The organism is Paraburkholderia sp. SIMBA_027 (assembly GCF_046535315.1).
GTDB lineage: Bacteria > Pseudomonadota > Gammaproteobacteria > Burkholderiales > Burkholderiaceae > Paraburkholderia > Paraburkholderia tropica.
The window spans coordinates 1-41,712 of record NZ_JAWRWY010000032.1 but is presented as its reverse complement, the minus strand read 5'-3'; the positions used below and the strand labels follow the sequence as shown (position 1 = coordinate 41,712).

The window sequence follows — 41,712 nt, the reverse complement described above, 5'->3', positions numbered from 1 at the left end:
GAAGGTGGCGAGCGTCGCGAATTCCGTCCGCGTGAGGAAGGTGGCGAACGTCGTCCGTTCCAACGCCGCGATGAAGGTGGCGAACGTCGTCCGTTCCAGCGCCGCGATGAAGGCGGTGAACGCCGTCCCTTCCAGCGCCGTGACGAAGGCGGCGAGCGTCGCGAGTTCCGTCCGCGCGAAGAAGGTGGCGAACGCCGTCCCTTCCAGCGCCGCGACGAAGGCAGTGACCGCCGCGAATTCCGCCCGCGCGAGGACCGCGGTTCCGCGCGCCCGGTAAAGGCGTCGTGGGGTGAGCGCGACGGTGTGCCCACGCGCAAGCCCGCAGCCAAATCCTTCGACAAGGCACCGCGCCGCGACGCCGAGAACACCGCACCGCAACGCGCCGCGCGCGTGGAGATCGATGGCGACAACGTCATGCGTCTGTCCAAGCGCATGTCGGAACTGGGCCTGTGCTCGCGCCGCGAAGCCGACGAATGGATCGAAAAAGGCTGGGTCTTCGTCGACGGTGAAGTTGTCGACACGCTCGGCGCCAAGGTCACGCCCGAACAGCGCATCGAAGTCGATCCCGCCGCCCTCGCCGCCCAGGCGCGCCAGGTGACGATCCTGCTGCACAAGCCTGTCGGCTTTGTCTCCGGTCAGGCCGAAGACGGCTACGAACCCGCCGTGACGCTCGTTACCGGCGACAACCACTGGGACGGCGACCGCTCGGGCATCCGTTTCTCGGCGCAGCATCTGCGCACACTCGCGCCGGCGGGCCGTCTCGATATCGACTCGACCGGCCTGCTCGTCCTGACGCAGGACGGCCGCGTCGCGAAGCAGCTGATCGGCGAAAGCTCGGACATCGACAAGGAATACCTCGTGCGCGTCACCTACGGCGACGTCGAGACCGAAGTCGACCAGCACTTCCCGGCCGAACTGCTCGCGAAGCTGTGTCACGGCCTGTCGCTCGACGACGTGCCGCTCAAGCCCGCCGAAGTCAGCTGGCAGAACGGCGAGCAGTTGCGTTTCGTGCTGCGTGAAGGCAAGAAACGCCAGATCCGCCGCATGTGCGAACTGGTCGGTCTCCACGTCGTGGGCCTCAAGCGCGTGCGTATGGGCCGCGTGATGCTGGGCGCGCTGCCGCAAGGCCAGTGGCGTTATCTGTCCGCCGACGAAGGGTTTTAATGCGCGACGCGGTTCTGCCTGAACCGCAAGCCATGAAGAACGGGAGCCAGTGGCTCCCGTTTTTATTGGTACGTCGAGGCGCGAATGGCACCAATGGCGCAGAGCGCGTGGATTGCGCGCCTCGCGCGTCAGTCGTCGCTATTCGGATCGAGATGCGGGAACAGAATGTCCGTGAAACCGAACTTCGAGAAGTCGGTGATGCGCATCGGGTACAGCTTGCCGATCAGGTGATCGCATTCGTGCTGCACCACGCGCGCATGAAAGCCCTCCGCGACGCGCTCGATCGGCGTGCCGTACTGGTCGAAGCCGTTGTAGCGGATCATCGAATAACGGCTCACCGCGCCGCGCAGACCGGGCACCGAAAGGCAGCCCTCCCAACCCTCTTCCATGTCGTGCGACAAGGGATGGATAACGGGGTTGATCAGCACGGTTTGCGGCACCGCCGGCGCTTCCGGATAACGCTCGTTCTGCTCGAAACCGAAGATCACCACCTGCAAGTCGACGCCGATCTGCGGCGCGGCGAGACCCGCGCCGTTCGCGGCGTGCATGGTGTCGAACATGTCGGCGATCAGTTCGTGCAGTTCGGGCGTATCGAAATGATCGACCGGTCTGGCGATACCGAGCAGGCGCGGATCGCCCATCCTGAGAATTTCGCGAATCATGTTGTGTGCCCCTCCAGGAGCTTGTGCAACCCATCCTCGTCGAGCACCGGCACGCCGAGTTCCTCGGCTTTCGCGAGCTTGCTGCCCGCTTCGGCACCCGCCACCACGTAGTCGGTCTTCTTCGACACCGAGCCGGCCACCTTCGCGCCAGCCGCTTCCAGCATCTCTTTCGCCTCGTCGCGCGTGAGCGTGGGCAACGTGCCCGTGAGCACCACCGTCTTGCCCGCGAGCACGCCAACCGGCGCTTTTGGCGCAGGCGGACCTTCAGCCCATGTGACCTTGCCCGGCGCGCGCAGTTGCTCGATCACGGTGCGGTTATGTTCTTCCGCAAAGAACTGGTGGATCGACTCCGCCACGATCGGCCCCACGTCCTTCACTTCGAGCAGTTGCTCGATGCTCGCGTCCATGATCGGATCGAGCGAGCCGAAGTATTTGGCCAGATCCTTCGCGGTGGACTCGCCCACCTGACGGATGCCCAGTGCATAAATGAAGCGCGCCAGCGTGGTCGACTTGGCTTTTTCGAGCGAATCTAGCAGGTTTTGCGCCGATTTCTCGGCCATGCGATCCAGTTCCGCGAGTGTCGCGAAACCGAGATTGAACAGGTCCGCGGGCGTGCGCACGAGATTCTGCTCGACGAGCTGGTCGATAATCTTCTCGCCCAGACCGTCGATGTCGAGCGCGCGCCGCTGTGCGAAATGCCAGAGCGCCTGCTTGCGCTGCGCCGGACAGAACAATCCGCCCGAGCAGCGCGCGATGGCCTCGTCGGGCAGACGTTCGATGCGCGAACCGCACACCGGACATTCGGTCGGCATGACGAACTCGGCCGCGTCGGCCGGACGACGATCGAGCAGCGCGCTCACCACCTCCGGAATCACGTCGCCGGCGCGCCGCACGATCACCGTGTCGCCGATGCGAATGTCCTTGCGGCGCACTTCGTCTTCATTGTGCAACGTGGCGTTCGTAACGGTCGCGCCGCCCACGAACACCGGCTCCAGCCGAGCGACCGGCGTGATGGCGCCGGTACGGCCCACCTGCACGTCGATGGCCAGCAGCTTCGTGAGCGCTTCCTGCGCCGGAAACTTGTGCGCGAGCGCAAAGCGCGGCGCGCGCGAGACGAAACCAAGCGCGTCCTGCTCGTCGCGGCGGTTGACCTTGTAGACCACGCCGTCGATGTCGTACGGCAGGCTCTCGCGCTTCTCGCCGACCGCACGGAAGAAGTCGAGCAAGCCTTGCGCGCCCTTCACGACCGCACGCTCGCCGTTCACCGGCAGGCCCATTTCCGCGTACCAGTCGAGCAGTTCGCTATGCGTGGCCGGCATCGGCTCGCCTTCGAGCACGCCGATCCCATAAGCGAAAAACGACAGCGGACGCTGCGCCGTGATCTTCGAATCGAGCTGACGCAGGCTGCCCGCCGCCGCGTTGCGCGGGTTCGCAAATTCCTTGTGCCCGGCCTCGCGCTGACGATCGTTCATGCGCGCGAAGTCGCGGCGGAACATCAGCACTTCGCCGCGCACGTCGAGCACCTTCGGTACGCGCTTACCCTTCAGCCGCAGCGGCAGCGAGCGGATCGTGCGCACGTTCTCGGTGACGTTCTCGCCCGTCGCGCCGTCGCCGCGCGTGGACGCTTGCACGAACACGCCGTCGACATAACGCAGCGAAATGGCCAACCCGTCGAACTTGAGCTCGCAGGCGTATTCGACCAGTTCGCCTTCGGGCTTGCCGAGCGTGTCGTGCACGCGCTTGTCGAACGCAGCGATGTCTTCGTCGGCGAAACCGTTGTTGAGCGACAGCATCGGGACGTCGTGGACGACCGGCTCGAAACCCTCTGACGCCTCGCCGCCGACGCGCTGCGTGGGGGAATCGGGCGTGATGAGGTCGGGATGCTCGGCCTCGATCGCCTGCAACTCGCGGAACAGCGTGTCGTATTCCGCGTCGGGCAGCTCCGGCTGGTCGAGCACGTAGTAAGCGTGATTGGCGCGCTCGAGTTCGGCGCGCAGCCACGCCGCGCGCTCGGTCGCGGTGGATGCTTCAGAGGGACGGGCGGGATGACGGACCATGCTGGGAACGGTTTCTGACGAGTGTTTTCGGAGTCAGATTATCTCAGGAAGCCGCCCGTGTCGCATCGGCCGAATGGCTAACGTCGGGAGAACTTCGGGGTGGCTGCGTGCGCTCCCGTACGCGACGCTCGATTCTCCTGGCCGAACGGCTAACGCTGGCCCGAATCCATTGACGAAGCCCCCGCGCCGATGCGAACTTAAAAGCATCGTAACCGGCCCGGAAGCCGCACTTGCCAACCGCTCATGAACATGCCGAATCCACGCTCCGTGCCTGCCGCGTGTGCCGTTCCGCCTCTTCGCACCCGCGCGCACTCTGCTCTGGCGCCCCGTTGCTTCCCGGGCGCAAACCCGGACGCAAACCCAGACGCAAAAAAGGCGCGGCGCCACGACAGCACCGCGCCTTTCGCGCTCGACTTATTTCAGCTCTTACTGGCTGAACAGGCGGCGCGTGGCCGGCGAGCCCGCCGGAATGCCGGCTTGCTCAAGCTTCGCGTAGAGCGTCATGAGCTGCTTGTCGATGTTCTGCAACACCGACTCCGGCAGCGGACGGCGCTGGTCGTCCACCACCCGACCGCCGATGCGCTCGGCGAGCGAACGCGCGTAGTCGCACATCAGGCGGAACGGCAGGATGTCCTCGTCGGCCACCGGCACGTCGAGGATCAGCGTGATCATCTGGCCGCCCTTGTACGTGAGGTCGTCGCGCAGGAAATTCGTGTCGCCGAACTGAAGCATGAACACCGGGCTCTGCTTCGCGTCGAGCTTCACGAAACGCGTGCCGTCGCGCGACAGCAGCAGACCGTCCTGCGCCGCCACCGCCTGCACATAGTTCGCCGACCACGGTGCGCCGTCCGACAGCACGTTGATCGACAGCTGCGCGTCGCACTGCGCGGCAAATCCGTCGAGCTCGCGCGCCATCGCGACCGTTTCCATCATGTCGGGGAATTCGGGCAAGCCGTCCACACCGTCGGCGAACTGCTGCACGCCCGTCACGAACTCCGAGAACTCCAGCTCGTTGAGCGGGCCATTGCGGTTCGCAAGCTGCGCCGCCGCGCGCAGTTCCTCGTAGCGCACGCCGTTCTGCAGCAGCTCCCAGCCGTCGCCGCCCTCGGGCTTGCCTTCAATGTGCACAGGCTTGCTGCCGGCGCGGCGCAAACGCTGCGCGAGCGGAATCACCCGTTCGCCAGGCAGCACCGCGCCCAGACGAATCGGCACGATACAGTCGATGCGGCGATCCACGACCGCTGGAGGCGCCGACGAAATGGTCGTAGCAGCGGGCAGCACGGGTTCGACGCGCTCGCCTTCAGCGCCTTTCGCCTCTTTGGCGTCTTTGGCCGGCTTGGCTTCCGCTTTTACCTCGGCTGTAGCGTCCTTGCCTGCAACCGCTTCGCCTGGCTGCGCGTCGGCTGCATCAGACGTGGCGGCAACCGTGGCCGGCTCGCCGTCCTCATTCGCGACCTGCGCCGGTTCAGCTTCGGCGAAACCGTTCGGCGAGGTGTTCTCCGCCTGAATGTCCACGGGCGTATCGGCGGGCGCTACGGAGCCGAAGCCCGGCTCCACGCGTTCTTCAGCCAGTTCGCCGCCCGCGAGCGAGGGCTCGCGGCGCGACGGTGCACGAGCCGGCTCGATGAACGGGCTCTGTTCCTCGAGTTCGCCGCCGAGCGGCGTCTCGACCGCCTCTTCGGGCATCGGACGCGGCATGCGCCGGCGCACCTTGGCGCCTTGCCATGCGTTGTACACCACCACGCCCCCGACGACCACGGCACCCGCGCCGATCAACCCGAGAGTCAACTGATCCATGCATGCTCCATCAGCAATTCTTTTTCCGGCGGCGCGCCCGGCGCGCCGTCCTCGTCTATCGATATAGACAGCAATTCAAACCGCGAAGTAACACGCGAGTCAGATCGCGCGTTCCATCGCCAATCAGATCGTATTCTGTGCGAAACCCGCAGCCGTTTCCATGTCGACGGCCACGATCCGGGACACGCCCTGCTCCTGCATCGTCACGCCGATCAGCTGCTGCGCCATCTCCATCGCAATCTTGTTGTGGGAGATGAACAGGAACTGCGTCTTGTTCGACATCGCACGCACGAGGTTGGCGAAACGCTCCGTGTTGGCGTCGTCGAGCGGCGCGTCCACTTCGTCGAGCAGACAGAACGGCGCAGGATTGAGCTGGAACATCGCGAACACGAGCGCCGTCGCGGTCAGCGCTTTCTCGCCGCCCGACAGCAGGTGAATCGTCGAGTTCTTCTTGCCCGGCGGCTGCGCCATGACCTGCACGCCCGCATCGAGAATCTCGTCGCCGGTCATGATGAGCTTCGCCTGACCGCCACCGAAAAGACGCGGGAACAGATCGCCGAAATGCTTGTTCACTTCGTCGAACGTGCCTTGCAGCAACGTGCGAGTTTCCTGGTCGATCTTGCGGATCGCGTCTTCGAGCGTTTCAATCGCGCTCGTCAGGTCGGCCGACTGCGCGTCGAGGAAGGTCTTGCGCTCCTTCGCCGCGGCCAGTTCATCGAGCGCGGCCATGTTGACCGGTCCGAGCGCCGTGATCGCGTTGTTGATGCGCGTGACTTCGCCTTGCAGATACGAGGGCTTGAGGTCCGGCGTGAGCTTTTCCTGCAGCGCCGCCTCGTCCACACCGGCCGCCTGCAACTGCTCGACGAACTGCTCGCCATTCAGGCGCGCGGCCTGCTCCTTGAGCTGCAATTCGGTGATGCGGTCGCGCAGCGGTTGCAGCGCGCGTTCGGCAGCAAGGCGCGTTTCGTCGGCGGCGCGCAGTTTCGCGCTCAGATCGTCGAGTTCGGCGCGCGCGTTGCGCAGCAGTTCTTCCTTCTCCGCGCGAATTTCCAGCGCGTCTTGCAGGCCGGTGTGCGCGGTCTGCTCGTTGATCGTTTCGAGTTCGGCGCGCGCGTCTTCGAGCGAGCCCGCCACGCGTTCGCTCTGATCGTGCGAGATCTGGATGTTGCGGCGCAGTTCTTCGATGCGCGCGGCCAGATTACGGGCCGCGAAGCGCGCGTCGCCCGCGGCGCGTTCGAGATCGCGCGCGGCGTTGCGCGCCGCACCCAGTTCTTCGTCGAGCGCCTCGAACGCGAGCTGGTTGTCTTCGAAGCGCGCCTGGAGTTCGGCGAGCTCGCCGTCGTGGCGCTCGAAATTCGCTTCCGATTCGGCACGCAGCGCGCGCTGCTCTTCGATCTGCGCGCGAATTTCGTCCAGTTCTTCACGGATCTGCGTGCTGCGCGCCGTGTAGCGCTCGTGCGCCTGCGTGAGCTTGAGCACGTCCATCTGCAGCGCATGCACGCGCTGCGTGGCGCGGTCGGCTTGCTGGCGCGCCTCGCCGACCACCTGCGCGGCCTGCGTATGCGCGGCTTCCGCACGCACCACGGCCGAGCGGGCTTCGTCGGCGAGCAGCGCCTGGGCACGCACCTGGCGCGCGAGATTTTCGATTTCCTGCTGGCGCGCCAACATGCCCGCCTGCTCGGAATCGGCGGCGTAAAGCTGCACGCCCACGCGCGACACCGAGTGACCGGCCTTCACCACGAACGCGCCGCCTTCGGGCAATTGCGCGCGTTGCGCGAGCGCTTGCGCCAGATCGTCCGCGACGAAGGTCGTCCCGAGCCATTCGTTGAGCACTGCGCGCAGGCCTGCATCGTCGATACGCACGAGCGAGAGCAGCGGCGTGAGACCTGCCGGTACACTAGCCGTCTGGCCAGCCAGCGGCGGCGCGTAGAACGCGAGCTTGGCGGGCGGTGCGTCGGTGGCGAACGCCTTGACCCAATCGAGATTCGACACTTCGAGCGCCGCGAGACGCTCGCGCAGCACAGCTTCGAGCGCGGTTTCCCAACCGGCCTCGACATGCAGCTTCTTCCACAGACGCGGCAACGCGCCCAGTTCGTGACGCTCGAGCCACGGCTGGATCTTGCCTTCGGTCTGGACGTTGTCCTGCAGTTGCTTGAGCGCCGCCAGACGCGCTTCGAACTGGTGAATCTGGGCGTTTTCGGCCTGTACGCGATCGTGCGCGGCACGGCGCTCGGCGTCCAGACGCGGCACGGTTTCCTGCGCATCAGAGAGGCGGTCCTGGGCGTCGCGAAGAATTTCTTCCTGTTCGGCCAGTTGCACGCGCAGCTCTTCGAGCTGCACTTCGTCCGGCGCGTCGAGGCCGCCTTCCTCCGACTTCAGGCGCTCGTGGCGCTGCTGAAGCTGCTGGAGCATTTGATCGGCGTTGCGCTGATGCGCGGCTTCGAGCTTGAGCGCCTGCTCCGTTCGCGCGATGCCCGCACGCTCGTCGTTCAGTTGAGACTGGGCGTCGCGCCAGCGGTTTTCGAGCGCGGGCAGCGCTTCCTGCTTCGCGGCCGCCTCTTCCTCGGCGATGGCGGCTTTTTCCTCGCCCATCGCCAGTTGCTCCTCCGCGTCTTCGATATCGTCCTGCGCTTTTTGCGCCTGGACCTGCCATTGCTCGCGCTGCGCCGTGAGCGCCGCGATCTGCGCCTGCACACGATTGCGCGATTCGACGATGAACTTGATCTCGGCTTCGAGCCGGCTCACCTCGGCGTTCGCTTCATAGAGCGAGCCTTGCGCGCCCTGCATCGCGTCGCTGGCCGAATAGTGCGCCACGCGCAGCGTTTCGAGCTGCGCTTCGACTTCGCGCAGTTGCGCGGTATGCCGTTCGAGATCGATCTGCGCCTGTTCGATGGCACGCTGCTGGCGCTGCTGCTCGCCCGCCGCCTCGTTCTTGCGCAACAGCCACAGCATGCGCTGCTTCTCTTCGCCGTCGGCCTGCAGTTCGCGGTACTTCGTCGCCACCACGGCCTGGCCTTCGAGCTTTTCCAGATTCGTGGACAGCTCGCGCACGATGTCTTCCACGCGCGTGAGATTCTCGCGCGTGTCGTGCAGGCGGTTTTCGGTCTCGCGGCGGCGTTCCTTGTACTTCGACACGCCCGCGGCTTCTTCGAGGAACACGCGCAGTTCTTCGGGCTTCGCCTCGATGATGCGCGCGATCATACCCTGCCCGATGATCGCGTAAGCACGCGGACCGAGACCGGTGCCGAGGAAGATGTCCTGAATGTCGCGGCGGCGCGCCGGCAGATTGTTGATGTAGTAGCTCGAGGTGCCGTCGCGCGTAAGCACGCGCTTGACGGCGATCTCGGCATACTGGCCCCACTGGCCAGCGGCGCGCCCGTCGGCGTTGTCGAACACGAGTTCGACGCTCGCGCGGCTGCCGGGCTTGCGCGCAGTGGAACCGTTGAAGATGACGTCCTGCATCGACTCGCCGCGCAATTCGGACGCGCGGGATTCGCCGAGCACCCAGCGCACGGCGTCGATGATGTTCGATTTACCACAGCCGTTCGGTCCGACCACTCCGACGAGTTGGCCCGGTACCTGGAAATGCGTGGGATCGACGAATGATTTGAAGCCAGCGAGTTTAATCGAGGTCAGACGCACGGCGATATCGCTGTTTGAATTGGAAGAGTGAACGGGACCGCCCGGACCGCCGCCGCGCACCGTCGACCGTCACTTCAGTCGCACGGCGGCGCGAGGCGCCGCAGGATTCGCATCTGGCCGAACGAACGGCGCGCACAGCACGGACAGCCGCCACGGCTCGCCGTGCGAAGCGCCTGATGCACCTCAGTGCGCGCCCGGCCGGCGAGGATCAGGGGCAATCATACCATCGCACGCGTGCCATTCTGCCCGCCATCGGGCCGGGCGCCACGGCCGTCGTGGTGATTGCGGGTTTTATCGGCACTTTTGTCGGCGGTCGGGTCAACGTTTGCATCGGACTCGTCGTGGCGGCGATCGTAGTCGTGCTGGTCGGACGAGGCACCGGCATCGTCGCGGCCTTCGGCGCTGATCTCCCCGCTGGTCTCGCCGCGAGTTTCATCGTCGAGCAGGCTCGCGTCGGCGTGGGCGATCGCGCTGGCTTCGGCGCTCGCGTGAGCCACCTGCCGGGGACGCTTGCGCGCCTCCTGCGCGCGATGCACCCAGCTCGACAGCAGCGAGGCAAGCACGATACATGCGCCGCCCGCCCATTCGCGCGGCCCCGGCGTCTCGCCGGCGAGCAGCCACGAAGAAAGTGCGGTCACGACGATTTCGAACAACATGATGATCGAGGCCCGGTTGGCTGGCACGCGCGCGAGCCCGTATTGCACGAGCATGTTGTTCACGCCCAGCAGCACACCGAGCGCCAGCACGAGCAAAACCGCGCGGGCGAGCGGCTCGCCGGCATGGAGCGCCGGCATCGGTTCGAAAAACGATGCGATCACGCCGAATATCGCCGCCCCGCCGAAAATCACGGCGGTACGCATTTCGGGCTTCATTTGCGGCAGCACCCGGCTTGTCTTCACGACGAGCACATTGCTCATCGCGAAACCCATGCCGCCCGCGAGGCCCGCCCACTCGGCGGCGCTGCCCGGCAGTGGCACGCCGAGCCTGGGCGACCAGAGCATGAGCACCGCGCCCGCCAGCGACAGCCCGGCCAGCGCAGCGCCGGACCAGGTCAGCCGCTCGTGCAGGATGAAGTGCGCGAAGATCGCCGTCCACGCGGGCGTCAGATAGAACAGCAACAGCACGCGCATCACTTCGCCGTGAATCGCGCCCCATACGAATCCGATGTTGGTGACGCCCGCCGCCAACCCGAGCAGCGGCAACACCCAGTGCCAGCGCACCGTCGAAATCGAGCGGCGGCGCAGCAGCAGCACGAACAGGCAGGCCGCCGCGCTCGTCGCCGCGCCGGCAGCCGTGCCGGTCAGACCGAAGCTCGCCAGCGTGCGCAGCGGAAACCAGATCACGCCCCACACCGAGGCGCCGATCATGATCGCGAGCGTCGGCCAGCCCGATTTCAGATTGCGCGCGGTCAACCAGGCGGCGCTCATCGCGCGAACCTCGCGGACATTGCGCGCATCGCGTTGATCGCGGCCATCCAGCGTTTTTCAGACTGCATTCCAATCCTTGTTCAGTTTCAGCTTGATGGCCGCTCGGGCCGCCGACCGGGTTCGCGCCCGATTCGTGAGCGATCTTTAGCCAGGCCGTGCGCGACCCAAGCCCGACCGAAGCCCGCCTCAAGCCCGATCCACGCCCCGGCCCGCGCGCCACCGCGACCCAATCAGCAAACGGCGGCCACGCTATAATTCAGGTTTTGCCAGCGACGGCAGTCGCACCGCCCGGCACGGCCCCACCCGGCCATGCGGGTCAACCGGTGCGTCAACCGGTGTGTCAACCGCGTGCCAACCAGCGCGTCAATCAGCCGGTCCGTGCGACGCACACCCTGCGCCGCGATCCCGCCGCGTGCCCGCGCCCGTCGCTCCATCCGTTTTTCGCTTACGCCCGCCAGCCCTGTGAATCCGCTACTCGACACCCTCCAGTCCTATCCCTTCGAAAAGCTGCGCGCGCTCTTCAAGGACGTCGCGCCGAATGCTGGCCGGCGCCACATCAGCTTCGGGATCGGCGAGCCGAAACACCCGACGCCCGCGCTGATCCGCGACGCCATCGTCGCCTCGCTCGACGGTCTGTCGGTGTATCCGGCCACGGGCGGCAGCCCGGCGCTGCGCGAAGCGATCGCGAAATGGGTGAGCGAACGCTACAGCCTGCCCGCCATCGACGCCAGCACGCAAGTGCTGCCGGTCTCGGGCTCGCGCGAGGCGCTGTTCGCACTCGCTCAGGCGGTCGTGGACCCCACGGCGGGCGCCAAAGACCCCGCAAAACGGGCGATCGTCCTCTGCCCGAACCCGTTCTACCAGATCTACGAAGGCGCGGCGCTGCTCGCGGGCGGCGAGCCGTACTTTGTCAACAGCGATCCGACCCGCAACTTCGCCTGCGACTATTCGCAGGTGCCGGAAGCCATCTGGGCGCGCACGCAGCTGCTCTACGTCTGCTCGCCGGGCAACCCCACGGGCGCCGTCCTCACGCTCGACGACTGGCGCGAACTGTTCGCGCTGTCCGATCGCTACGGCTTCGTGATCGCATCCGACGAATGCTATTCGGAGATCTATTTCGACGAATCGACGCCGCCGCTCGGCGGTCTCGAAGCCGCGCACCAGCTCGGCCGCGGCTTCGAGCGCCTGATCATGCTGTCCAGCCTCTCGAAGCGCTCGAACGCGCCGGGCATGCGCTCGGGCTTCGTGGCCGGCGACCCGGCGATCCTCAAGCAGTTCCTGCTGTACCGCACCTATCACGGCTCGGCGATGTCGCCGGTCTGGCAGTCCGCCAGCATCGCCGCGTGGGGCGACGAGGCGCACGTGCGCGAGAACCGTGCGAAGTACGTGCAGAAGTTCTCGACCGTCACGCCCATGCTCGCCGACGTGCTCGACGTGAAGCTGCCGGACGCCGCGTTCTACCTTTGGGCCAACGTCGCGCGCACCGGCCTCTCGGACACCGCGTTCGCCCAGCGCCTCTACGCCGACTATAATGTGACGGTCCTGCCCGGCTCGTTTCTCGCGCGCGAAGCGCACGGCGCGAACCCGGGTGAAGGCTTTGTCCGTCTGGCGCTCGTCGCCGACGTCGACGAATGCACCGAGGGCGCGCAGCGCATCGTCGACTTCTGCCGCTCGCTCGAGGCATAACACCGTCAGCCGTAACGCCACCGCCGAACGCGCGCCCCGCCGCGCGCGTATCGCCACCGAATTCCCGCCGTCCAACGGCTTTTGAACTCACACGAAATCATCACCATGTCGCAACAACTTCAGCAGATCATCGACACCGCCTGGGAAAACCGCGCCGACTTTTCGCCCAAGTCCGCGCCGAACGACGTGCGTGAAGCCGTCGCCCACGTCATCGCCGAACTGGACAAGGGCGCGCTGCGCTGCGCCGAGAAGAAGGACGGCGACTGGGTCGTCAACCAGTGGGTGAAGAAGGCCGTGCTGCTGTCGTTCCGCCTGGAAGACAACGCGCCGATGGCCGCCGGCGGCTTCACGCAGTTCTTCGACAAGGTGCCCTCGAAGTTCGCCAACTACACGGCTGAAGACTTCGCCGCAGGCGGCTTCCGCGTCGTGCCGCCGGCCATCGCGCGCCGCGGCTCGTTCATCGGCAAGAACGTCGTGCTGATGCCGTCGTACACCAACATCGGCGCGTATGTCGACGAAGGCACGATGGTCGACACGTGGGCAACCGTCGGTTCGTGCGCGCAGATCGGCAAGAACGTCCACCTTTCGGGCGGCGTGGGCATCGGCGGCGTGCTGGAGCCGCTGCAGGCCAACCCGGTCATCATCGAAGACAACTGCTTCATCGGCGCGCGCTCCGAAGTCGTGGAAGGCGTGATCGTCGAAGAAAACTCGGTCATCTCGATGGGCGTGTACCTCGGCCAGTCGACCAAGATCTATGACCGCGAAACCGGCGAAATCTCGTACGGCCGCATCCCGGCAGGCTCGGTCGTCGTGGCCGGCAACCTGCCCTCGAAGGACGGCTCGCACAGCCTGTACTGCGCCGTGATCGTCAAGAAGGTCGACGCGAAGACGCGCGCCAAGGTCGGCCTGAACGAGCTGCTGCGAGGCGACTGATGGCGAAGGCCGCAAAGACCGTGGTCGTCTACGGCATTCCGAACTGCGACACCGTGAAGAAGGCCCGCGTGTGGCTGGAAGAGCACGGCATCGAGTTCGAATTCCACGACTTCAAGAAAGCCGGCGTGTCGAACGCGCTGGTACAGGACTGGCTCAAGGATGTCTCGCTCGATCAGCTGATCAACAAGCGCGGCACGACGTGGCGCGGCCTGTCCGAGGTTCACAAGGCCGAAGCCGATTCGACCGCGGGCGCGATCGCGCTGATGATCCACAAGCCGTCGATCATCAAGCGCCCGCTCGTGGCCGTGAATGGCCGCGTGAAGACGCTCGGTTTTTCGGCCGAGCAGTACGCGGAGCTGTTTGCCTGAACTGTGTTTGAGGCACTGCGCGAGCGGAGCGCCCGGCCGTCGGAAGTCTTCGATGGCCTCGCGAATCCGCTAGCGCATCATCGTCACAAGCTGTTGCCGGCCCCTGCATTGCAGCGGCGCCGGCATTTTTATTGAAAGTGGTCCCTTCATGTCCGCCACCCTCGCCCTTACCGAAGCCCTGATCGCGCGCGCGTCCGTGACGCCCGACGACCAGCACTGCCAGCGCATCATGACCGAACGCCTCAGCGCGCTCGGCTTCGCGTGCGAAACGATCGAATCCAACGGCGTGACCAACCTGTGGGCCGTCAAGCGCGGCACGGACGCCGACGCGCCGCTGCTCGCCTTCGCGGGTCACACCGACGTGGTGCCGACCGGCCCCATCGAGCAATGGAGCTCGCCGCCGTTCCAGCCCTCGCACCGCGACGGCGTGCTCTACGGCCGCGGCGCCGCCGACATGAAGACCTCGCTCGCCGCCTTCGTGGTCGCCAGCGAAGAATTCGTGGCGGCGCACCCGCAGCATCGCGGCGCGATCGCCTTCCTGATCACGAGCGACGAGGAAGGCCCCGCCACCGACGGCACCGTCAAGGTGGTCGAGGCGCTCCAGGCGCGCGGCGTGAAGATGGACTACTGCATCGTCGGCGAACCGACGTCGACGAATACGCTCGGCGACTGCGTGAAGAACGGCCGCCGCGGCTCGATGTCGGGCAAGCTCGTCGTCAAGGGCGTGCAGGGCCACATTGCCTATCCGCATCTCGCGAAGAATCCGGTGCATCTGCTGGCGCCGGCGCTCGCCGAACTCGTCGCCGAAAAATGGGACGACGGCAACGAATACTTCCCGCCCACCACGTGGCAGGTCTCGAACCTGCACAGCGGCACGGGCGCGAGCAACGTGATTCCGGGCCACGCCGACGTGCAGTTCAACTTCCGCTTCTCGACCGCGAGCACGGTGGAAGGTCTGCAACAGCGCGTGCATGCGATTCTCGACAAGCACGGTCTCGAATACGATCTGCACTGGAGCATCAGCGGCCTGCCCTTCCTCACGCCGCGCGGCGCGCTCTCGAACGCGCTCGAAAAAGCGATTCACGACGAAACCGGCGTGACCACCGAGCTGTCGACCACCGGCGGGACTTCGGACGGCCGCTTCATCGCGCGCATGTGCCCGCAGGTCGTGGAGTTCGGGCCGCCCAACGGCAGCATCCACAAGATCGATGAGCACATCGAAGTCAAATTCATCGACCCGCTCAAGAACGTGTACCGCCGCGTGCTCGAACAGCTGATCGCCTGACGCGATCGGCCTGCACGCACTGGAGCCCCTGATATGACCCATCCGCTTTCCACTACGTTTTCGACCGTGCGCGATCTGTTGCGCTACGGCGTCACGCGTTTTTCCTCGGCGCAACTCTCGTTCGGCCACGGCTCGTCCAACGCCTACGACGAAGCCGCCTATCTGGTCCTGCACACGCTGCATCTGCCGCTCGATCTGCTCGATCCGTTCCTCGACGCGCGCCTCGCGCCCGAGGAAATCGAGAAGGTGCTCGGCGTGATCGAACGCCGCGCCAACGACCGCGTGCCGGCCGCCTACATCACGCAGGAAGCGTGGATGCACGGCCTGCGCTTCTACGTGGACGAACGCGTGATCGTGCCGCGCTCGTTCATCGGCGAGCTGCTCGCGGACGGCCTGCAGCCGTACGTGGAAGATCCCGAGCAAGTGGGCGCCGTGCTCGAACTGTGCACCGGCTCGGCCAGCCTCGCGATTCTCGCGGCGCACGCGTTCCCGAACGCCGATATCGACGCCGTCGACCTTTCCGCGCCCGCGCTCGAAGTCGCGAAGCGCAACGTTCACGAACACGATCTCGACGACCAGATCTCGCTGTTCGAAGGCGATCTGTACGCGCCGCTGCCGGAGCGCCGTTACGACGTGATCATCACGAATCCGCCGTATGTGAACGCCGATTCGATGGCCGCGCTGCCGCCCGAATACCGTCACGAGCCGGAAATGGCGCTCGCGGGCGGCACGGATGGCATGGACATCGTGCGCCGCATCATCAAGGACGCGCGCAACTGGTTGACCGACGACGGCGTGCTCGTGGTCGAGATCGGCAACGAGCGCGAGAACGTGGAAGCGGCATTCGGCGGTCTCGATCTCGTCTGGCTGTCGACGAGCGCCGGCGACGACCAGGTGTTCCTGATCCAGGCCCGCGATCTGCCGGTCTGAATTGACGTTTGAATGTGCGCCCGTGGCAGCGGGCGCACGTCAGTCAGCCACTTCTCGCATTGGCGGAACACCGGCGGCCTGGTCTTCCGCCGCCGGTCTGATGGCGCACGTTGCGCCGCCCTGGGTAAGATGACCGTTTCCCGGCTCACGCGGCTTGGACCTTGCCTGACGCGTCGGCAACGTCTCGCGCCTTTATGCACTTCGACTGGTCAACGCTCGGCACCCTGCTCGCGGTCGTCCACGTATTCGGACTGATCGCGGCCTGCCACGCCATTCTCAATACGCGCACCTCGCAAGGTGCGATCGCCTGGGCCGTCTCGCTCGCGACGATGCCCTACCTCACGCTGATCCCGTATCTGTTCCTCGGCCGCAGCAAGTTCGAAGGCTACGCAGACGCGCGGCGCATCCGCGACGAAACCTTGCGCACACGCGCACACGCCCCCGAACGCGACCGCCCGGCAACCACCAGCATCGGCCCGACGGATCTGCTCAGCGAACGCGTGATCCGCACCTTTGCGCAACTGGGCGGCATGCCGCTCGTGCCGGGCAACGCGGTGCGCACGCTGGTGAACGGCGAGGCCACCTTCTCGGCCATCTTCGACGCAATCGAACAGGCTCGGCGGTACGTGATCGTGCAGTTCTTCATCGTGCACGCGGACGCGCTCGGCGACATGCTCAAGGACGTGCTGCTCGCCGCCGCGCAGCGCGGCGTGCGCGTGTACTTCCTCTACGACAGCATCGGCAGCTTCGACCTGCCCGCCAGCTACGTGCGCGATCTGCGCGCGGGCGGCATCGAGGTGCATCCGTTTTCGGCGAAGCGCCGCTTCGTCAACCGCTTCCAGCTCAACTTCCGCAATCACCGCAAGATCGTGGTGGTCGACGGCGAGCGCGCCTACGTGGGCGGCCACAACGTGGGCGTCGAGTATCTCGGCGCGAACGCGCGGCTTTCGCCGTGGCGCGACACGCATATCGAAGTGCGCGGCCCGGTGGTGGCCAGCATCCAGTTCGCGTTTACCGAGGACTGGTACTGGGTCACCCAGGAATTGCCGGGCTCCGAGCCGCCCGCCGTCACGCCGCGCGACGGCGACGACATGCAGTGCCTCGTCATGCCCACCGGCCCCGCCGACCGCCAGGAAACCTGCTCGCTCTTCTTCGTGGAGGCGATCAACGCCGCCAGCAAGCGCATCTGGATCACCACGCCCTATCTCGTGCCCGACTCGGCTGTGCTGTCCGCACTACGCCTCGCGGCGCTGCGCGGCGTGGACGTGCGCATCATGATCCCGAGCCGCCGCGACCATTACGTGGTGTTCGAAGCCTCGACGCTCTACGCCTACGACGCCGTGCGCGCGGGTATCCGCATCTTCCGCTACAAGCCGGGCTTCCTGCACCAGAAGGTCGTGCTGATCGACGACGTCGCCGCCGCGATCGGCAGCGCGAACCTGGACAACCGCTCGTTCCGCCTGAACTTCGAGATCATGGTGCTGACCGTGCACCGCGGCTTCGCCGCCGAAGTGGGAGCGATGCTGGAGCGCGACTTCGCGCACACCTTCGAGATCGACCGCGGCGAATACCGCAACGCGCCCGCGTGGCGCAAGATCACCATGCACCTCGCGCGGCTGTTTGCGCCGATTCTCTAGCGCCCGGCGTTACAGCAGCTTTTCGATGTCGGCGGCAATGGCGTCGGGCTTCGTGACCGGCGCGTAGCGCTTGACCACGTTGCCGTTGCGGTCGACGAGAAACTTCGTGAAATTCCACTTCACGCGTTCGAGGCCCAGCACGCCCGGCGCTTCCTCGGTCAGCCACTGGTAGAGCGGGTGCGCGTGGGCGCCGTTCACATCGATCTTCGCGAACATCGGGAACGTAACGCCGAAATTCTTCTCGCAAAACGCGCCGATCTGCGATGCGTCGCCCGGCTCCTGCTTGCCGAACTGGTTGCACGGGAAGCCGAGCACCGCGAGGCCGCGCGCGGCGTACTGATCGTGGAGCTTTTGCAGACCCGCATATTGCGGCGTGAAACCGCATTCGCTCGCAGTGTTCACGATCAACAGGACCTTGCCCGCATACTGTTCGAGGCTCACTGGCGCGCCGCCGCCCAGCGGCTCGGCCGAAAACGCATACACCGTCGTCATCTGGCTCTCCAAAGGAAAGCGCCAGTCTAATGGAGAAAGTGGCCGTCCCGCACCCTGGCCGAATGGCTAGCCATTCGGCTAGTCATTGGAGGCCCGCCACCCAGTTAAAATAGCGCTTTACGTTTTGTTCGCGGCCCCGTCCGCGCCAGCGCTCCCGTGATCCGCTTCAACCAATTCAGCCTTGCTCGCGGCACCAAGCCGCTTTTCGACCAGACCTCGTTCACCCTGAATCCGGGTGAGAAGGCCGGTCTCGTCGGCGCGAACGGCGCGGGCAAATCCACGCTGTTCTCCGTGCTGCGCGGCGAACTGCACGCGGACGCCGGCGACTTCTCGCTGCCGCCTTCGTGGCAGATCGCGCACGTGGCGCAGGAAACGCCCGCGGTCGACAGGAGCGCGCTCGAATACACGCTCGACGGCGACGCCGACCTGCGCGAAATCGAAGCGCGCATTGCGGCGGCCTCGGCGGCCCACGACGGCGCGGCCGAAGCCGAAGCCCACGCCGCGTTCGCCGACGCCGACGGCTACACCGCGCCCGCGCGCGCCGAAGCGCTGCTGCTCGGCCTCGGCTTCACGCTCGACCAGACGCGCCAGCCCGTGGCGAGCTTCTCGGGCGGCTGGCGCATGCGCCTGAATCTCGCGCAGGCGCTGATGTGCCGCTCCGACCTGCTGCTGCTCGACGAACCCACGAACCACCTGGACCTCGACGCCATCGTCTGGCTCGAAGACTGGCTGCATCGCTATCCGGGCACGCTCGTCGTCATTTCGCACGACCGCGAATTCCTCGACGCAATCTGCAACGTCACACTGCATCTGGAAAATCATCAGGTCAAACGCTACGGCGGCAACTATTCGCAGTTCGAGATCCTGCGCGCGCAGCAGCTCGCGCTGCAGCAAAGCGCCTACGAAAAGCAGCAGAAAACCGTCGCGCATCTGCAGAGCTTCATTGACCGCTTCAAGGCCAAGGCCACCAAGGCGCGCCAGGCGCAGAGCCGTGTGAAGGCGCTCGAAAAGATGGAGCTGATCGCGCCCGCGCATGCCGCCTCGCCGTTCACTTTCGAGTTCCGCACACCCGATTCCGCGCCCAATCCCATGCTCGTGATGGAAGACGTGCGCTGCGGCTATCGCGCCGAAGACGGCACCGAAACGCCGATCGTCGAGCGTGTGGCGCTGTCCATACAGAACGGCCAGCGCATCGGGCTGCTGGGCGCGAACGGCCAGGGTAAATCGACGCTGATCAAGACGCTCGCGGGCACGCTCGCGCCGCTTTCGGGCGAGACGCGCACGGGCAAAGGCCTGCAGATCGGCTATTTCGCGCAGCATCAGCTCGAGACGCTGCGCCCCGACGACTCGCCGCTCCAGCATCTCGCGCGCCTCGCGCCCGACACGCGCGAGCAGGAATTGCGCGATTTCCTCGGCGGCTTCAATTTCCCCGGCGAAATGGCCACGGCGCCCATCGCGCCCTTTTCGGGCGGCGAAAAGGCACGCCTCGCGCTCGCACTCATCATCTGGCAAAAGCCCAATCTGCTGCTGCTCGACGAACCGACCAACCACCTCGACCTCGAAACGCGTCACGCCCTGACCATGGCGCTCGCCCAGTTCGAAGGCACGCTCATTCTGGTGTCGCACGACCGCCATCTGCTGCGCGCAACCACCGACCAGTTCATGCTGGTCGCCAAACACCGGCTGCAACCGTTCGACGGCGATCTCGACGACTACCGCGACTGGCTGCTCCAGCACGCGGCCGAGCAACGCGCGGCGCTCAAGGCGGCGGCAGCCGGCGGCACGGGGAATGCGGCCAGCGAACTGGATGGCGCCGACGCGGGCGTCAACCGCAAGGAACAGCGCCGTCAGGAAGCGGAAACGCGCCAACGTCTTGCGCATCTGAAAAAGCCGCTGCAGGCGAAGATCGGCAAGATCGAAAAGGAAATGGACGCGCTCAATGCCGAGAAAGGCACGCTGGACGGTTTCGTCGCCGACCCGGCCAGCTACGAGCCCGAGCAGAAGACGCGTCTGACCGACGCGATCCGCCGTCAGGCCGACGTCCAGTCGCGCCTCGAGACGCTCGAAGCCGAATGGCTCGAAGCGCACGAAGAACTCGAGCAGATCGGCTGATGCCCGCACCGCACGTGCGGCACAATCGATCCTGATCCGCCTGTTGACCTTAACGACGTCACCGCTCTCACCGCCAGGAGTCACCCGAGTGTCGACACCCGCCTTGCAAGGCCTCCGCGTTCTCGATCTGACCCGTCTTTTGCCCGGGCCGGTGGCCACGCTGCGCCTCGCGGAAATGGGCGCCGACGTGCTCAAGATCGAGCCGCCGGGCGCTGGCGACGCCTCGCGCGCCATGATGCGCAACAGCGCCGACGAAATCGCGGGCCGTCCGGGCGCGTTCTATCAGATCGTGAACCGCGGCAAGCGCGAAACGCGGCTCGACCTCAAGTCCGAGGGCGGCCGCGCGGTGCTGCTCGCGCTCGCCCGCGACGCCGACGTGCTGGTCGAGAGCTTCCGGCCCGGCGTCATGGACCGGCTCGGGCTCGGCTACGAGACCCTGCGCGCGATCAACCCCAAGCTCGTCTACTGCGCGATCACGGGTTACGGCACGACCAGTCCGTTCGCCGAGCGCGCCGGCCACGACATCAATTACGTCGCGTATTCCGGCGTGCTCCACCAGATCGCCGCGCGGGACGGCGCGCCCGTGCTGCCCAATTTCCAGATCGCCGATCTGCTGGGCGGCGCGCTCGCGGCGGTCACGCAGATTCTCGCCGCGCTCTGGCAAGTTGCGCGTGGCGGCGAAGGCCGTTTCGTCGATATCTCGATGGCGCACGTCTCGCACACGCACAACGTGGTCGCCCAGGTCGCACTCGCCAACGACGACGCGGCCGCGCTCGAGGCGGGCGGCGGCCTGCTCAACGGCGGCGTGCCCTGCTACAACCTCTATCGCACCCAGGACGATCGCTGGCTGGCCGTCGGTGCGCTGGAGCTGAAGTTCTGGCAGGCGCTCTGCACGGCCATTGGCCGCGAGGATTGGGCGCAGCGGCACTGGAGCCTCGGTCAGGCGATCGGTGGCACGGACGCGGCAGCGCTCACGCACGAGTTCGCCGCGATGATTGCGGCCGAGCCGCTGCAAACGTGGATCGACCGGCTCGAAGTGATCGACTGCTGCGTGTCGCCGGTGCTCACGCCCGGCGAGGCGGCCAATCATCCGCTCTTCAATCCGGAAGCGCTCCAGGCGGTGCTCGACGAAATCGCCGCGCAGCGTGAAGCGGAAGCGCGCCGTGCCGCGGGCTTGCCGCCGGCCGCGGCGCCGTTTGCCCAGGCGGGCGCCGCCGCTGCGGCCTACGGCATGGCGGGTACGCAAAGCGCACCCGTAGCGCCTCCGCCGCCCAATCCGCAAACCGCTTTCGCGACCAATACGCCCGGCATGCAGGGCTATGCGCAAAATGCTCCGCAAGGCGGCGGCACCCACGCACCGGGCCAGCCGCCGGGCAAGAAACCGTTCAGCTACGGCCCGTGAGCGAACGCGGCCAGGGCGCGGCGGAGGGGCTGCCAAGGAGCAACCAGGAGCAGGCGCAATGTAAGTTAAGGAAAGGCAAGCTGTATGAAAAATGGGCGCTCGATGCGCCCATTTTTCTGGCAAGTGCCTGTGTCGTGACCATGACCTCGCCGCCACCCTCGGGCGCCACCCGAGACCTCGCCGCGCGCCTAGCGCCGCGGCAGCGTTTGACGCGGCATGCGCTCGTCGTCGTACATGACGTGTTTGCGGCCTTCCACGTGATGGGCGATGGTGCTGCGCACCTGCGCAGCCGTCACATTGCCGGCCACCACCTGGCGTGAAATGCGGCCGTCGCCGTCGATCCACTCGACGATGCGGCAAGTGCCGCCGAAAGGCTGCACAAGCGGCTCGGAGACGCGGCAGCCGCGCACGACGATCGAGTTTCCGACGAAGGACGATTCTGTCTGTTTCAAGTCGCTATCCTTTCCGCTGGATGCGGGGTTGCATATGCGGGCAAGGATAGGGAAATCGCAAAATTTTCTGGTTACAGTGCGAACCAGGGTTGTTACCAATGATTACGCGACAGACCATGCCTGTCGCATCGATATCACTCCAGTTCGCGCACCCGGTCGATCGCCTCCTCAATACGCTCGACCGCGATCACGTTGAGTCCCTCGATCGGCTGCTTCGGCGCATTGGCGCGCGGAATCAGCGCGCAGGTGAAACCGAGCTTCGCCGCTTCCTTCAGACGATCCTGGCCGCGTGGCGAGGGCCGGATCTCGCCCGCCAGGCCCACTTCGCCGAAAACGATCAGACCCTTGGGCAACGCCTTGTTACGCATCGACGAATGAATCGAAAGCAGCACGGCGAGGTCGGCGGCCGGTTCGGTGATCTTCACGCCGCCCACCGCGTTCAGGAACACGTCCTGGTCGAAACAGCCGATGCCCGCGTGACGATGCAGCACCGCCAGCAGCAGCGCGAGCCGGTTCTGCTCGAGCCCGACGGCGAGTCGGCGCGGATTCGGCACCTGCGCCGTGTCGACGAGCGCCTGCACTTCCACGAGCAGCGGCCGCGAGCCTTCCTGCGTCACCATCACGCACGAACCCGGCACGCTCTGCTCGTGTTGCGACAGAAACAGTGCGGAAGGATTGGCAACGCCGCGCAGGCCGCGCTCGGTCATCGCGAACACGCCCAGTTCGTTGACCGCGCCGAACCGGTTCTTGAACGCGCGCACCAGACGGAACGACGAGTGCGTGTCGCCCTCGAAGTACAGCACCGTATCGACGATGTGTTCCAGCACGCGCGGGCCCGCGAGGTTGCCCTCCTTCGTCACGTGGCCGACCATGATGATCGACGTGCCCGACTGCTTGGCGATGCGCGTGAGCTGCGCCGCGCACTCGCGCACCTGCGCGACCGAGCCGGGCGCGGACGTCAGCGCTTCGGAATAGATCGTCTGGATGGAGTCGATGACGGCAACGTCGGGCTTCTCTGCCTCGATGGTCGCCTGGATCTTTTCGAGCTGGATTTCGGCGAGCAGTTGCAGCTCGCTCATCTTCGAGCCCTTTTCGAGCAGACCGAGACGTTGCGCGCGCAATGCAATCTGCGCCGCCGATTCCTCGCCGCTCACATAGAGCGCGCGGCGGTCGGCCGCGATTTCGGCGAGCGATTGCAGCAGCAGCGTCGACTTGCCGATACCCGGATCGCCACCGATCAGCACCACGCCGCCCGCGACCAGACCGCCGCCCAGCACGCGGTCGAACTCGCCCACGCCGGACGTGAAGCGCGGCACGTCGGACGCCTCGATATCGGCAAGACGGCGCACCGGCGCGCTCTTCGCGAGCGCCTGATAACGGTGATTGCCCGCGGGCTCCGCGACGCTTTCCACCAGCGTGTTCCACGCGCTGCACGCGGGGCACTGTCCTTGCCATTTCGGCGCCTGTCCGCCGCATTCGGTGCAGATATAGAGCGTCTTAACCTTCGCCATGCTTTTCGCCATACCGCCTTTGTTTCTGGTGTCGTTGTCCTGTCCCGCTTCCCCAGGCGCCCCGCTTACTCCGCGCGCACCGGCACGCGCGGCGCGACCGCGCACATCAGCTCGTAACCGATCGTGCCGCACGCGGCGGCCACCTCGTCGATCGGCAGATTCGCGCCCCACAGCTCGACGCGCGTGCCCATGCCCGCGCCCGGCACCGGCGTGAGATCGACGGTCAGCATGTCCATGGAGACGCGGCCGACGACCCGCGTGCGCACGCCGTCGACGATCACCGGCGTGCCCTCGGGCGCGACGCGCGGATAGCCGTCCGCGTAACCGCACGCCACCACGCCGATGCGCATGGGCTTGCGCGCCGTGAAGGTCGAGCCGTAGCCGACGGTCTGGCCTTCGGCAACGTTCTGGGTGGCGATCAATTCGGATGCGAGCGTCATCGCCGGTTGCAGGCCGGTGCCGTCGAGCGCCGACGCCTCGCCCGAAGGCGACGCGCCGTAGAGCACGATGCCCGGCCGCACCCAGTCGAAATGCGACTCCGGATGCCAGAGCGTGGCCGCCGAATTCGCGAGACTGCGCGCGCCCGCGATCCCCTGCGCGCCACGCTCGAACGCCGCCATCGCCTCGCCGATGCCGCGCGGCGTGTCGGCGTCCGCGAAATGCGTCATCAGCGTGATCTGACCGATGCCGGCCGCCGCCCGCGCGCGCTCCCATGCGGCGCGGTATTTCTCGGGCGTGTAGCCGAGCCGGTTCATACCGCTATTCATCTTGAGCTGCACGTTCACGGGCTTCGAGAGACGCGCCATTTCGAGCATGCGCATCTGCTCGTCGCAGTGGACGACGGTCGAGAGGCTGTAACGGTCGATTACGTCGATATCGGTCGGCCGGAAAAAGCCTTCGAGCAGCAGGATCGGCCCCGCCCAGCCGAGTTCGCGCAGCTTCACGGCCTCTTCGAGGTCGAGCAGGCCGAAACCGTCTGTGGCGCGCAGTCCGGGGAACGCCCGCGCCAGCCCGTGCCCGTAGGCATTGGCCTTGACCACGGCCCAGATTTTCGACTTCGGCGCGTATTTCCGGACGACGGAGAGATTATTGGCGAGTGCGGCGGTGTGAATCGTGGCTGAGAGGGGGCGCGGCATGGGAGATTTTCGTAAAGACGCTTTCGAATCAGGAGCTTACAGGGTGTTTTCAGCGCCCGGCAGGCCCGCCTGCTGGGCGGTCAAGGAATGTGCTAGTCCGAATGCAGCTATTTTCGTGATATAAAGCCCTGCGCACAACCCATTTCGAACGTAATAAGCCCGGATGCCTCCCACCCGTCCGGGGCGGACGGACCGCAGCGAGGACAGCATCGCATCAGATGAAAAAAGGCTTTTACACCATCATGGCCGCGCAGTTTTTTTCGTCGTTGGCCGACAATGCGCTCCTGATCGCTGCGATTGCACTGCTGAAAGACCTTCACGCCCCGAACTGGATGACGCCGCTGCTCAAGCTGTTCTTCGTCCTTTCCTACGTCGTTCTTGCCGCATTCGTCGGCGCCTTTGCTGATTCCCGCCCTAAGGGCAAAGTGATGTTTATCACGAACTCGATCAAGGTCGTGGGCTGCGCCATGATGCTGGCCGGCACGCATCCCTTGCTCGCGTACGGCGTGGTCGGTTTCGGCGCGGCGGCGTATTCGCCGGCCAAATACGGCATTCTGACCGAGCTGCTGCCGCCCGAACGGCTCGTCGCCGCCAATGGCTGGATCGAGGGCACCACGGTCGGCTCCATCATTCTCGGCACCGTGCTCGGCGGCGCGCTGATCAGCCCGCACATCGCCGCCCACGTGATCCGCCACACGCCCGCCTCGATCAACACGCCGGCCGAAGCCGCGATGCTCGTGATCATGGCCATCTACGTGATCGCCGCCCTCTTCAATCTGCGCATTCCCGACACCGGCGCGCGCTATCCGCGCCAGCAGCACGGTCCGATCCGTCTCATCACCGATTTCGCCGACTGCTTCAACACGCTCTGGCACGACAAGCTCGGCCAGATTTCGCTCGCGGTCACGACGCTGTTCTGGGGCGCGGGCGCCACACTGCAATTCATCGTGCTGAAATGGGCCGAAGTCTCGCTCGGCATGTCGCTCTCGGAAGGCGCGGTGCTGCAGGCCGTGGTAGCCGTGGGCGTGGCCGCCGGCGCGATGATCGCGGCCGCGCGCATCCCGCTCAAGAAGTCGCTTTCGGTACTGCCGGTCGGCATTCTGATGGGCATCGCCGTCATGCTGATGGCGTTCTACACGCGCAACCTCTTTCCGCCGCATTGGGGCCTGCATATCGGCCATCTGCGCATTCCGGGCTATCTGCTGTTCGCCTATATGTTCCTGATGGTCGTGGGCGCGCTGTCGGGCTTCTTCGTCGTGCCGATGAACGCGCTGCTCCAGCATCGCGGCCACGTGCTGCTGTCCGCCGGTCACTCGATCGCCGTGCAGAATTTCAACGAGAATCTCTCGGTGCTCGTGATGCTGTGCCTCTACGCCGTGCTCGTCTGGCTCGACGTGCCGGTGACCATCGTGATCGTGCTGTTCGGCACCTTCGTCTGTCTGATGATGTGGCTCGTGATGCGGCGCCACCAGGCCAATCAGCGCGCGTTCGACTCGGTCGCGCTGATCGGCGAAAATCACGGACACTGACCGGCTGCGCCAACGCGCCGCCGTCGCCCCCTTCATCGAATTTTTCAGCGTCCGCGCGGCGGTCTTCGAGCTTTCGGAGCGATGCGCGCGCGGCGCCTTCGCGACGCTGCCATGACCTCACCGATTTCCCACGTCCTCACGATCGCCGGCTCCGATTCGGGCGGCGGCGCGGGCATCCAGGCCGACCTCAAGGCGTTCTCGGCGCTCGGCGCGTACGGCGCGAGCGTGATCACCGCGCTGACCGCGCAGAACACGCGCGGCGTGACGGCGATCCACGCACCCGACGCCGCCTTCGTGACAGCGCAACTCGACGCCGTGTTCGACGACATCCGCATCGACGCCGTGAAGATCGGCATGCTCGCCAACGCGTCGATCGTGCGTGCGGTGGCCGACGCGCTGCGCCGTCACAAGCCGCCGCGCATCGTGCTCGACACGGTCATGATCTCGAAGAGCAATCACGCGCTGCTCGCGCCCGAGGCCGTCGCGGCGCTGCGCGAGGAGTTGCTGCCGCTCGCGGACATCGTCACGCCGAATCTGCCGGAGGCGGGGGCGCTGCTCGGCATCGAAGCGGCCACCGATGAAGCCGCGATGGTCGAACAAGGCGAGCGTCTGCGTGCGCTCGGCGCGCAGGCCGTGCTGATGAAAGGCGGCCACCTCGGCGGCGACGACAGCCCCGACTGGCTGATCGAAGCCGGCGGCACGCTGCGTCTGGGCGGCCCGCGCGTGCCGGTGACGAACACGCACGGCACGGGCTGCACGCTGTCTTCCGCGATTGCCGCGCTGTGGCCGCAGAACGCGACGCTCGCGGACGCCGTCGCGCAGGCGAAGACTTATCTCACCGGCGCGCTGGAAGCGAGCGACCGGCTCCATGTCGGGCACGGCGTGGGCCCGGTGCATCACTTCTGGCGTTGGTGGTAGGCGCGGGTTATTGCCGCGCGAAGGCGCTCGCCCGCTCGGGCCAGTCGTCGGGGACGATGAAACCGCGCGAGTGCTCGATATAGCCGCCGACGCCATCGGCGACGAACGCAGCGACCATCACCGGATCGTGCTTGCGCAGCAGATTCGCGAACAGCGTCGCGGAATCGGTCGGGCGCGCGACGGCGAGACGGTTTAAAAATCCGTCAGCCTGCGTGGCGCGCTTGATAGACATTTCGTCCGCCGATCCGGCTGCCAGCCTTTCGTGGACGCCTGCCCCACCACCACTTGCTGCCGCATCGCCGGATTGGCAGTTAGTTGCAATCTCTGGACGATCGCCTTGCGCGAGTTCACGCGCGTCGAGACGGCGCGGCGCAAGCCACGCGAGACGCGGCAGAACGCTCCAGCCATCCGCGCCGTGACGCGCCGCGAAATCGGCCCAATCGGCGTGCGTGACCCACCAGCCGCGCCCATGCGCCGCCGCCACTTCCGGCGCATTCGTCGCGGCATGATCCGCGTGCGGATCGGCGCGATAGAACAGCCAGCCCTTCACGAACATCTGCGCGAGCCAGGGCCCAACCAGGCCGAGCGCCGCGAATTCCTCGCGCTGCGTCAGCCGCAATTGATGGTCGAGCAAATGCGCGAATTTCCAGTCGAAGCGATCGCGCAAATTCGGCCCGACGAAATCCGCGAGACGGCCCTCGTGAGGCTCATCGGCGCCCGCATGGAGATAGCACTTCACCGCCAGTTCCCAATGCAGCTTTTGGCCATCGGCGGTCTCGACGAGAAAATCGCATTCGCCCAGCGTGCGTCCTGCGTGACGCAGCGGCAGACCGGCGGCGACGAGTCGCGGCGCGGGACCGAGCGTCAGCCACGCGCCAAGCAGCGCTTCCGCATAACGGCCGAGGCGGGTGAGATTCGCCGCTTCGAGCATTGCGTGCAGCGGCGCCGGATCGCGATCGAGTTGAGCGAGCCAACCGGCGACGGCATGGGCCGACGTCGAATCGGCGCAAGGCTGCGCGAGCGGCGCTTGCGGTTGCGGACGCAACAAGTCCGCACTCAGCAGGAGCCACGCGAGATCGCGCACGGCCGGATCGGCGTAGCAGGCCAGTGGATCGCGCGCGGCGTTCGAGGCAAGGTCGGACGCGACTTCGGTCACCGCATCGGACGCGACGAGCCCCACCCCGCCGCGCCCTTCGACGTTCATGACTCGCCGCCCGCCGCCTTGCGCCACGTGTCGCGCGCGAGGCACAGATCGGCCCACGCCTTCGATTTGTCGTGCAGGCTGCGCAGCAGATACGCCGGGTGATACGTGACGATCACCGGCACGCCTTCGTACTCGTGCACGCGACCGCGCAGCGACGCGATGCTGCCGTCGGTCTTGAGCAGGCTCTGCGCCGCGAAACGTCCGAGCGCGACGATGATCTTCGGCTTCACAAGCGCGACCTGGCGCTGCAGATACGGCTCGCAGCGCGCGACTTCGTCCGGTTCGGGATTGCGGTTGCCGGGCGGGCGGCACTTGATGACGTTGGCGATATAGACGTTTTCGCCGCGCGCGAGCGTCAGCGCATGGAGCATGTTGTCGAGCAGCTTGCCCGCCTGGCCGACGAACGGCTCGCCCTGGCGGTCTTCGTTTTCGCCGGGCGCTTCGCCGATCAGCATCCAGTCGGCTTCGCGGTCGCCCACGCCAAAGACGGTGTTGGTGCGCTTTTCGCACAGGCGGCAGCGCTCGCACGACTTGACGCGCTCGGCGAGCGCGTCCCAGTCGAGCGTCGCGATGTCGTCGCGCGGCGCGCGCGCGGGCGCGTCGATGTCTTGCGGCAGCACCGGCTCGGCGACCGAATCGAACCACGCGAAATCGTCTTCGGTGAAAGGCGGCGGTTCGTCGGCGTCCGGTTGGGCGCGCTTCGCTTCGGACGGCGCCGCTCGACGTGACTCGGCAGGCGGCGAGGCAGCGCCCGGCTCGCGCTGCGGCGTGCGCGCCGGCGTCGGTGCTTCGGCTTGCGACGGCGCGCTGGCGCGCGCCACGACAGCCTCGACCGACGGCGCAACCTCCGTCACATGGCTGGCAACCGCAGTACCGACGCTAACGGCCTCGACCGCCACGCTTCCCACGGCCGCCGCCGCACCCTTGCGCACCCAGCGCGGCGCGAGTCCCAACTCCTCGAGCGCGTATTCATCGAGCGCCATCCGCGCCCTCCTCTGCAAAAGTCAGACGCATCACCATCGCGTCCTCGCGCGTGTGGTGACGAGCCGGATAGTAGTTCTTGCGCCGCCCGACGGTCACGAAACCAAACTGCTCGTACAGCCGGATCGCCCGATGATTCGACGGCCGCACTTCGAGCAGCAGGCCTTCGAGCCCCTGCGCGCGCGACATCCGCACGCCTTCGCGCAACAGCGCGAGCCCGGCGCCCGCGCCCTGCGCCGCCGGCGCGACGCACAGATTGAGCAGATGCATCTCGTCGACCACCGGCATCAGCACGCAATAGCCGATCAGCGTGCCGGTCACATGACGCATGCAGATACCGTAGTAGCCGTTGCGCAGCGAGTCCTCGAAATTGCCACGCGACCACGGAAATTCGTAGGCGTTCTTTTCGATCACCACGACCTCGTCGAGATCGCTTTCGGTCATCTGGGACAGATAGCGGTCGGTCATCAGCACACCGCTCATCGTCCCTCCCCGGACGCGGCCGATTTGGCGGCGAGGCGCTCGGCCGTGGTCTGAGCGACCTTGTTGCGGATGTACTCGGGCGCGGCCTGGTCGGCGGGCACCGTGCGGCCGGCGCGGAACGCACGCAGCGCGGCATGCGCAAGCGGCACGGCGTGCGGCAGCGCCTCGGCGTCGATCACGCGTGCGACCGCCGCGGCGCTCAGGCGCGTACCGAAGGCCGCCGCCGCGTTACCCGCGAGCGTGAACGGCGTGTCGGGCGCGACGACGGCTTCGGGTGCATCGAGCGAGGCGGCGTGCACGGTCGTCCAGTCGCCCGTCGCCGCGTCCCACGCGTAGTCGGCCCAATAGGCTTCGTCCATGCGCGCGTCGAGCGCCGCCAGCACGCGCGTCGCCGACGCGTCGCGCAGCCGCGCGCTTTCCGCGCAGACGAGCAGCGTGCTGACCGGCACGACCGGAATATCGAGGCCGAACGCGAGGCCTTGCGCCACGCCCGTGGCGGTGCGCAAGCCCGTGAAGGAGCCGGGGCCCGCGCCGAACGCGATCGCGTCGCAATCGGCGAGCGTAAGGCCGGCTTCGGCGAGCACTTCGCCGATGGCAGGCAGCAGGCGCGTGCTGGAGACAGCGCCCGTGGCTTCATGTCGCACCCAGACGCGCGAAGAGGTCGGTTTCTGCACGGCATCCTGAGCGGAGCCCGGGGCAGATGCACCGCCCGCGGATGCGGCGGCGCGAAGCAGCGCGACCGAACAGAATTCGGTCGACGTATCGATGGCAAGCAGCACGGTTTCAGTCATGACCGCTATTGTAATGCGGCGCCCTCGCCCAGTCGCCGCCCAGGCATGCGCGCTGCGCGCCGCGCTCACCGTCGGCGAGAGTCCTTCTAGAGTGGAGGAATCGTTCCAGCCCCATGCCAGACGACGCTGCTACCATCGTCGGACTCGATCGAATTCAAGTGGAGGAAACAGCAATGAGCGATATCAACGCCCAGTTCGCGCAGGCGCAGGAAGACGTGCAGAAGCTGTCGGAGCGTCCGGGCAACCTGACGTTGCTGCGTCTGTACGCGCTGTACAAGCAGGCGAGCGAAGGCGACGTGCATGGCGACAAGCCGGGCTTCACCGACATCGTCGGCAAATACAAGTACGACGCGTGGGCCGCGCTGCAAGGCACGGCGCAGGACACGGCGAAGACGCAGTATGTAGAACTGGTCGAGTCGCTCAAGAGCGGCGCGGCGAGCTAAGCCCGGCTTCGCACCGGTCGGCGAGGCACGCCCAGCCGCGCCTCGCCCGAATTTCCCCTCCGCGAACTCGCCGCGATCTCGCCGCGATCCCCCGCCGTTCCCACCCTCTTTTGCGCCGATCCGCGTGCAACTATCCGCGCACCGCAAATCGTTTGCGCTCGCGCTGGCGCGCTGCAACAAAACGAGATATAATCCACGCTGCGTTGCGCTCCGGTCGCCATTGCGATCAGCCCAACGCCACGTAGCGTTAAGCTCCAATCCAGTTTAGAACCTGTCCCTCCCTGCCGTGGCCCTGCTTTCGGGCCGTCAAGTATCAGGCTGGCGGTTGGCCAATCCGGGCTGAGCCGCACCCAAAACAGCTTCTAACGAAAATCCGCCCCCGTGTGCGGATTGCCCCCGTTTTTCGATTTGTTTGCACAATCCGACGACTTGGGTATGCCGATTGGCGCCGACGTTCTATTTCCTGTGTACCAAGGATTTTCATGACTTCGAGCAATACCCAAAGCCCCCTCGACGCGATCGCCAACGACGCCCTCGGCCTCGAGCAGCCTGTCGCCGCCGCCGCTGAAGGCGTCGCGCCTGCTGCCGACACGCCGGCAGGTCCGACGTTCGAGTCGCTCGGTCTGTCGCCGGAGATTGTCTCCGCGCTGACCGCAGCGGGCTACAAGGCCCCGACGCCGGTTCAGGAACGCGCCATTCCTGCAGCCATCGCGGGCCGCGACCTGCTGGTCTCCAGCCCGACCGGTTCGGGCAAGACCGCAGCGTTCATGCTGCCTGCCATCGAGCGCTTCGCTCAGATCCAGAAAGCACAAGCCGCGCAACCGCGCGAGCCGCGTCCGCAAGGCGCGAACGGCCAGCAAGCCGATCGCCGCCCGCAACGCCGTCCGCAGCCGGTGGCACGCCCCGGCCTGCTCGTCCTCACGCCGACGCGCGAACTCGCCATGCAGGTGACGACGGCCGCTTCGACGTACGGCAAGCACCTGCGCCGCCTGCGCACCGTCAGCATTCTCGGCGGCGTGGCCTACGGCCAGCAGCTGATGCTGCTCGCCAAGAACCCCGAAATTCTCGTGGCAACGCCGGGCCGTCTGCTCGACCACCTCGAGCGCGGCCGTATCGACCTGTCCGAGCTGAAGATGCTCGTGCTCGACGAAGCTGACCGCATGCTGGACATGGGCTTCATCGACGACATCGACACGATCGTGGCCGCGACGCCCGAAACGCGTCAAACGATGCTGTTCTCGGCCACGCTCGACGGCAAGATCGCCTCGATCACCGGCCGCCTCTTGAAGGATCCGGAGCGTATCGAGATCGTCCGCAAGATCGAAGCGAGCTCGAACATCGCCCAGACCGTGCATTACGTCGACGACCGCGATCACAAGGATCGTCTGCTCGACCACCTGCTGCGCGACGAAAAGCTCGACCAGGCCGTCGTGTTCACGGCCACCAAGATGGACGCCGACCAGCTCGCCGGCAAGCTGGCCGACGCCGGCTTCGAAACCGCCGCGCTGCATGGCGACCTGCCGCAAGGCGCACGTAACCGCACGATCCGCGCACTGCGCGAGCGTCGCGTGCGCGTGCTGGTCGCGACCGACGTCGCGGCACGCGGTATCGACATCCCGGGCATCACGCACGTCTTCAACTACGACCTGCCGAAGTTCGCGGAAGACTACGTTCACCGTATCGGCCGTACGGGCCGCGCGGGCCGTTCGGGCACCGCGGTGAGCCTCGTGCACCACGCCGAGCAAGGCGCGCTCAAGCGCATCGAACGCTTCGTGCGCGGCACGCTGCCGGTCAACGTCGTCGAAGGCTTCGAGCCGCGCAAGGCACCGCCGGCTAACCGTGGCGGCTTCGGCGGTCGCGGCCGTCCGGGCGGCGGCAACGGCGGCGGCCGTCGCTTCGGCGGCAAGCCGGGTGGCGGCTACGGCAACAACCGTGGCGGCTACGGCGGCAATGCCGGCGGCAACGGCGGTGGCAATGGCGAGCGCAGCTTCGGCGATCGTCCGCAAGGCGACCGCAACGGCAACAGCTGGGGCAACAAGTCGGATTCGCGCGGCGGCTACGGCCAGCGTGAAGGCGGCTACGGCGCCTCGCGTCGCGAAGGCGGCGATCGTGGCGGCTACAGCCAGCCGCGCGGCGACGGCTACGGCCGTTCGCGCGAAGGCTTCGGCGGCGGCCGTCGTGACGGCGGCCCGCGTGGCGCGCGTCGCGACAGCTAAACCACGCTGAAAACGGCACCGGGCGGCGATTCACAACCGCCCGGCGTCCGCAGCCCCAAAAAAGACCGGTGCTTCGTCACCGGTCTTTTTTTGCCCGCACGCTGGATTTCACGATATGAAAAAAATTTTTGCTCCGTAAAATCGCGTGCTGCGTGGCACAAACCGGGCCATTGCGAGATGGAAAATCGCATTCCTCATCGCGAAATAAACCCAATACATCGTTGATTTAATTGAATTAAAAATCCATAAAATTCCCCATTGCCGCCCTGTTGCGGGGCCATCGATTTGCCTAGACTCTTATATAAGAGTTCGCGAAACGAAACGCCTCCGTCCCCACAACGAGACACAAGCTTCGCGAAGTTCACCGGTTTAGTCGTTCCGATCAGCGGTTCATCTATCAGGTCAACAGAAGGAGCCCACCATGTCGACGCGTCAACAGCAAGCCGAGCAACTCCAGCAGCAATGGGACACGGATCCGCGCTGGAAAGGCATCAAGCGCAACTACACGGCCGACGACGTGGTGCGCCTGCACGGATCGATCCAGCCCGAGCACACGCTCGCGAAGCAAGGCGCGGAAAAGCTCTGGAAAGGCGTGAACACCGAGCCGTTCATCAACGCGCTGGGCGCGCTCACCGGCAACCAGGCGATGCAACAGGTCAAGGCCGGCCTCAAGGCGATCTATCTGTCGGGCTGGCAGGTCGCGGGCGACGCGAACCTCGCGGGCGAGATGTATCCGGACCAGTCGCTCTACCCGGCCAACTCGGTGCCGCAGGTGGTCAAGCGCATCAACAACACGCTCACGCGCGCCGACCAGATCCAGTGGTCGGAAGGCAAGAATCCCGGCGACGAAGGCTATACCGACTTCTTCCAGCCGATCGTGGCGGACGCCGAAGCGGGCTTCGGCGGCGTGCTGAACGCGTTCGAACTGATGAAGGCGATGATCGAAGCCGGCGCCGCGGGCGTGCACTTCGAAGATCAGCTCGCCTCGGTCAAGAAGTGCGGCCATATGGGCGGCAAGGTGCTCGTGCCGACGCGCGAAAACGTCGCCAAGCTGACGGCCGCGCGTCTGGCCGCCGACGTCTGCGGCGTGCCGACCGTGCTGCTCGCCCGCACCGACGCCGAAGCCGCCGACCTCGTCACCTCGGATATCGACGACAACGACAAGCCGTTCCTCACGGGCGAACGCACGGTGGAAGGCTTCTTCCGCACCCGCAACGGCCTCGAACAGTCGATCTCGCGCGGCCTCGCCTACGCGCCGTATGCCGACATGATCTGGTGCGAAACGGGCAAGCCGGATCTCGCGTTCGCCAAGCAGTTCGCCGAAGCGATCCACAAGGAATTTCCGGGCAAGCTGCTTTCGTACAACTGCTCGCCGTCGTTCAACTGGAAGAAGAATCTCGACGACGCGACGATCGCCAAGTTCCAGCGCGAGCTGGGCGCGATGGGCTACAAGTTCCAGTTCATCACGCTCGCAGGCTTCCACTCGCTGAACTACTCGATGTTCAACCTCGCGCACGGCTATGCGCGTCAGAACATGAGCGCGTTCGTGGAACTCCAGCAGGCCGAGTTCGCCGCGGCCGAGAAGGGCTTCACCGCCGTGAAGCATCAACGCGAAGTGGGCACGGGCTACTTCGACGCCGTGACGCAGACGGTCGAGCGCAACGCGTCGACCACGGCGTTGCACGGTTCGACGGAAGACGAGCAGTTTTTCGATAAAAAGGTGGCGTAAGACCACCGCTGGCGCGGGTTGGGGAACCCTCGCCCGTTCAGGCGCCGTCCGCACGGCGCGGCGGCCGGCATGTGAACCTTGGCGGGGCATGCCGGCCGCCGCCACCGCCGGACGCGCGCCGGACGCTTTTCACCGATAGACGATCACCGGAATCTTCGTATGACTGAGCACACGCTGGGTTTCGCTGCCGATCAACAGGCTGCCCAGACCGCGACGTCCATGCGAGGCCATGAAAATCACGTCGCAGCCCCGGTTTTCGGCGGCTTCGATAATGCCCAGATAAGGCGAAGGATGCACGCTGGTGCAGCTGTCGCACGCCACGCCCACGCTGTGCGCCGCCTCCTCGACTGCCTGCAGATGCGTGCGCGCCTCTCGCTCACTGCGCGTCTGGAAGTCGCCGGGAAGTTCGATGGCGATGTCGCCGGCGATGTTGCCAGGATACGGCGAGTACGGATACTGCGGCATGCAGGCGTAGGCCGTGACGTGCGCGCCCAGCGTCCGTGCGAGTGCAATCGCGCCGTCGATCGCCTTTTTCGACAGATCCGTGCCGTCGGTCGGAACGAGGATGTGCTTGAACATGACGCCCTCCGTGTTCGTCTGCGCTGCCGGCGCTTCCGGCAACGCTTCTGCCAACGCTTCTGCCAACGCTTCTGCCAACGCTTCTACCCAGTCTGCTGCCCAGTCTTCTGCCGATTGTAGTGCGCTAAAAAACACGCCGCGGCGGGCATGCGGGCATCTCCGCATATCGGAAACACCCACGTCAGGCCGCGCGTCGAGCGAATGTCGCGGGACGGATCGCGTCAGTCCTGTCCCCAGTAACCCGGTTGACCGTACGTATGCTTGAGAAAGTCGAGAAAGAGGCGCACGCGCAACGGCAGGTGCCGGCGCTGCGGAAACACGGCATGAATGCCGATGGGCGGCGCGGCGTAGGCGTCGAGCACGCGCGCGAGCCGGCCCGCCGCAATGTCCTCGCCGACTTCCCACCACGAGCGCCACGCGAGACCGTGGCCCGCCAGACACCATTCGTGCAGCACCGCGCCATCCGAGCACTCCATCGTGCCCGCCACGCGAATCTGCACGACCTTGCCGTCCTGCTGGAACGTCCAGCCGCGCTGCTGATTCGCGCTCGCGCCGAACGCGAGGCAGTTGTGACGCGCGAGATCGGCGAGCGTTTCGGGTTCGCCGCGCCGCGACAGATACGAGGGCGCGGCAACGACGACGCGGCGGTTTTCACCGAGCTTGAGCGAGACCAGCGACGAGTCGGGCAATTCGCCCAGCCGCACGGCGCAGTCGAAGCCTTCGTTGACCAGATCGACGAGCCGGTCCGAGAGATCGAGCGTGATCGTCACGTCCGGATGCGCGACCGTGAAATCGGGCACGAGCGGCGCGACGTGACGCCGCCCGAAACCCGCGGGCGCCGACACGCGCAAATGCCCGCTCGCCTTCACGCCGCCCGCCGACACGCTCGCCTCGGCGTTCTGCATGTCGTGAATGATGCGCTGGCAGTCCTCGAGAAACGCCGAGCCCTCGAAAGTCAGCGTGATACGCCGCGTGGTGCGCACGAACAGCTTCACGCCGAGGCGTTCCTCGAGCGCGTCGATACGGCGTCCGATGATCGCGGGCGCCACGCCTTCGGCCTGCGCGGCCGCCGAAAGACTGCCCTTCGCGGCGACGATCGCGAAGGTTTCGATCTGCTTGAATCGATCCATCTGGAGAAAAAGGGAGCCGGATTGCGCAGCGCAAATGGCTGCAAAGAAGCGAATGATCGTCAGATTAGGTGGGTAAAAGTAAAAGATCAAGTGATCAATCGCGCCTTTTTCAGCAATCCACCTCATGAATACAATTCACCTCGACCTCTGACGACGGAGTGCAAGGCTATGTCGGCCACAACGACAACTCTTTTTCCCAAGGCGGTGATCTTCGACGCGTACGGCACGCTCTTCGACGTGCATTCCGTCGTCGCCGCCGCCGAGCAGATGTTCCCGGGCCAGGGCGAAGCGCTCTCGCAGCTCTGGCGTCTCAAGCAGATCGAGTACACGCAGCTGCGCACGCTCTCGGACCCCGCCGGCGCGCGCTACAAGCCGTTCTGGGACGTCACGCTCGACGCGCTGCGCTACGCCGCGCGCCGCCTGAATCTCTCGCTGACAGGCGCGGGCGAAAAGCGTCTGATGGACGAATACGCCTGCCTGTCCGCCTTCCCCGACGTTCTGCCCGTGCTGCGCCGCCTGCGCGAAACGCGCGCCGACGGCAGCCGCACGGGTCTCGCGATCCTCTCGAACGGCAATCCGCAGATGCTCGACATCGCGGTCAAGAGCGCGGGCATGAACGGCCTGTTCGACCACGTGCTGTCCGTGGACGCCGTGCGCGCCTACAAGCCCGCCGCCGCCGCGTACGCGCTCGGCACCGCCGCGTTCGACGCGGCGCCGCGCGAGCTGGTCTTCGTGTCGTCGAACGGCTGGGACGCCGCGGGCGCCGGCTGGTTCGGCTACACCACCTTCTGGATCAACCGCCAGCGTCTGCCCGCCGAAGAACTCGGCGTCGCGCCGCACGGCACCGGCGGCGGCATGGCTGAACTGGCCGCCTTCATCGAAACCGCCGCGCCCGCCGAACGAAGCCGCCCCCGCCCCAGCCCGGGCGCATGACGACATCGCGCAGCGAGCACGGATAGCAGCACACACGCATTCACAATCTGACCGACCAAGGAGTTAGCAAATGGCGAACACGTTGCAACTGCCGCAAGGCATGCAGATCACGGCCGAGATCCAACCCGGCTTCGAACAGATCCTCACGCCCGAGGCGCTCGAACTCGTCGCGAAGCTGCACCGCGCCTTCGAACCGCGTCGCCAGGAACTGCTGAAGGCGCGCGTCGAGCGCACGAAGCGTCTCGACGCCGGCGAGCGTCCGGACTTCCTCGCAGAAACGAAGTCGATCCGCGAAGGCGACTGGAAAATCGCCGCGCTGCCGAAGGATCTCGAATGCCGCCGCGTGGAAATCACCGGCCCGGTCGAGCGCAAGATGATCATCAACGCGCTGAATTCGGGCGCGGATTCGTACATGACCGACTTCGAGGATTCGAACGCGCCGAACTGGGACAACCAGATCACCGGCCAGATCAACCTCAAGGACGCGGTGCGCCGCACGATCTCGCTCGAACAGAACGGCAAGTCGTATCAGCTCAACGACAAGACCGCCACGCTGATCGTGCGTCCGCGCGGCTGGCATCTCGACGAAAAGCACGTGACGGTCGACGGCCAGCGCGTGTCCGGCGGCATCTTCGACTTCGCGCTCTATCTGTTCCACAACGCGAAGGAACTGATCTCGCGCGGCAGCGGCCCGTACTTCTATCTGCCGAAGATGGAAAGCCACCTCGAAGCGCGCCTGTGGAACGACATCTTCGTCGCGGCGCAGGAAGGCGTGGGCGTTCCGCGCGGCACGATTCGCGCGACTGTGCTGGTCGAAACGATTCTCGCCGCCTTCGAGATGGACGAAATCCTCTACGAACTGCGCGAACACAGCTCGGGCCTGAACGCCGGCCGCTGGGACTACATCTTCTCGGCGATCAAGAAGTTCAAGAAGGACGCGGACTTCTGCCTCGCGGACCGTTCGCAGATCACGATGAACGTGCCATTCATGCGCGCCTATGCGCTCGAACTGCTCAAGACCTGCCACAAGCGCAATGCGCCGGCGATTGGCGGCATGAGCGCGCTGATTCCGATCAAGAACGATGCGGCAGCGAACGACAAGGCAATGGGCGGCGTGCGCTCGGATAAGGCGCGCGACGCGGGCGACGGCTACGACGGCGGCTGGGTTGCGCATCCGGGCCTCGTGCCCATTGCGATGGAAGAGTTCGTGAAGGTGCTCGGCGACAAGCCGAATCAGATCGGCAAGCAGCGCCCCGACGTCAACGTGACGAACAAGGATCTGCTCGACTTCCGTCCGGAAGCGCCGATCACCGAAACGGGCCTGCGCAACAACATCAACGTCGGCATCCACTACCTCGGTTCGTGGCTCGCGGGCAATGGCTGCGTGCCGATCCACAACCTAATGGAAGACGCCGCGACCGCCGAAATCTCGCGCTCGCAGGTGTGGCAGTGGATCCGCTCGCCGAAGGGCAAGCTCGACGACGGCCGCAAGGTCACGGCCGAACTCGTGCGCGAACTGATCCCGCAGGAACTGGACAAGGTGAAGGGCGTGGTCGGCGGCGATACGAAGCCGTACGAGCGCGCCGCGCAGATCTTCGAACAGATGTCGACGTCGGAGGATTTCGTCGAATTCCTGACGCTGCCGCTGTACGAGGAAATCTGATCGGCTTCGCTCATCGCTGGATGCGATGAGCCGATGCGTCGATAAAAAAGGCCCGGCGGATGTAAGTCCGCCGGGCCTTCGTGTTTTCTGCGAGTTTTTCGCGGTGCGCGAGGTGGGCACCTAGCGCGCGCGCCGATGCTCCACCCAGTCGCCGCTCGTGATTTCGGGACGGCCCGCGACCGCGCCCGGCGCGACCGGATAGTACAGGCAGTCGACGCGCTCGCCCTGCACTTCGAGGCTCACCGCCTTCGAGACGAACAGCCCGTCGACGCCCGGATAGACCTGCTCGATTTCGTCGAGCACGGCCAGCAGCGCATCGTCGATTTCATAGACGTCGCCGACTACGCGCGCGGGTTGATCCGCCTGGATCGCCGCGTCGTCGTGCGTGCCCGCCACCATGCCCGGATACGTGCCGAAGTCAAACAGCCGACCCGACAGCGACGTGAGCCCCAGATGACGCGGACGCGCGATCGCATGGCGATCCGCGGCGAGGTTGATGTCGTTGATCTCGCCCGCGCGCAGCGTGCCGTAGACGAACACGTATTTCATGGATTCCGCTCCTTGCTCCTGATATCCGCGTCATTATGCGATAGCCAGCATGTTTGCGCGCGGCGTGACGGGCGTGCAAAGGCACCATTAAGCGTCGATACGCGCCGATCCGTACACGCGCCTAAAATGAGGCACTCCGTTGCCCCTGTCAGCGCCAACCCGCACAGATCAGCGCACACCAGCACCCGCATGCCGCCATGACCGCCGACGCCACCACCTTCGACGCCACCCCAGTCAGCGACGCCCTGCCCGCCGCCTTCGCCGAGATCCCGCCCGAGTTCGCGCCGAACCTCGAGCATCCGATCCGCGTACGCTCGCGGCCGATGGCCGCCGGCGTGCGCATCTCGAAGCACACGCATGCGTGGGCGCAGCTCGCCTATGCGTCGCGCGGCGTGCTGCGCATGGCCACGCCCGGCACGACGTGGATGGTGCCGCCGTCGCGCGCGATCTGGGTGCCGCCGTACGTCACGCACGAAGTGTCCATCGTCGAGGACGCGTTCCTGCGCACGCTCTATGTCGATCAGTCGGTGATTCCCGCCGGGCTGGACGCGTGCCGCGTGGTCGAAGTCTCGGGCTTGCTGCGCGAATCGATCGCCGCCTTCGACGAACACGGCATCGCCCCGGCGCGCGAGCGTCTGCTCGGTGCGGTCGCACTCGACGAAATCACGCGCTCTGCGCCCCTGCCGCTCGCGGTGCCAATGCCCGAGGAAAAGCGCCTGCGCGCGCTCTGCGAAGCGCTGCTCGCCGATCCGGCCGGTCCGGGCTCGCTCGAATACTGGGCCGCCCACGTGGGCGCCAGCACGCGCACGATCGCGCGGCTTTTCCGGCTGGAACTGGGGGTGAGTTTTTCGCAGTGGCGTCAGCAGGCGATCCTCGCGCGCGCGATTCCGCTGCTGAATCAGGGCAAGCCGATGTCGATCGTCGCGCAGGAACTCGGCTATCAAAGCCAGAGCGCGTTTTCGGCGATGTTCCGGCGCGCGTTCGGCGAAAGCCCGCGCGCCTTTATCGCACGCGGTACCGGCGACCGCGTGCAGGATCTCGACGAAACCCATTCCGCAAACGACGAACCGCTCGAAGCGCCGGGCGACTGACGCAAGATCACACCAGGCGCGTCATGTGCCGGATCGAGCCGAGCCGCGCGAGCCGCGGTCCGGCAACGCGATAACCCATGCGCAGATAAAGCCGCGCCGCCGGGTTATCGACGAACACGCGCAGCTGCAATTCGCGCAGCCCGCGCTCGCGCGCCCATTGATGCGAGATGTCGAGCAGGAACGTGCCCGCGCCGTTGCCGCGGCAACCCTCGGCGATCTGCACGTCGCGGATGTGCAGCGAATCGCCTTCCTGCGTCACGCGCAGCACGCCGATCGCCTCGCCATCGAGTTCGAGAATGAAATTCTCCGATTCGCGATAGCTCGCGAGGAACAGATCGCCCCGCCAGATCAGATGATGCCGCTGGTAATAGCCGCCCATGTTCCGGCGCGTGAGCGACTCGGCGAACTCGAAGTCGTCCATGGAGGCGTGACGCAGCTGGAAGCGCGACGGAATGTCGTTCGGTGCGAACATGGCAGGCAACGCGGCAATCGCGGAAATTCGAAGTTTCGACAACGCTACGATAACGCGTCGCCTCAGGCAATGGCGTTTTGTCCGTACGCCCCGCACGAATCGCGCGCAGGTATGAGCCGCAGCAGCGCCACACCTGCGCCGCACCAAAGATCGGAAGAGAAAGGGAACGCGCGGACCGGAACCGGCGGCGCAAAAGAAAAAAGCCCGCTGGAACTTCCAGCGGGCTTTGATTCTGGCGGAGCGGACGGGACTCGAACCCGCGACCCCCGGCGTGACAGGCCGGTATTCTAACCAACTGAACTACCGCT

The 41,712-nt window shown here is 66.1% G+C and carries 34 protein-coding genes and 1 pseudogene; 17 read left to right on the top strand and 18 right to left on the bottom strand.

Features of this window, described 5'->3' with window-relative positions:
• On the bottom strand, positions 1 to 378 hold a 378-nt coding region (locus SB764_RS36440), incomplete at its 3' end, for a hypothetical protein (protein WP_410866262.1).
• Positions 379 to 414: 36 nt separating this feature from the next.
• On the opposite strand from SB764_RS36440, the gene SB764_RS36435 reads away from it, so the two are divergent.
• Positions 415 to 1,164: a pseudouridine synthase gene (locus SB764_RS36435; RefSeq protein WP_277397762.1), complete on the top strand. Its 750-nt coding sequence runs from the start codon at positions 415 to 417 to the stop codon at positions 1,162 to 1,164.
• 128 nt (positions 1,165 to 1,292) lie between these two features.
• On the opposite strand, the gene def is transcribed toward SB764_RS36435, so the two are convergent.
• The 5 genes from def to SB764_RS36410 form a co-directional block, all read right to left on the bottom strand.
• Positions 1,293 to 1,826 carry a peptide deformylase gene (def, locus tag SB764_RS36430; RefSeq protein ID WP_074984502.1) on the bottom strand — a complete coding sequence of 178 codons (534 nt, stop codon included), beginning with the start codon at positions 1,824 to 1,826 and terminating at the stop codon, positions 1,293 to 1,295.
• The gene (gene ligA / locus SB764_RS36425; RefSeq protein ID WP_074984500.1) at positions 1,823 to 3,883 is read right to left on the bottom strand and encodes an NAD-dependent DNA ligase LigA; all 2,061 of its coding nucleotides are present in this window, start codon (positions 3,881 to 3,883) and stop codon (positions 1,823 to 1,825) included. Before ligA ends, def begins: the two co-directional genes overlap by 4 nt.
• Positions 3,884 to 4,309: 426 nt before the next feature.
• Complete coding sequence (locus SB764_RS36420; RefSeq protein WP_065060175.1) at positions 4,310 to 5,680, bottom strand: cell division protein ZipA C-terminal FtsZ-binding domain-containing protein; 1,371 nt, start codon at positions 5,678 to 5,680, stop codon at positions 4,310 to 4,312.
• A 123-nt stretch (positions 5,681 to 5,803) separates the two neighbouring features.
• Positions 5,804 to 9,322: a chromosome segregation protein SMC gene (gene smc / locus SB764_RS36415; protein WP_410866261.1), complete on the bottom strand. Its 3,519-nt coding sequence runs from the start codon at positions 9,320 to 9,322 to the stop codon at positions 5,804 to 5,806.
• Between the two features lie 218 nt (positions 9,323 to 9,540).
• Positions 9,541 to 10,749: a DMT family transporter gene (locus tag SB764_RS36410; protein WP_244145555.1), complete on the bottom strand. Its 1,209-nt coding sequence runs from the start codon at positions 10,747 to 10,749 to the stop codon at positions 9,541 to 9,543.
• 462 nt (positions 10,750 to 11,211) lie between these two features.
• Between SB764_RS36410 and dapC the strand changes: the two genes are divergently transcribed.
• The 6 genes from dapC to cls all read left to right on the top strand — a co-directional run bounded on the left by dapC (position 11,212) and on the right by cls (position 17,588).
• Complete coding sequence (gene dapC, locus SB764_RS36405; protein WP_410866260.1) at positions 11,212 to 12,435, top strand: succinyldiaminopimelate transaminase; 1,224 nt, start codon at positions 11,212 to 11,214, stop codon at positions 12,433 to 12,435.
• 105 nt (positions 12,436 to 12,540) lie between these two features.
• Positions 12,541 to 13,368, top strand: a complete 828-nt coding sequence (gene dapD, locus SB764_RS36400) for a 2,3,4,5-tetrahydropyridine-2,6-dicarboxylate N-succinyltransferase (RefSeq protein ID WP_027814838.1) — start codon at positions 12,541 to 12,543, stop codon at positions 13,366 to 13,368.
• Entirely contained in the window at positions 13,368 to 13,736 is a 369-nt protein-coding gene (locus SB764_RS36395) for an ArsC family reductase (RefSeq protein ID WP_410866259.1), read from the top strand. The genes dapD and SB764_RS36395 overlap by 1 nt, the downstream gene beginning before the upstream one ends.
• 148 nt (positions 13,737 to 13,884) lie before the next feature.
• Positions 13,885 to 15,021 (top strand): succinyl-diaminopimelate desuccinylase, encoded by a 1,137-nt coding sequence (gene dapE, locus SB764_RS36390; protein ID WP_110328462.1) that lies wholly within the window; start codon positions 13,885 to 13,887, stop codon positions 15,019 to 15,021.
• A gap of 33 nt (positions 15,022 to 15,054) precedes the next feature.
• Entirely contained in the window at positions 15,055 to 15,951 is an 897-nt protein-coding gene (gene prmB / locus SB764_RS36385) for a 50S ribosomal protein L3 N(5)-glutamine methyltransferase (RefSeq protein WP_074984495.1), read from the top strand.
• A 194-nt stretch (positions 15,952 to 16,145) separates the two neighbouring features.
• A complete protein-coding gene (gene cls, locus SB764_RS36380; protein WP_410866258.1) occupies positions 16,146 to 17,588 on the top strand; it encodes a cardiolipin synthase in 1,443 nt (480 codons plus the stop codon).
• A gap of 9 nt (positions 17,589 to 17,597) precedes the next feature.
• Here cls and SB764_RS36375 read toward each other — a convergent pair whose 3' ends face one another.
• Positions 17,598 to 18,080, bottom strand: a complete 483-nt coding sequence (locus SB764_RS36375) for a glutathione peroxidase (RefSeq protein WP_065060182.1) — start codon at positions 18,078 to 18,080, stop codon at positions 17,598 to 17,600.
• Between the two features lie 156 nt (positions 18,081 to 18,236).
• Here SB764_RS36375 and SB764_RS36370 point away from each other — a divergent pair, with 156 nt between their 5' ends.
• Positions 18,237 to 20,192 carry an ATP-binding cassette domain-containing protein gene (locus SB764_RS36370; RefSeq protein ID WP_410866257.1) on the top strand — a complete coding sequence of 652 codons (1,956 nt, stop codon included), beginning with the start codon at positions 18,237 to 18,239 and terminating at the stop codon, positions 20,190 to 20,192.
• Between the two features lie 103 nt (positions 20,193 to 20,295).
• Positions 20,296 to 21,315, top strand: a pseudogene (locus SB764_RS36365) (CaiB/BaiF CoA transferase family protein); the annotation flags it as partial.
• 467 nt (positions 21,316 to 21,782) lie between these two features.
• On the opposite strand, the gene SB764_RS36360 reads toward SB764_RS36365, so the two are convergent.
• From SB764_RS36360 to alr, 3 genes are all read right to left on the bottom strand, one after another.
• Positions 21,783 to 22,046: a DUF2866 domain-containing protein gene (locus SB764_RS36360; RefSeq protein ID WP_074984490.1), complete on the bottom strand. Its 264-nt coding sequence runs from the start codon at positions 22,044 to 22,046 to the stop codon at positions 21,783 to 21,785.
• A gap of 134 nt (positions 22,047 to 22,180) precedes the next feature.
• Positions 22,181 to 23,557, bottom strand: a complete 1,377-nt coding sequence (gene radA, locus SB764_RS36355; RefSeq protein WP_065060360.1) for a DNA repair protein RadA — start codon at positions 23,555 to 23,557, stop codon at positions 22,181 to 22,183.
• A 65-nt stretch (positions 23,558 to 23,622) separates the two neighbouring features.
• A complete protein-coding gene (alr, locus tag SB764_RS36350) occupies positions 23,623 to 24,693 on the bottom strand; it encodes an alanine racemase (RefSeq protein ID WP_074984489.1) in 1,071 nt (356 codons plus the stop codon).
• Between the two features lie 218 nt (positions 24,694 to 24,911).
• Here alr and lplT point away from each other — a divergent pair, with 218 nt between their 5' ends.
• Positions 24,912 to 26,222, top strand: coding sequence for a lysophospholipid transporter LplT (lplT, locus tag SB764_RS36345; protein WP_065060185.1), 1,311 nt, complete (start codon positions 24,912 to 24,914; stop codon positions 26,220 to 26,222).
• A gap of 111 nt (positions 26,223 to 26,333) precedes the next feature.
• Positions 26,334 to 27,140 carry a bifunctional hydroxymethylpyrimidine kinase/phosphomethylpyrimidine kinase gene (thiD, locus tag SB764_RS36340; RefSeq protein ID WP_410866256.1) on the top strand — a complete coding sequence of 269 codons (807 nt, stop codon included), beginning with the start codon at positions 26,334 to 26,336 and terminating at the stop codon, positions 27,138 to 27,140.
• A gap of 7 nt (positions 27,141 to 27,147) precedes the next feature.
• On the opposite strand, the gene SB764_RS36335 is transcribed toward thiD, so the two are convergent.
• The 4 genes from SB764_RS36335 to tsaB are packed head-to-tail and all read right to left on the bottom strand — an operon-like array spanning position 27,148 to position 30,599.
• Positions 27,148 to 28,344 carry a DUF1853 family protein gene (locus SB764_RS36335; RefSeq protein WP_410866255.1) on the bottom strand — a complete coding sequence of 399 codons (1,197 nt, stop codon included), beginning with the start codon at positions 28,342 to 28,344 and terminating at the stop codon, positions 27,148 to 27,150.
• Positions 28,341 to 29,327, bottom strand: coding sequence for a uracil-DNA glycosylase family protein (locus SB764_RS36330; protein WP_410866254.1), 987 nt, complete (start codon positions 29,325 to 29,327; stop codon positions 28,341 to 28,343). Before SB764_RS36330 ends, SB764_RS36335 begins: the two co-directional genes overlap by 4 nt.
• On the bottom strand, positions 29,314 to 29,808 hold the full coding sequence (gene rimI, locus SB764_RS36325; RefSeq protein WP_065060188.1) for a ribosomal protein S18-alanine N-acetyltransferase: 495 nt from the start codon (positions 29,806 to 29,808) through the stop codon (positions 29,314 to 29,316). The genes SB764_RS36330 and rimI overlap by 14 nt, the downstream gene beginning before the upstream one ends.
• On the bottom strand, positions 29,805 to 30,599 hold the full coding sequence (gene tsaB, locus SB764_RS36320; protein WP_410866253.1) for a tRNA (adenosine(37)-N6)-threonylcarbamoyltransferase complex dimerization subunit type 1 TsaB: 795 nt from the start codon (positions 30,597 to 30,599) through the stop codon (positions 29,805 to 29,807). The genes rimI and tsaB overlap by 4 nt, the downstream gene beginning before the upstream one ends.
• Positions 30,600 to 30,772: 173 nt before the next feature.
• Between tsaB and SB764_RS36315 the strand changes: the two genes are divergently transcribed.
• The 3 genes from SB764_RS36315 (at position 30,773) to aceA (ending at position 34,987) form a co-directional block, all read left to right on the top strand.
• A complete protein-coding gene (locus tag SB764_RS36315) occupies positions 30,773 to 31,042 on the top strand; it encodes an acyl-CoA-binding protein (RefSeq protein ID WP_074984483.1) in 270 nt (89 codons plus the stop codon).
• Positions 31,043 to 31,524: 482 nt separating this feature from the next.
• The gene (locus tag SB764_RS36310; RefSeq protein WP_110328471.1) at positions 31,525 to 33,258 is read left to right on the top strand and encodes a DEAD/DEAH box helicase; all 1,734 of its coding nucleotides are present in this window, start codon (positions 31,525 to 31,527) and stop codon (positions 33,256 to 33,258) included.
• A gap of 421 nt (positions 33,259 to 33,679) precedes the next feature.
• Positions 33,680 to 34,987 carry an isocitrate lyase gene (gene aceA, locus SB764_RS36305; RefSeq protein WP_410866252.1) on the top strand — a complete coding sequence of 436 codons (1,308 nt, stop codon included), beginning with the start codon at positions 33,680 to 33,682 and terminating at the stop codon, positions 34,985 to 34,987.
• Positions 34,988 to 35,116: 129 nt separating this feature from the next.
• Here aceA and SB764_RS36300 read toward each other — a convergent pair whose 3' ends face one another.
• The gene (locus tag SB764_RS36300) at positions 35,117 to 35,566 is read right to left on the bottom strand and encodes a universal stress protein (RefSeq protein WP_065060362.1); all 450 of its coding nucleotides are present in this window, start codon (positions 35,564 to 35,566) and stop codon (positions 35,117 to 35,119) included.
• Positions 35,567 to 35,787: 221 nt separating this feature from the next.
• Positions 35,788 to 36,696 (bottom strand): LysR family transcriptional regulator, encoded by a 909-nt coding sequence (locus SB764_RS36295; RefSeq protein ID WP_065060193.1) that lies wholly within the window; start codon positions 36,694 to 36,696, stop codon positions 35,788 to 35,790.
• 168 nt (positions 36,697 to 36,864) lie between these two features.
• Between SB764_RS36295 and SB764_RS36290 the strand changes: the two genes are divergently transcribed.
• Both SB764_RS36290 and aceB read left to right on the top strand, forming a co-directional pair.
• A complete protein-coding gene (locus SB764_RS36290; RefSeq protein ID WP_410866251.1) occupies positions 36,865 to 37,629 on the top strand; it encodes a haloacid dehalogenase type II in 765 nt (254 codons plus the stop codon).
• A gap of 70 nt (positions 37,630 to 37,699) precedes the next feature.
• Positions 37,700 to 39,292, top strand: coding sequence for a malate synthase A (aceB, locus tag SB764_RS36285; protein WP_410866250.1), 1,593 nt, complete (start codon positions 37,700 to 37,702; stop codon positions 39,290 to 39,292).
• 120 nt (positions 39,293 to 39,412) lie between these two features.
• On the opposite strand, the gene SB764_RS36280 is transcribed toward aceB, so the two are convergent.
• Entirely contained in the window at positions 39,413 to 39,841 is a 429-nt protein-coding gene (locus tag SB764_RS36280) for a gamma-glutamylcyclotransferase (RefSeq protein ID WP_074984476.1), read from the bottom strand.
• A 197-nt stretch (positions 39,842 to 40,038) separates the two neighbouring features.
• Here SB764_RS36280 and SB764_RS36275 point away from each other — a divergent pair, with 197 nt between their 5' ends.
• Positions 40,039 to 40,932: an AraC family transcriptional regulator gene (locus SB764_RS36275; protein ID WP_410866249.1), complete on the top strand. Its 894-nt coding sequence runs from the start codon at positions 40,039 to 40,041 to the stop codon at positions 40,930 to 40,932.
• 7 nt (positions 40,933 to 40,939) lie between these two features.
• Here SB764_RS36275 and SB764_RS36270 read toward each other — a convergent pair whose 3' ends face one another.
• A complete protein-coding gene (locus SB764_RS36270; protein WP_205994400.1) occupies positions 40,940 to 41,404 on the bottom strand; it encodes a GNAT family N-acetyltransferase in 465 nt (154 codons plus the stop codon).
• Between the last annotated feature and the right edge of the window lie 308 nt (positions 41,405 to 41,712).

Coding starts and splice junctions, on each gene's coding strand:
- SB764_RS36435 (WP_277397762.1), top strand. CDS start 415: ATGCGTCTGTCCAAGCGCATGTCGGAACTGGGCCTGTGCTCGCGCCGC.
- def (WP_074984502.1), bottom strand. CDS start 1,826: ATGATTCGCGAAATTCTCAGGATGGGCGATCCGCGCCTGCTCGGTATC.
- ligA (WP_074984500.1), bottom strand. CDS start 3,883: ATGGTCCGTCATCCCGCCCGTCCCTCTGAAGCATCCACCGCGACCGAG.
- SB764_RS36420 (WP_065060175.1), bottom strand. CDS start 5,680: ATGGATCAGTTGACTCTCGGGTTGATCGGCGCGGGTGCCGTGGTCGTC.
- SB764_RS36410 (WP_244145555.1), bottom strand. CDS start 10,749: ATGAGCGCCGCCTGGTTGACCGCGCGCAATCTGAAATCGGGCTGGCCG.
- dapD (WP_027814838.1), top strand. CDS start 12,541: ATGTCGCAACAACTTCAGCAGATCATCGACACCGCCTGGGAAAACCGC.
- SB764_RS36395 (WP_410866259.1), top strand. CDS start 13,368: ATGGCGAAGGCCGCAAAGACCGTGGTCGTCTACGGCATTCCGAACTGC.
- dapE (WP_110328462.1), top strand. CDS start 13,885: ATGTCCGCCACCCTCGCCCTTACCGAAGCCCTGATCGCGCGCGCGTCC.
- prmB (WP_074984495.1), top strand. CDS start 15,055: ATGACCCATCCGCTTTCCACTACGTTTTCGACCGTGCGCGATCTGTTG.
- cls (WP_410866258.1), top strand. CDS start 16,146: ATGCACTTCGACTGGTCAACGCTCGGCACCCTGCTCGCGGTCGTCCAC.
- SB764_RS36375 (WP_065060182.1), bottom strand. CDS start 18,080: ATGACGACGGTGTATGCGTTTTCGGCCGAGCCGCTGGGCGGCGGCGCG.
- radA (WP_065060360.1), bottom strand. CDS start 23,557: ATGGCGAAGGTTAAGACGCTCTATATCTGCACCGAATGCGGCGGACAG.
- alr (WP_074984489.1), bottom strand. CDS start 24,693: ATGCCGCGCCCCCTCTCAGCCACGATTCACACCGCCGCACTCGCCAAT.
- lplT (WP_065060185.1), top strand. CDS start 24,912: ATGAAAAAAGGCTTTTACACCATCATGGCCGCGCAGTTTTTTTCGTCG.
- thiD (WP_410866256.1), top strand. CDS start 26,334: ATGACCTCACCGATTTCCCACGTCCTCACGATCGCCGGCTCCGATTCG.
- SB764_RS36335 (WP_410866255.1), bottom strand. CDS start 28,344: ATGAACGTCGAAGGGCGCGGCGGGGTGGGGCTCGTCGCGTCCGATGCG.
- SB764_RS36330 (WP_410866254.1), bottom strand. CDS start 29,327: ATGGCGCTCGATGAATACGCGCTCGAGGAGTTGGGACTCGCGCCGCGC.
- rimI (WP_065060188.1), bottom strand. CDS start 29,808: ATGAGCGGTGTGCTGATGACCGACCGCTATCTGTCCCAGATGACCGAA.
- tsaB (WP_410866253.1), bottom strand. CDS start 30,599: ATGACTGAAACCGTGCTGCTTGCCATCGATACGTCGACCGAATTCTGT.
- SB764_RS36315 (WP_074984483.1), top strand. CDS start 30,773: ATGAGCGATATCAACGCCCAGTTCGCGCAGGCGCAGGAAGACGTGCAG.
- SB764_RS36310 (WP_110328471.1), top strand. CDS start 31,525: ATGACTTCGAGCAATACCCAAAGCCCCCTCGACGCGATCGCCAACGAC.
- aceA (WP_410866252.1), top strand. CDS start 33,680: ATGTCGACGCGTCAACAGCAAGCCGAGCAACTCCAGCAGCAATGGGAC.
- SB764_RS36300 (WP_065060362.1), bottom strand. CDS start 35,566: ATGTTCAAGCACATCCTCGTTCCGACCGACGGCACGGATCTGTCGAAA.
- SB764_RS36295 (WP_065060193.1), bottom strand. CDS start 36,696: ATGGATCGATTCAAGCAGATCGAAACCTTCGCGATCGTCGCCGCGAAG.
- SB764_RS36290 (WP_410866251.1), top strand. CDS start 36,865: ATGTCGGCCACAACGACAACTCTTTTTCCCAAGGCGGTGATCTTCGAC.
- aceB (WP_410866250.1), top strand. CDS start 37,700: ATGGCGAACACGTTGCAACTGCCGCAAGGCATGCAGATCACGGCCGAG.
- SB764_RS36280 (WP_074984476.1), bottom strand. CDS start 39,841: ATGAAATACGTGTTCGTCTACGGCACGCTGCGCGCGGGCGAGATCAAC.
- SB764_RS36275 (WP_410866249.1), top strand. CDS start 40,039: ATGACCGCCGACGCCACCACCTTCGACGCCACCCCAGTCAGCGACGCC.
- SB764_RS36270 (WP_205994400.1), bottom strand. CDS start 41,404: ATGTTCGCACCGAACGACATTCCGTCGCGCTTCCAGCTGCGTCACGCC.